General features: G+C 41.0%; 53 protein-coding genes (1 of these 53 running past the window's edge). 27 read left to right on the top strand and 26 right to left on the bottom strand.

The genetic code is table 11. The features are described 5' to 3' along the window. The 4 genes from P1X15_RS13200 to P1X15_RS13185 form a co-directional block, all read right to left on the bottom strand. Nucleotides 1–3,534 carry the 5' end (the start) of a hypothetical protein gene (locus tag P1X15_RS13200; protein ID WP_277338599.1) on the bottom strand. Its footprint begins 3,978 nt before the window's first position, so 3,534 of the gene's 7,512 nt are visible here — the first part of the coding sequence; it begins with the start codon at nt 3,532–3,534; its stop codon lies beyond the left edge, outside the window. Then, entirely contained in the window at nt 3,518–5,221 is a 1,704-nt protein-coding gene (locus tag P1X15_RS13195) for a hypothetical protein (RefSeq protein WP_277338598.1), read from the bottom strand. Before P1X15_RS13195 ends, P1X15_RS13200 begins: the two co-directional genes overlap by 17 nt. A gap of 181 nt (nt 5,222–5,402) precedes the next feature. After that, nucleotides 5,403–5,882: a DUF3237 domain-containing protein gene (locus tag P1X15_RS13190; RefSeq protein WP_277338597.1), complete on the bottom strand. Its 480-nt coding sequence runs from the start codon at nt 5,880–5,882 to the stop codon at nt 5,403–5,405. Between the two features lie 34 nt (nt 5,883–5,916). Next, nucleotides 5,917–6,753 carry a nuclear transport factor 2 family protein gene (locus P1X15_RS13185; protein ID WP_277338596.1) on the bottom strand — a complete coding sequence of 279 codons (837 nt, stop codon included), beginning with the start codon at nt 6,751–6,753 and terminating at the stop codon, nt 5,917–5,919. A 243-nt stretch (nt 6,754–6,996) separates the two neighbouring features. Here P1X15_RS13185 and P1X15_RS13180 point away from each other — a divergent pair, with 243 nt between their 5' ends. From P1X15_RS13180 to P1X15_RS13170, 3 genes are all read left to right on the top strand, one after another. Then, nucleotides 6,997–8,151, top strand: a complete 1,155-nt coding sequence (locus P1X15_RS13180) for a lipopolysaccharide assembly protein LapB (RefSeq protein WP_277338595.1) — start codon at nt 6,997–6,999, stop codon at nt 8,149–8,151. After that, nucleotides 8,099–8,968 carry a sensor histidine kinase gene (locus tag P1X15_RS13175; RefSeq protein ID WP_277338594.1) on the top strand — a complete coding sequence of 290 codons (870 nt, stop codon included), beginning with the start codon at nt 8,099–8,101 and terminating at the stop codon, nt 8,966–8,968. The genes P1X15_RS13180 and P1X15_RS13175 overlap by 53 nt, the downstream gene beginning before the upstream one ends. A 167-nt stretch (nt 8,969–9,135) precedes the next feature. After that, nucleotides 9,136–11,157 (top strand): histidine kinase, encoded by a 2,022-nt coding sequence (locus tag P1X15_RS13170; RefSeq protein ID WP_277338593.1) that lies wholly within the window; start codon nt 9,136–9,138, stop codon nt 11,155–11,157. A gap of 2 nt (nt 11,158–11,159) precedes the next feature. On the opposite strand, the gene P1X15_RS13165 is transcribed toward P1X15_RS13170, so the two are convergent. From P1X15_RS13165 to P1X15_RS13155, 3 genes are all read right to left on the bottom strand, one after another. Next, nucleotides 11,160–11,813, bottom strand: coding sequence for a response regulator transcription factor (locus tag P1X15_RS13165; RefSeq protein ID WP_277338592.1), 654 nt, complete (start codon nt 11,811–11,813; stop codon nt 11,160–11,162). Between the two features lie 198 nt (nt 11,814–12,011). After that, a complete protein-coding gene (locus P1X15_RS13160) occupies nt 12,012–12,983 on the bottom strand; it encodes a T3SS effector HopA1 family protein (protein WP_277338591.1) in 972 nt (323 codons plus the stop codon). Continuing rightward, complete coding sequence (locus P1X15_RS13155; RefSeq protein ID WP_277338590.1) at nt 12,976–14,016, bottom strand: aminoglycoside phosphotransferase family protein; 1,041 nt, start codon at nt 14,014–14,016, stop codon at nt 12,976–12,978. Before P1X15_RS13155 ends, P1X15_RS13160 begins: the two co-directional genes overlap by 8 nt. A gap of 23 nt (nt 14,017–14,039) precedes the next feature. Here P1X15_RS13155 and P1X15_RS13150 point away from each other — a divergent pair, with 23 nt between their 5' ends. Next, entirely contained in the window at nt 14,040–15,875 is a 1,836-nt protein-coding gene (locus tag P1X15_RS13150; protein WP_277338589.1) for a tetratricopeptide repeat-containing sensor histidine kinase, read from the top strand. Here the strand turns inward: P1X15_RS13150 and P1X15_RS13145 are convergent. Together P1X15_RS13145 and P1X15_RS13140 are read right to left on the bottom strand one after the other, a co-directional pair. After that, the gene (locus tag P1X15_RS13145) at nt 15,816–16,145 is read right to left on the bottom strand and encodes a hypothetical protein (RefSeq protein WP_277338588.1); all 330 of its coding nucleotides are present in this window, start codon (nt 16,143–16,145) and stop codon (nt 15,816–15,818) included. The two genes, P1X15_RS13150 and P1X15_RS13145, sit on opposite strands and share 60 nt — an antisense overlap. A gap of 103 nt (nt 16,146–16,248) precedes the next feature. Further along, a complete protein-coding gene (locus P1X15_RS13140) occupies nt 16,249–16,902 on the bottom strand; it encodes a response regulator transcription factor (protein ID WP_277338587.1) in 654 nt (217 codons plus the stop codon). A 189-nt stretch (nt 16,903–17,091) separates the two neighbouring features. Between P1X15_RS13140 and P1X15_RS13135 the strand changes: the two genes are divergently transcribed. The 17 genes from P1X15_RS13135 to P1X15_RS13055 all read left to right on the top strand — a co-directional run bounded on the left by P1X15_RS13135 (nt 17,092) and on the right by P1X15_RS13055 (nt 30,920). Beyond that, entirely contained in the window at nt 17,092–17,568 is a 477-nt protein-coding gene (locus P1X15_RS13135; RefSeq protein ID WP_277338586.1) for a MarR family winged helix-turn-helix transcriptional regulator, read from the top strand. A 75-nt stretch (nt 17,569–17,643) separates the two neighbouring features. After that, the gene (locus P1X15_RS13130) at nt 17,644–18,969 is read left to right on the top strand and encodes a TolC family protein (protein WP_277338585.1); all 1,326 of its coding nucleotides are present in this window, start codon (nt 17,644–17,646) and stop codon (nt 18,967–18,969) included. A gap of 17 nt (nt 18,970–18,986) precedes the next feature. Then, nucleotides 18,987–20,045 carry an efflux RND transporter periplasmic adaptor subunit gene (locus P1X15_RS13125; protein ID WP_277338584.1) on the top strand — a complete coding sequence of 353 codons (1,059 nt, stop codon included), beginning with the start codon at nt 18,987–18,989 and terminating at the stop codon, nt 20,043–20,045. A gap of 27 nt (nt 20,046–20,072) precedes the next feature. Next, on the top strand, nt 20,073–23,192 hold the full coding sequence (locus P1X15_RS13120; protein WP_277338583.1) for an efflux RND transporter permease subunit: 3,120 nt from the start codon (nt 20,073–20,075) through the stop codon (nt 23,190–23,192). Nucleotides 23,193–23,452: 260 nt separating this feature from the next. After that, entirely contained in the window at nt 23,453–24,877 is a 1,425-nt protein-coding gene (locus P1X15_RS13115; RefSeq protein WP_277338582.1) for a rhodanese-like domain-containing protein, read from the top strand. A 72-nt stretch (nt 24,878–24,949) separates the two neighbouring features. Next, on the top strand, nt 24,950–25,228 hold the full coding sequence (locus P1X15_RS13110; RefSeq protein ID WP_277338581.1) for a heavy-metal-associated domain-containing protein: 279 nt from the start codon (nt 24,950–24,952) through the stop codon (nt 25,226–25,228). Nucleotides 25,229–25,377: 149 nt separating this feature from the next. Then, nucleotides 25,378–25,704 (top strand): rhodanese-like domain-containing protein, encoded by a 327-nt coding sequence (locus P1X15_RS13105; RefSeq protein WP_277338580.1) that lies wholly within the window; start codon nt 25,378–25,380, stop codon nt 25,702–25,704. A gap of 19 nt (nt 25,705–25,723) precedes the next feature. Beyond that, nucleotides 25,724–25,960: a hypothetical protein gene (locus P1X15_RS13100; protein ID WP_277338579.1), complete on the top strand. Its 237-nt coding sequence runs from the start codon at nt 25,724–25,726 to the stop codon at nt 25,958–25,960. Further along, nucleotides 25,944–26,153, top strand: a complete 210-nt coding sequence (locus tag P1X15_RS13095) for a hypothetical protein (RefSeq protein ID WP_277338578.1) — start codon at nt 25,944–25,946, stop codon at nt 26,151–26,153. Before P1X15_RS13100 ends, P1X15_RS13095 begins: the two co-directional genes overlap by 17 nt. A 29-nt stretch (nt 26,154–26,182) precedes the next feature. After that, nucleotides 26,183–26,500 carry a thioredoxin gene (gene trxA / locus P1X15_RS13090; protein WP_277338577.1) on the top strand — a complete coding sequence of 106 codons (318 nt, stop codon included), beginning with the start codon at nt 26,183–26,185 and terminating at the stop codon, nt 26,498–26,500. Between the two features lie 70 nt (nt 26,501–26,570). Continuing rightward, a complete protein-coding gene (locus P1X15_RS13085; RefSeq protein ID WP_277338576.1) occupies nt 26,571–27,188 on the top strand; it encodes a Crp/Fnr family transcriptional regulator in 618 nt (205 codons plus the stop codon). Between the two features lie 153 nt (nt 27,189–27,341). After that, a complete protein-coding gene (locus tag P1X15_RS13080; protein ID WP_277338575.1) occupies nt 27,342–27,548 on the top strand; it encodes a DUF2892 domain-containing protein in 207 nt (68 codons plus the stop codon). A gap of 108 nt (nt 27,549–27,656) precedes the next feature. Further along, nucleotides 27,657–27,998 (top strand): helix-turn-helix transcriptional regulator, encoded by a 342-nt coding sequence (locus P1X15_RS13075; RefSeq protein WP_277338574.1) that lies wholly within the window; start codon nt 27,657–27,659, stop codon nt 27,996–27,998. 31 nt (nt 27,999–28,029) lie between these two features. Beyond that, entirely contained in the window at nt 28,030–29,064 is a 1,035-nt protein-coding gene (gene arsB, locus P1X15_RS13070) for an ACR3 family arsenite efflux transporter (protein ID WP_277338573.1), read from the top strand. Continuing rightward, the gene (locus P1X15_RS13065) at nt 29,061–29,687 is read left to right on the top strand and encodes a protein-tyrosine-phosphatase (protein ID WP_277338572.1); all 627 of its coding nucleotides are present in this window, start codon (nt 29,061–29,063) and stop codon (nt 29,685–29,687) included. Before arsB ends, P1X15_RS13065 begins: the two co-directional genes overlap by 4 nt. Nucleotides 29,688–29,850: 163 nt before the next feature. Beyond that, nucleotides 29,851–30,300, top strand: coding sequence for a DinB family protein (locus P1X15_RS13060; RefSeq protein ID WP_277338571.1), 450 nt, complete (start codon nt 29,851–29,853; stop codon nt 30,298–30,300). Nucleotides 30,301–30,362: 62 nt separating this feature from the next. Continuing rightward, nucleotides 30,363–30,920 carry a DUF3365 domain-containing protein gene (locus P1X15_RS13055; RefSeq protein WP_277338570.1) on the top strand — a complete coding sequence of 186 codons (558 nt, stop codon included), beginning with the start codon at nt 30,363–30,365 and terminating at the stop codon, nt 30,918–30,920. A gap of 243 nt (nt 30,921–31,163) precedes the next feature. Here P1X15_RS13055 and P1X15_RS13050 read toward each other — a convergent pair whose 3' ends face one another. The 3 genes from P1X15_RS13050 to P1X15_RS13040 all read right to left on the bottom strand — a co-directional run bounded on the left by P1X15_RS13050 (nt 31,164) and on the right by P1X15_RS13040 (nt 33,588). Next, nucleotides 31,164–31,829 carry a DUF2911 domain-containing protein gene (locus P1X15_RS13050; RefSeq protein ID WP_277338569.1) on the bottom strand — a complete coding sequence of 222 codons (666 nt, stop codon included), beginning with the start codon at nt 31,827–31,829 and terminating at the stop codon, nt 31,164–31,166. After that, on the bottom strand, nt 31,765–32,031 hold the full coding sequence (locus P1X15_RS13045) for a DUF2911 domain-containing protein (protein WP_277338568.1): 267 nt from the start codon (nt 32,029–32,031) through the stop codon (nt 31,765–31,767). Before P1X15_RS13045 ends, P1X15_RS13050 begins: the two co-directional genes overlap by 65 nt. Nucleotides 32,032–32,853: 822 nt before the next feature. Beyond that, nucleotides 32,854–33,588: a DUF6503 family protein gene (locus P1X15_RS13040; protein WP_277338567.1), complete on the bottom strand. Its 735-nt coding sequence runs from the start codon at nt 33,586–33,588 to the stop codon at nt 32,854–32,856. Nucleotides 33,589–33,969: 381 nt separating this feature from the next. Between P1X15_RS13040 and P1X15_RS13035 the strand changes: the two genes are divergently transcribed. The 3 genes from P1X15_RS13035 to P1X15_RS13025 all read left to right on the top strand — a co-directional run bounded on the left by P1X15_RS13035 (nt 33,970) and on the right by P1X15_RS13025 (nt 35,534). Beyond that, on the top strand, nt 33,970–34,542 hold the full coding sequence (locus tag P1X15_RS13035) for a YeeE/YedE family protein (RefSeq protein ID WP_277338566.1): 573 nt from the start codon (nt 33,970–33,972) through the stop codon (nt 34,540–34,542). Nucleotides 34,543–34,573: 31 nt separating this feature from the next. Next, the gene (locus P1X15_RS13030; protein WP_277338565.1) at nt 34,574–35,074 is read left to right on the top strand and encodes a DUF6691 family protein; all 501 of its coding nucleotides are present in this window, start codon (nt 34,574–34,576) and stop codon (nt 35,072–35,074) included. Between the two features lie 70 nt (nt 35,075–35,144). Continuing rightward, nucleotides 35,145–35,534: a DUF983 domain-containing protein gene (locus P1X15_RS13025; protein ID WP_277338564.1), complete on the top strand. Its 390-nt coding sequence runs from the start codon at nt 35,145–35,147 to the stop codon at nt 35,532–35,534. Between the two features lie 51 nt (nt 35,535–35,585). Here P1X15_RS13025 and P1X15_RS13020 read toward each other — a convergent pair whose 3' ends face one another. After that, nucleotides 35,586–37,289: a GMC oxidoreductase gene (locus P1X15_RS13020; protein WP_277338563.1), complete on the bottom strand. Its 1,704-nt coding sequence runs from the start codon at nt 37,287–37,289 to the stop codon at nt 35,586–35,588. Nucleotides 37,290–37,555: 266 nt separating this feature from the next. Here P1X15_RS13020 and P1X15_RS13015 point away from each other — a divergent pair, with 266 nt between their 5' ends. Next, entirely contained in the window at nt 37,556–38,659 is a 1,104-nt protein-coding gene (locus P1X15_RS13015) for a hypothetical protein (protein ID WP_277338562.1), read from the top strand. Between the two features lie 57 nt (nt 38,660–38,716). Here P1X15_RS13015 and P1X15_RS13010 read toward each other — a convergent pair whose 3' ends face one another. The 9 genes from P1X15_RS13010 to P1X15_RS12970 form a co-directional block, all read right to left on the bottom strand. Next, nucleotides 38,717–39,889, bottom strand: a complete 1,173-nt coding sequence (locus P1X15_RS13010; protein ID WP_277338561.1) for a hypothetical protein — start codon at nt 39,887–39,889, stop codon at nt 38,717–38,719. Nucleotides 39,890–40,285: 396 nt separating this feature from the next. Further along, nucleotides 40,286–40,666 (bottom strand): hypothetical protein, encoded by a 381-nt coding sequence (locus P1X15_RS13005; RefSeq protein ID WP_277338560.1) that lies wholly within the window; start codon nt 40,664–40,666, stop codon nt 40,286–40,288. A 124-nt stretch (nt 40,667–40,790) separates the two neighbouring features. Continuing rightward, nucleotides 40,791–41,714: a hypothetical protein gene (locus P1X15_RS13000; protein WP_277338559.1), complete on the bottom strand. Its 924-nt coding sequence runs from the start codon at nt 41,712–41,714 to the stop codon at nt 40,791–40,793. Nucleotides 41,715–41,769: 55 nt separating this feature from the next. Then, nucleotides 41,770–42,129: a hypothetical protein gene (locus tag P1X15_RS12995; protein ID WP_277338558.1), complete on the bottom strand. Its 360-nt coding sequence runs from the start codon at nt 42,127–42,129 to the stop codon at nt 41,770–41,772. A 100-nt stretch (nt 42,130–42,229) separates the two neighbouring features. Next, entirely contained in the window at nt 42,230–43,354 is a 1,125-nt protein-coding gene (locus P1X15_RS12990; protein ID WP_277338557.1) for a hypothetical protein, read from the bottom strand. Nucleotides 43,355–43,991: 637 nt separating this feature from the next. Next, complete coding sequence (locus tag P1X15_RS12985; protein WP_277338556.1) at nt 43,992–44,495, bottom strand: hypothetical protein; 504 nt, start codon at nt 44,493–44,495, stop codon at nt 43,992–43,994. A 109-nt stretch (nt 44,496–44,604) separates the two neighbouring features. Next, a complete protein-coding gene (locus tag P1X15_RS12980; RefSeq protein ID WP_277338555.1) occupies nt 44,605–45,246 on the bottom strand; it encodes a response regulator transcription factor in 642 nt (213 codons plus the stop codon). Further along, nucleotides 45,243–48,251: a two-component regulator propeller domain-containing protein gene (locus P1X15_RS12975; RefSeq protein WP_277338554.1), complete on the bottom strand. Its 3,009-nt coding sequence runs from the start codon at nt 48,249–48,251 to the stop codon at nt 45,243–45,245. Before P1X15_RS12975 ends, P1X15_RS12980 begins: the two co-directional genes overlap by 4 nt. Nucleotides 48,252–48,346: 95 nt before the next feature. Further along, nucleotides 48,347–51,127: a 7TM diverse intracellular signaling domain-containing protein gene (locus P1X15_RS12970; RefSeq protein WP_277338553.1), complete on the bottom strand. Its 2,781-nt coding sequence runs from the start codon at nt 51,125–51,127 to the stop codon at nt 48,347–48,349. 123 nt (nt 51,128–51,250) lie between these two features. On the opposite strand from P1X15_RS12970, the gene P1X15_RS12965 reads away from it, so the two are divergent. Next, the gene (locus P1X15_RS12965; RefSeq protein ID WP_277338552.1) at nt 51,251–52,795 is read left to right on the top strand and encodes a S8 family serine peptidase; all 1,545 of its coding nucleotides are present in this window, start codon (nt 51,251–51,253) and stop codon (nt 52,793–52,795) included. Between the two features lie 145 nt (nt 52,796–52,940). Continuing rightward, nucleotides 52,941–53,642: a FadR/GntR family transcriptional regulator gene (locus P1X15_RS12960; protein ID WP_277338551.1), complete on the top strand. Its 702-nt coding sequence runs from the start codon at nt 52,941–52,943 to the stop codon at nt 53,640–53,642. A 94-nt stretch (nt 53,643–53,736) separates the two neighbouring features. Here the strand turns inward: P1X15_RS12960 and P1X15_RS12955 are convergent, their stop codons facing one another. From P1X15_RS12955 to P1X15_RS12940, 4 genes are all read right to left on the bottom strand, one after another. Further along, nucleotides 53,737–54,483, bottom strand: coding sequence for an imm11 family protein (locus P1X15_RS12955; protein WP_277338550.1), 747 nt, complete (start codon nt 54,481–54,483; stop codon nt 53,737–53,739). Between the two features lie 76 nt (nt 54,484–54,559). Further along, the gene (locus P1X15_RS12950; protein ID WP_277338549.1) at nt 54,560–55,318 is read right to left on the bottom strand and encodes a PQQ-binding-like beta-propeller repeat protein; all 759 of its coding nucleotides are present in this window, start codon (nt 55,316–55,318) and stop codon (nt 54,560–54,562) included. Between the two features lie 855 nt (nt 55,319–56,173). Beyond that, nucleotides 56,174–57,247, bottom strand: a complete 1,074-nt coding sequence (locus tag P1X15_RS12945) for a PQQ-binding-like beta-propeller repeat protein (protein WP_277338548.1) — start codon at nt 57,245–57,247, stop codon at nt 56,174–56,176. Nucleotides 57,248–57,250: 3 nt separating this feature from the next. Then, on the bottom strand, nt 57,251–57,493 hold the full coding sequence (locus P1X15_RS12940) for a hypothetical protein (RefSeq protein ID WP_277338547.1): 243 nt from the start codon (nt 57,491–57,493) through the stop codon (nt 57,251–57,253). Nucleotides 57,494–57,671 lie beyond the last annotated feature (178 nt).

Genomic DNA, 57,671 nt, shown 5'->3' with positions numbered 1-57,671 from the left:
ACCGGCGAGCGCATTTCTATCTTGCGCAGTCATGACTAAACCGGCTGGATTCCGTGTGGTTGACCAATCAAGAGAGACGTCTGTAAAAGAAAACTTAAAGTCAGGTATGTCTGTAAAATACAAAGGAGTGATGCTTGCTTTCGCCAACAAATCTTCGGGCTTGGTCATGTCAAAATCGAACGTAACTTTTGCCACCTTTTCGGTCTGACTTGTAGGACGAACCCACGTGGTATCCAAATCTATTTCACCTACTACTTTCACTTTCTCAAAGGAAGCATTACAACCTAGCTTCACAAATGTCTGCGCTCCATTTTGATTAGGGCTTCCTTTGAGCTTGACTGCCATGCCTCCTAACGGAATCGTCAAATCGCCCCCCAGATAGAAACTCGTATTGGCGGCAGACATACCATTGGGTGAAAAGCCCACATTTCTAGCTCCCACATACAACGACCCTATTTCGCCAAGAGAGGGTGTTTCGAGCATCACATTGAAATTAGCGCGGGTCGGATAAAAACGCATGGCAAAAATTCCAAGATTGAGCTGTTCGTCACCCAACGTAGTCGTGATTGCAATCGGCATTCCTACGCGTGCCGTTTCATCGGTAAGCTGAGTATACAATCGCCCTACATTTCGAAGTCCATTGAAAACATCCCGAACTACACCCGATGGCAACTCTATTTTTCCGGTGACGGGCGTATCGCCAACATCAAAAAGTGTTTCTGCTACATTGAGTCCAATATTATCTCTAGGTACTTCTGCATATCCCTCAATAGCATACAAATAGCCTTGTATATTCTTTACTTTTACATTATGGAATACGACTCTCAGTTTTGATTTCAAGAAAGGAATATTGACTGTACCCTCTCCTTCCAATTTCCCATTGACAATACGGACTTGCGCGTTGGTGGTGACACTAAAATAGCCAAATTTAATAGTACTTCTTAGAGCAACATCTGCTTCGACGATAGGCTCACCACCAGGCGGAACCGTTGCCTCAACAGCACTTCCACAAGGAGGTGAATCAGGGTCTTGGGCTTGCGCTATAAGGGTATTGGTATTGTCGTCATAAAACAAGCAATCAATCCCTCTGGAAGAAATCGCCAGATTACGATATCCTATATACGTAACTTTAGAAGTATCACCGTTTTGTGGGATATGCTCAAAAACAACATTCGCTACCGCCCGATTTTCATAGAATCCCAGACCTAAAATTAAGGCATTCCCCAATTTCCCTTTGATAGAATCAGGCTTATAGAGGTACGGAATAGGCATAATAGCTCCGCCCTCCAGAAGATGAGTTAAGGCCGAGTGCTGCCTAATCAAACTAAAAAGTGCTTTGGTTTCGGCTCGTTGAGCGGCTAAATCTATTTTTTGGGGTGGCGACTGACTAACTGTTTTCCAGTTTTCAAAGAAACTAGGAAAAAGAAAGTTCTCTGTAAGGATTGTTTTTACTTCACCTTTTGAAATCCAAAAGCCATTTCCTGCATCAACTTTAATGTCTACTCCTTCAAACGTAGTTTTAACAAGCGCATTTTTCGCCCAAGGAATCGTTACTAATCCCTGACCACCATATTTGCCGTCTACAACCTCTCCCTCTAAATAATGGATGGGATAATAACCAAGCATAATATCCAGCCCAACAACATTAATTGATGAGGGCACAGGTTCTAGATTGGCCGGTAGAACTGCATCTTCGACGGTTTCGCCACATTCTGGATCGTCGAGCATTGCTATGGCCAAATTGGCAACAGGATTGGTTTCTTGTTTGCTTTCATCCGCCTCCGGAAAGTAGCAAGCCAATCCTTTAGGAGAGGCTGGTAAATTTAACGCAAGTTCATATGTTACAGAGTCCGTCCCGACGACCTTTTCGAAAATGGCATTTATGACCGCTCGAGTTGGCATAAAAGTCAGGGCGCATATTGCCCCTGCTCCTTCTCGGTAATTTTCTACCACTCTATTTTGCTCGGTAGTAGTAAGGTTCTCAACCTTAATAAAGCCGCCAGGGCGATACATAAGCGGAAAATGGTATTCGTCATCTGATCCAGCGCGGAAAACAGTACCATTTCCCTGACGAAGTGCCAGTAAGGCTTCTTTTATTTTTCCGTCGGTATCAGCAAGTGGCGTTCTTTGCTGGGGCGAATCGTCGGTATCATAGTACTGTTTAAGGAAAGGATGTTCTTTAAATTCATCTGCAAGTTTTGCCCAAGCCACCCCATCAGTGACATAGTATGTCCCATTGACTATTTTTATTTCGATGTCTTCAAATTCAACATCTAATAAAAAATTGTGCCCATCCATACCCAACCAAGGCACCGAAACCTGTCCTACCCCCGAAAACCGGCCTGTTGTAGAAGGCTCTATATTTTTTATAGTAAAATTATAGTACCCCAATTTGAGAGGAACCGTTTTATTGAGGTACAAATCTTCAATATTAATGCCTGCTTCTGCTATCGTGGGGCCTGTAGGTGGATTATAATCGTATTGCTCTTGACCACATTCTGGTATAGGGATAGTTGTTATGGTATGTTCGCCATAATTAAAGAGATACACAGGGCTCAGTCCACCATTGGGCAATGTAATTGACGGATTATCAATCGACTCCGCCTTGATAGCCAGCGCATATTTTTGAAAAAATTCCAACCCCGGTGCTGTAAAATGTTCTGGCTGTAAAATGATTGTGCCTGTTCCTACACTTGGAGGTATATTATCAAACGTCTGCTTGACAATCCAATTTCGAGGCTCCTCTCCTACTTGCAGCGATTGTATAAATTGGTTAGCCTCATCACTGTTATCCGAATTTAATTTTATTATATAAACTGTATATCTAAAATTAACCGGAATAGCAGCGCTCAACCCAAAGGTAGGAGGCGTGAAAGTAATAGGAAAAGGGGCATTGGGAGGCAATATAGAGGTAGCTCCAATCATTCCTGCAGCCAGGCAGGGCATTCCATTGATGACATTGACCAATGGTGCCGCATATTGTTGAAATGTTAAATTAGCACATCCTAAATTACTAAGGGTATTGTTGAGTTGTTGATTCAATGACTCTGGGCGCACTCGTACACACAGTTGATAGTTTCCAGTAGGAATCTGACCCGTAGGATCATTGGCCAGAAATTCACTCAATAACTGACCATTACCCAGCACAAAACTATTTTCATCAAACAATTCTTCCGCAAGCTCAATGGGCGTAAATGTTTTTACCTGATTTGGTGGAACAAATGTATAAATCGTCGGGCTTGGAGAATCAGGATTGGTCTGTATCCGAAAATCTGTTTGTGGCGAACTGAGCAATACATCCAGTTGAATCGTCAGTTGCTGATTTGTCAGGTTGGTAAGTGTCAATAGTACTTCACCACTCCTAGCCAGTTCCTGAAGTTCGTCAAGCCTTGAAAGCGTCCGTTGGGTGGTGACTTTTAAATCAATATTTACGACTTGCGTTCTTGCCACTATTGACAATAACATTATCATTAATCCTATCACAAACTCTCTGCTACCTCTCATGGTTTTCAAATTGTTAGAATCGTATTCCATAGGTAATTGTCCCTCGGTATTCACTAAAATTCCGGTAATTGATCCCCTCAGAACTGGTATTGTAGCGGTTATACAAATAGTTGGCAGCCAGCGTCAAGGATTGTTTTTTCTGATGTATAGAAGCACTCATACCCGTATTGGCCATTATGCCATCGCTTAGTCGATTTGTTTGCCGAAGCTGACTATTATGGGTAAAAGAGGTACGCAATTTACCTTTCCACCATTCTTTGCTAGCTGTTAGAGCAGGCCCTATATTGGTAGATCGGCGTCCATACGTTTCTATAGAAACATAGCTTACCGATAAACTGCTTGTGAGTTTGGCAGGGATATAAGAATAACTATAGCTCACAGAACTTATGAAAGAAGAAGCGCCCACATATTGCCGTGTAAATTGATTTTGATCATTTGTATTCTGGTACGTAGCCATGACACCAAACGTTTGCCGTTGGATACGAGACCCAAGCGAATAGCTTATATTTCCGCTATAAGACGCATTTACAATACTGATAGCCAGCGAATCATTAAACAAATCGCCCAGCCCCCGGCTCTGACCAACACCGAAGTTTGTATACATCAGAGTGATATTTAGTCGAGGAATTAGCGCCGCACTTATATTGACCGCTCCCACATTTCGATACGTAGTCGCCAGTTTTTTTTGATTAAGATTATCGTGTGAGCGCCCATACGAACCATTGATCATTAGTTTGTTTTTGAAGAAAGAGAAGGAAGGTGAAAGCGTAAATTGCTCCACATCGTTTTGAAAATAATACGCGCCCAAAGACTGATAATCTGGGTCAATGCGTTGATACTGAACCGCCAGACTGCCGCTTTTAAACCGATATGATGCATTTCCTCGAGCTGCTGTAAAGAGAGAAGTAGAACCATTAACGGGTAGTATATTTACAAAAAAACGCAAAACTGGATCCGAACCTTCATAATCGTATCGCAACGTATTGCGTGTTAACAGACTGGCCCCCACATCTAAATCAACCACCAACTTCTGTTTAAAAAAACTAAGGTGATTTTTTATGCCTACCGCCAAATTCTCCATCGGCGTAACCTGCGAACGTTTGGAAGGAGTATTGATAGACCCAATTACATCATGTGCTTTGAATACACTGATATCCAAAAAAGCATTGGGTTTTCCTACTCCTATTTTTCCAGCCATTCCTAATCGTCGATAACTAGGCCGTAGGTAGCGATAACGGGGATCTAAGCCTGACGAATCTTCTTCAATAGGTTTCACAAACTGACCATATACAAAACCAAACCTTATGGTGCCGATCGATTCTACACCTACACCCAAAAAAGTAGCCCCTCCCAAAGTAAAATCGGAGAAACGGACATTGCGATACCCCAAATGAAACTTTATTTTTTTGAAATAAGGACTCGCCCCCCATTGATTAAAAGGCTGCGAAAAAGTGCGTTGTTGCTCGCTCAATGTCAAAGAGATAGGCAATGACATACCCCATATTTTCACCACAGGTGCCCCAGTGATATACCATGTAAATGGAGGACGTCTACTACTAATACCATTTACATCATAAAACTGTAAACTTAAAGATAAAGAACCATGCACTTCAAACGGTTTTTGTTTTTTTATCTTTTCGAGGTTTTGAGCTTGTAGTGTCCTCCCAATACACAATAGTAAAATGCTAATCAAACAACATGTGCTATATAGTTTCATGATGGTTAAGCGTTAGAAATACTGCATTCATGGCAAGCCCTTCTTCTCTTTTCACATTTTTTCTATAAAATCTCCCTTCTTCCCTCTCCTTTTTTATCATGGTTTCTTAAGATTTTACATTATGGAAAACCATGAATTTAGACTTATCATATTTTCTTTTTTACCTAAACCACGGCATCTCCTAAATCACACGATATACACTATACGACACTCCCGCGAAGTCAGCTTCACCTACTCCTATCGCTAGGGTGTGATTGAGGTAGGCGTATTTTTCGGAAGCTGTTTCAAAAAACGGTGCCACTCGGAAATAGTATTCATCCCAGCGTACTGTTTCGCCCGCTATGAGCCTTGCTTCGAGGGCAGGGGTATTGTACAAAATCCCACGGTAGGTCACATAAATCAAAGCATCATCGTCGGTTTTGACCGTCGCTCGCACATCTAGCAACCCCACTCCGTCGGGACGAACAATGAACCAATCTCCTCCACCCGGCAGTATTTCCCCTTTAAAATCGGGACCAAGGGCTGTACCACCCGTAATATGATACACGCGACGGTGGCCATTAGGTGTATCACCAATGATTTGCAAATTGAGTTCTACACGCATTTCCATCAAAAATTCAGTGGTAAGTCCTCTTACAGGGACGATAGATACATTTTCCATTGATAAAAAAGGGGGATTTGAAATGAGATAATTTTTATTTTTTGACTAGCGCAACCACACTTACTACCTTCCATTCACCGTTTGTTTTTTCTAAATAGCGTATCTCTTTGCTGTCACGTTTTGTGCCGTTTGAATTTTGATTATGCTGGTCAAAGGTGACAAAGGCCGAACTTCCATTGACCCTTATCAGCCAGTTATCGCGGGTTGCGATTACGGTAGAAGTGGTTGGGTTTTTAGCTATATTTTTTTTATAATCTTCAATAAGCTTTGCCAATTCTTCACCTGCATAATAATCCAACTTGCCTTCTGCATTGACACTCGTACGTGACGAATACGGCTGATTTGCCAATGTCTGAACATAAAAAGACAATTTTCCAGCATAAAGTGAATCTGTGCTTTGAGAGATTACTTTTTTGATTGCCATTTCGTCAGCAGCGATTTTACTCGGCTCATCATAACTCACCTTGGTATGTTGCCCCGAGATATTGACCCACTTACCTTTTTGTTTTTGATAAACATACGTAAATGCGTCTTTATAAGTGTTGGCAGCATACTTAGCTGTCAGATACCCACTTACTACTCCCACATTGCCTGACTCCACAAACTTCAAATCTGAACAAGATAATTCCGCCACTTTCAAGGTGCCTAAAAAGGCAAGCATTTCGCTCTTACCCATAATTTTACCAGAGGCCCAGCCCAAAAACCGATAATCTTCAGAATAGCTCCTTTGCGCATATTCTTTAGGGCTTTTTTTGTATTCTTCTAACAACTGTGAGAAGGTCTGCTCCAAACTCTGGCTAAAAGCCGTCAGTTGTATACACAAAAAGGTAATCATTAAAAGGATTTTCAGGCCAATGTTTTGAGCTTTCATCTATCGAAAAATTTATAGGGTTTTACTGTTACAAAATTCGGCACTATCCATCTCTCTATTTCTCATGGTTTGCCATGCTTTCACCTCATGGAAAACCATGATTTTTTGAGTAAAACGCTACATTCATTTCTCAAAACAAAGCATTACTTTTCCAGATGTCGTATTTTTACAATACAAGCGAGAGCTTACCACCTACTTTTACATATACATAGGGTTTATTTCTCTGACAATATCTTAATGCGAATGAAAGGAATTTTTACTTTTCTACTTCTAATCTCTTTCTTCTTACCCGAGTTGCTATTTTCTCAAAGCAATACTTTTATCAATTCGCGTCGCAACAACATCATGGGATTACTCAAGCAACCCCAATCATTCGGAAGAGATACTTCCATCATACGTTTTGAATTAGATCTAGCGAGCGATTATACCTCCAAAAAACTAGATTCCTCCTACTATTTTATCAATACCGTTTATAAGAAACTAAAAACGATGAAATGGCCCGCAGGTTGGGGGTATTTTTACCGAACTCGCGGCTACTATTATACATTTGCGGCAAAAAAAGACTCAGCCGTCAGTGATTATATTCAAGCCATACGCGTATGGGAACAATTGCAACGTATGCGCGAAGTCGGCATTGCCAGCGCTCGCCTAGGGGCTATGCTTGCATCCGACTATCAGTTTGACAAGGGATTTTATTATCTTAACTATTCGCTTAGAATTTTTGAAAGCACCAAAGATTATTTCTCTCAAGGCAATGTACACAATTACCTCGCAGATGCATATCGCATGAAGCAAGACTATCCAAAAGCGCTTGAGCATTACCGAAAAACCATTGCCCTTTCAGAAAAATACAAACTACCTTCTGCCGTTGTCCCGCTTACTGGTATCGGCACCATGTTTTTGTTCAACAACCTTCCTGATAGCGCTACTATTTACTACAAAAAAGCAGGTATCGACCCTATTAACAATCCAGCCTCTATCACTGACGGCTACCTTGCCAATCGCCTCGCCGAATTTTATACCGACAAAAAAGAGCATCAAAAAACCATTATTTATGGCAAAATTGCCCTTGATATTGCCCAAAAACGTAAATCCGATTTATACATCAAAAAAGCCCATGACCTTTTATATAAAGCTTATGAAGCCGTCAAAAATTATGAATCGGCACTTAAACATTTCCAAATTGCCATTTTTTTGGTTGATTCGCTACAAGGCGTCGAATCTAGCAAACGCCTCAACGAACTTGAACTTCAATATCAAACTCAAAAAAAGGAAGCCGAGATAGCTCGTCAAAAAGAATTACTTACCATCAATCGGCTCACTATCCTAAAAAAACTCATCTCGCATGCAGCTTCTAAACAAAGATTTGGAGCTGAATCAACAAAGATTGGCCGCTGAAGAAGCTGAACAAAAACTAAAAGAAACCGAATTCAAAAATATTTCGGCTCAACAACAAGGAAGTATTCAAAAACTCACCCTCGAAAATCAACTCAAACAACAGCAACAGTTACGTACATGGCTCATTGTAGGTTCAGCGTTGTTAGCTTTATTGTTAGGATTTATCATTTGGAACAACCGCCAACTCCGCTTTCAAAACATCGCCCTGCAAGCGGCTTTACTCGAAGGCCAAACTACCGAACGTAAACGCGTAGCCGCCGACCTCCACGACGCCCTCGGAAGTACACTTTCTTCCCTGCGATGGAGTATCGGTGCCATCGATAAAAACAAACTCGAACCAAAACAACAAGAAGTATACCAACACGTCCAGAGCACCATCGAGCAAGCCTACGACCAAGTCAGACTACTTTCACATAATCTTCTCCCCGAAGAACTTGAAAAACAAGGGCTTTGGAAAGCACTCGAGATGCTCATAAAAAAACTTAACCGTAATACTCCTGTTACATTTTCGCTTCAACTGCCAGATAATCCTGCTCAATTGAACTCTAAAACCGAATTTGAACTTTACAGTATTTGTCTTGAACTCATCAACAATATCCTCAAACATGCTCACGCTACCGAGGCAAGTATCAGTTTTACCCAATTGAATGGACAATTTAAATTGACGGTAAGTGACAACGGAAAAGGGATAACAAAACATACTCCCAAAGGTAAAGGACAACATAACATTGATGAACGGGTTCAGACCTTAGGCGGCCAACGCTATATTATTTCAAACGAAAACGGGTTGACTAACGAAGTCGTTTTCTCGGCTTAATCTCACCACACTTTACTGTGGTGCGCTGTATTCGATTTTCAATAGTTTCCTTTTCTAGCATAAGTACAAAATATGGTCATGGAAAACCATGATTTTTAGTGCCTTTTCTTGAAAGTTTGACTAAAACAAAGCATCTTTATATATCTTAAAATAGCTCATGACGCTCCATGCTTTTTCGTAGTGCTGTTTTTGTTTACTGCTTGATGCTTACGGCTCAGTGCTTCGGTCAAAACTATTCTCCTACGGCTACTGACAGTATTCGACAAGTTTTAGCCACCCAAAAAAGCAGCTTACAAAAAAGCCTGTTAATGACCCGCTTGGCTGAAGAATATGCCAAAAGAAGACTAGGAGACTCTTGTTTACTTATAGCCACCCAAGCTTTAGCAGAAGCAAAAAAAATTCGCTCCACTACCGCCCAAGCAGAAGCTCTCTATGCCCTAGCTCAAGGCTATAGAACCCTGAATAACCATAAAGCTGCTATCATTCATTATCTCAAAACCTTAGCGATTTGTAAAAAAGAAGGCTATTTTGGACAAACTCCTTATTCAGAAGACAACCTACAAATCAAAATCTTAATAGGTGTAGCCGCTCACTATGACGGTTTTCAAATTGATAGCAGTCTCTACTATCGAATGGAATTGCTTGCTCTCTCTACCCATTACCAAACGTACCGATTAAAAGCCAAAACGACTTTAGACATCGGCAACAGCTACCTCAATGGAGGTGACTATGCCAAAGCGCTTGATTTTTATTTACAATCGCTAGAGCTCAAAAAAAAATACAAACTCAAAGACCTTGTTGACGAAGACTGCCACCGCGCTATCGGATATTTATATATCACATTGGGCGATTTTCAAAAAGCTAAGCCTTACCTTTTTCAGGCAAAAAAAATAAAAGAATCTCTTCAGCGAGGAACTTACTATGAGCAAGCACATCTGAGCAATGCCTACGAAGCACTTAATCAATTGGATTCTGCCCTGTATTTTGCCAAAGGTGGAGTTAAGGAAGCTCTACATCACCACATCACCCATGAGCTTGGCTATATTTTTATGACCTACGCCAAAGCATTAGAAAGATACGGTCATCTTCACGAAGCCCTCTACTGGTACAAGCGTGGTATCAATGCTTGTATTCAACAAAACAACCAAAAAACCTTGAGCGTAGTATATGCCCAAGCAGCAAACCTGTGCCTTCAATTAGGAAAAATTGATTCAAGTTTTTATTACGCTACGCAAGGGATGCGGTGCGCTATAGCGGCCAACTTCCCGCGTGGTTTTTGGGAAGCTAGCAAAGCTCTCTCTCAGACTTATAAAATCAGACATCAACCCGACAGTGCACTCAAATATCAAGACCTCATGCTTGCAGTCAAAGACAGCCTCTTCCGCCACGAAAAAGCCCAACGAATTGAAATCATTGAGGTAGAACAAAGGCAACTAGAACGCGCAAGAGAGCTCGCAAATGAAAAGGCACAACAACAGCGAAAGTTGATAACGATTGCTGCTATAGTTGCGTTTTTCATTGGACTTTCGTTTATCTTTTATCGTAATCAAATGCTCAAACGCCAAAACATCGCACTCCAAGCTGCCTTGCTCGAAGGCCAAACCACCGAGCGAAAACGCGTAGCCGCCGACCTCCACGACGCCCTCGGAAGTACGCTTTCTTCCCTAAGATGGAGTATCGGTACCATCGATAAAAACAAACTTGAACCAAAAGAACAAGAAGTATACCAACACGTCCAGAGCACCATCGAGCAAGCCTACGACCAAGTCAGACTACTTTCACACAACCTACTCCCTGAAGAATTAGAAAAACAAGGACTATGGAAAGCTCTCGAAATACTCATAAAAAAACTTAACCGTAATACTCCTGTTACATTTTCGCTTCAACTGACAGATAACCCTGCTCGATTGAACTCTAAAACCGAATTTGAACTTTACAGTATCTGTCTTGAACTCATCAACAATATCCTCAAACACGCCCAAGCCACTGAGGCCACCATCAGGGTTGAACTCACTAAAGAAACATTACTTTTGACTGTATCAGACAATGGAAAAGGCATGGATAACGTCCCTCAAGAGGGTAAAGGATTACGAAATATTGCTACTCGCCTTGCGTCATTGCAAGGTCATTGGACAAATTCAGACAATACTCCCTTCGGTACGACTCACCTCATTAGGATACCCTTATAGATTTAAACCAATCCATATTTAATCGCATATTTGGCAAGCCCTACCACATTTTTGGCGTTGAGTTTAATCATCAAACTGCGCCGGTGTGTCTCTACCGTAGGTATACTGATACTCAAAATATCCGCAATCTCTATGGTAGATTTTTCATCAAGAATCAACTTCAATACCTCCCTCTCTCGGGCAGTCAAATGGCGGATACTCTCAGACTCCAACGGCTTAGGAGGTACAGAGGTATTGGAGGTTAACTCCTCAATCATATCTTCGCTGATGTATTTTTGTCCTTCCATCAATTGCTCAATCGCCTTTTCGAGTTCACTTTTGTCGGCTTTTTTCAAAACATAGCCATAAACACCCGCTTTAAAAGCCTCTTTGATATGACCAATGTCTTCAGACAGAGTCAACAAAAGCACTTTGATAGTAGGGAATTTTTTTTTCAATAATATCACTAAGTCAATACCCGTCAGATGAGGCATATTAAGATCCGCTATCACTATATCCACCTCCCCATGAGCCTCTAAGTAAGGTAACACCTTACGGCTATCTGTAAACGCTGCCTCTATTTGAAAGTTTTTGAATGAAGAAAATAAAAACCTTAATCCATCCAAAATGATTTGGTGATCATCTACTAAAATAAGTTTAATACGACCGTCTATCATAGGTACAATTATTAGTATCTCCAAACATTCTTCCACAAAAACCACAATGTAGCCGACCAAAGAAGCTTTTTATTCCCAGTCTTTTTTTGATGGACACAAAAGTGAACATTTATAAAAAATAAAATCATCAGGGTTTCCAATGATTTTTCAGTACGAAAACCTTGATTTATAGATTTTTTTCAGCAGACATTTCAGGAATTACTTTTCAAATAGATAGGGAAAACGACTATTTTTATTCAGATATAACCGGTTAAAATCATAACCTTGTTGTCCAATTTTCTCTTGTAGTAGCGGGACTGATACGCTGTTTTTCTCTGAAAGCAACTCTACCAAGGCCGTGGCAAAGAGCTTACAACGATGCATCCCAAAGCTATCGGCGGTAGGGGTTTCGGCAAAACCCAATCCTTTGGCCAAAACCAATGTAAACAAGGGAACATCAGGCGCGAGATACGATTCGACTTCTTCGTAGATTTGCCACAGAATAGGCACCAATTCAAAAAAATACCGACGACTCACGTAAAGTATCCCCGCATCTACTCTATCATATAAAAGGGGATTTTGAAGGCACTTGAAATGAAAAGGAATTTGGGCTAGATTCAAGTAAAGTGTCAATGATTTTATCAACAAAGGAGAACCGTCGGGCAAAAGATTAAAATAAAATCGTACTTCACTTTCCAGAAAGTTGTCCGACAATCTTTCCCCAAATACATGATAAAAACCCTCCACGCTTTCAGCATACTCCTTAGGACAAAAAATCCGCACCTGCTCGCCTACTTTCAGGGGTTTATGATAAGGATTTTCTAATATAAACTCCCCTACCCGCGCCAAACGCCGCTCTCCTTTTAAGGTTACGACTACACTCCCATTGGTATTGATATGTTCGAGTTTCCAGCCTTTTTGCCATTTACTTCGCGTACGATTGGCCGAGCGTAGCTTTTTAAAGTATGCTTTTTGATTGGCTTTATCAGGAAGTATCTTCGGAGTAGAGGGTACTATATAAAAATGTTTATAAAATAGTCGCTGTAAAGTCTCAATCAACCACTCGTTGGCTATTTCATGTACTGGCAAAAAATTGTAAAATTCCAACACAGCCTCTCCTTGAAATATAATTTGCTTGGTAGAAGTAACCTCCACCGAGGCTATCATTTTTTTTAATATCTCTTCACTCATTATTTTTCAAAAGATAAGTGTACTTATGTGGTTCAGTTATCATTTTTTCGGCCAAAGGTATCATTTCACGGGCTCTTGCGGATATGTCGGTAGCACTACTGTATTCAAACAATCTCCCAATCATTCTGGCCCCTACATAGCCAATCACTTGCTCCTCCGCAAAGGTGTCGTCCATCAAGCTTGTGTAAGTGGACCAAAAGCTTGCCGAATTTTGCCTTATATTGGGAGATTTCAGAGGTTCAGAAGCAACAAAAGGACTAAAAATCAGCTGTGGGCTTTCCATGAGTTCTTTGCTAATCAACGACTGTATCACCCCTGCGGCATCCCAAAGGGAGTCGCCCCAGCCTGCTTCTTCCCAATCAATGAGTCTGAGGCCTTGGGAAGTAGAAATCAGAATATTTTCAAATTTCAAGTCTCCATGACACAGCCTTTCACTTCGCCAGTTTTTTGCCAAATGCCCCAATCCTTCTAGTAATACTTTGCGACTAAAAAGCATTTTTAGCAACGCTTGATGATTGGTATTATTTTTAGACAAAAGCCACCGCTGAGTATGCGTATCGTGGAGGGTTAGCAACGTAGGCACATGGTCTGAAAAGGGCAAAAGTTCCTTTTTTTTGAATGTGTGAAGTGCTGCCAAAACTTGAGCTACTTGCCTTATGATTTGTTCTGAAATAGAAGCAATTTTATAGAGATTTTGGGCCTTGAGAACCAACTCCAATACTAAAATAGCGTAGCGAGCATCATAATCATAAAATGTAGGTATCGACGGTGTGAGGTGTGAAGGATGATTTGACATAAAATCATAAAAAATGGCTTCTTTCTCAAACGTCCTTCTATTTTCTAAATCATTTGACTTACATTGTTTCACAAAAAAAGAGGCTCCTGTTTTCATCTCTACCTGCAATCCAAAATTACGTCCATGACTTTCATCATAGTGAACCACTCCAGCTTGATATGCCTCAAAAGAAGTAAGACCTCGCTCAAAAATGTAAAATCCAATATTAGTTGCCGACAAGAACATTTTTACGTACATTTCTTTTTTAAACCTGCTATCTAATGTTGCGTTTCTGGCTGACCTTCAGTTGTTGTTTTTTGGGTGTGACTTTATTGGCACAAGATAAGAAAATTGATAGTTTAAAGCAGGTGTTGAGGAATATTCAAAACGCTAGCCCTTCATTCTCAAAAGATACCCAAACCATTGTACTCCAACATACACTAAGCCTTACTTATTATTATTATCCCGATTATAAAGCGGCCATTCATTATGCAAATCAAGCGCTTGAGCTTTCAAAAAAAATCGCTTGGCATAAAGGACAAATAATGAGTTATGAAGATTTGAGCAGAACAAAATTTAAACTGGGTCAGACCTACGAATCGCTTCAGCTTGCTTACCAATCGCTGACCTTGTCAGAAAAAACTAATTCACTGAATTCTAAGCTAATAGCCTTACGCCTAATTGCCGATTATTTTAGTACACTTAACCAAAAAGATTCAGCGATTTATTATTACAAAAAATTAATCAAAATACACGAAACCCAAAAAAACACAAAAGAGCTTGCGGCTTGTTACTTAAATCTGGCGACTACCCTCAAAAGCCTCCCCGATGCTGACCCTATCCCTTTCTTTAAAAAAGCCGAAACCTTATTTAAAACACTCCAAAATGACTTTTGGCTAGGCAATCTTTATTATTCATGGGGAGATTACTTGATTGTCAAAAACCAATTTGAAGCAGCGTATGATTGTTTAGAAAAAGCTATAGTTTACTTTAAAAAAAGCGGTTCGGAATCCGACCTTGCTGGGCCTTATCAAGAGCTAGCCTATCTCTATGTCAAAAAAAGAGATTTCAAGAATGCCATCGTTTTTAGTCAAAAATCACTTGAGCTTTCTACTCCCAGCCAAAGTTTGGAAGATATGCTATGGGCATATGAATCCCTTTTTAATGCTTACAAAGGGCTCAAAGATTATAAAAAAGCCCTTGAATTTCATGAGAAATACCTTGATACCAAAATTCAATTACTGAGCAATGACACCCAAAAGCAATTGAATCTCTATCGCCAACAATACGACAATGAGCGCGAAATACACAAAAAAAACATTGATAATCAAACACTCACTCAACAACAACAACAAACTACGCTTTATTTCCTAATTGGGATTTTGGTAATGTTTCTGGCGTTGGTAGGTTTACTTTTGTGGAACAATCGTACCCTACGTAAGAAAAACGCCGAAATCCAAGAAGCGCATTTTACTGGCCAAACTACCGAACGTAAGCGCGTAGCCGCCGAGCTTCATGACAATCTAGGAAGTCAACTTTCGGCCATGAGATGGAGTATGCTTGCCATGAATAAAAATATCCTTACTCCTCACGAACTTGAAATTTATGATCATATCCTCAAGATGATGAGTGAATCTTATGACCAAGTAAGAAATATGTCACACCATTTGCTTCCAGAAGAGCTCGAAAAAGAAGGGCTTCTACACGCCCTAGCGACGCTCACTAGACAGCTTAATCGAAATAAGAAAATTAAATTTGAGTTGAAAATACCTGATTTATTTTCCCGCTTGGACAAAAAAATTGAGTTTGAACTCTATAGCATTTTACTGGAACTTATCAACAATATCATCAAACATTCTAAAGCCTCTGCTGCTTCTATAAGCTTCTCAAGCAGGGCACAAAACCTGCAAATTGAAGTAAGCGACAACGGGCAAGGAATACCTCAAGAAGTAATCAGCAATGGTAGAGGCCTTAGAAATATTCAACAGAGAATCAAGGAACTAAACGGCACATTAACCGTTCAGACCAGCCCAAATGGCACCTACTTCGTGATTGTATTAGAAAAAATATTTACTATCGTATTGATTCATTTCCTGGGAATCGGGATGACCCAATGACTCTATCAATGAATAATTAGAGGAGGCATTGGCCGTCACGGCAAGAAACATCTTTTTTTTAGGCTCTTCTTCGTTAGGTAAAGTTTCAGAAGTGTATATTACGCTTTTCCTCGGAATCCGAACATCCCCTAAAATCACATCTCCACCCACTACACTACAATTACCAAACAATACCTTAAATTGTTGAGTGGGGTTTCCTGCAGTGTCCACTATTATAGTGGTTTTGATGTACTCTTCCACTGAATTGATAAATTTGCCTAAATCACTCATTGTATATGATATTTGAAAGTTTGAAACTTACACAAAAGTATTTTATCTAATTCATCTTCCCTCTCATGGTTTTCCATGATATTTTCACTTAAAAATCATGATTTTAGAGGCTTAATCCATGCCGAATCGCGTATTTGACAAGCCCCACCACGTTTTTGGCATTGAGCTTCATCATCAAACTACGGCGATGTGTCTCAACGGTAGGAACACTAATGAATAAAGAGTCGGCAATTTCGGCGGTTGATTTTTCTTCCGAAATGAGTTTGAGTACTTCTACTTCGCGTGAGGTGAGGCGCTGAATCGTATCAGGGCGGGCATTGTTGAGGTCGTCGGTAGGTGATGAGGCAAGTTCATCTATTACTTCTTCGCTGTAATATTTTTTGCCGGCCATGAGGTACTTCAAGGCTTTTTCCAACTCCTCTCGGCTGGTTTTTTTTAGGATATAGCCGTTTACCCCTACTTTTACGGCTTCTCTGATATGCGTAGCGTCTTCGGCCATCGTCAGTAGCAACACTTTTACTTGGGGATAAAGATGTCTTATTTGCAGCGTAAGGTCTATTCCGGTAAGGTGTGGCATATGCAAATCTGCCACTATCAAATCAGCTTCTGGATGGAGTTCAAGAAAAGGAACAACTCGTCGACTGTCCGTGAAAGTCGCCACTACTTTTACGTTTGGAATCGACTCAAACAAATACTTAAGACCATCCATAATAATCTGATGATCATCAACAAGAACTATTTTAATAAACTGACTCATTGTACGGTAGAGTAAAGATTCATGGGTAGTAAATATAGCATATTTGAATAGAAAATGAGATATCCTCCTCCCTAACAATTTATCAAACGGTCATTCTAAATCCTCACCTCTCACCAAGCTTTTTCTTCCTTTCATAAACTTTTTCAAAAAACATTTGGTTGACATATCAACTTAATTTACTTTTGTGCCATGGATAACAACGAAGTCATATCAATCAAAGAAAAAATCTGGAACCGCTTGGGCATGTTTCTTACTTTCAACATCAATCATGTTTCTCATTTATTTGTCAGGAAAGTAAATCGAGAACTAGCGAAGTCAGGCTCGTCGTTGCAAATAGAGCAATTCCCTATTCTATTTTTAGTGAGTCATTCTACGGAAGAATCCTTGTCGCAGCAAGACATTGCCAATTTTTTACAAAAAGATAAATCTGGAATTCAGCGTTCTTTACGTACTTTGGAGCGTGATGGCTACATCAGAATCACTCCTGACTCTCAAGACCGTCGCAAAAATATCATCCAACTTACCCCCGCCGGCAAATTGACGATTGACAAAATCTCAGAAATGGCCTCTAAACTAAACGATGAAATTGTAGAGCACCTCACTCCCGAAGAAGCAAGTATGCTTTTGGCCACTTTGAAAAAAATAGCCGCACGAATTGATAATTAATTTTTTAAACAATTAGTTGACATATCTACCATTGACATATCAACATTACAAATTTTTCTTTATTTTTTACAAATCATGAAACGATTAGCAGCCTTTTTAATGATTTCATTAGCGCCGACTTTGCCCAGTATGGCACAGCAAAATTGGTCGCTCAAAGCCTGTATCGACTATGGGCTTCAACATTTCGGAACTGTACGCGTAGCCCAGTACCAAACCGAAACTGCCAATCAACAAGCTCGGCAAGCATTGGGAACCTATCTCCCTCAGGTATCAGCCACGGGCAATTTTACCGACAACCTCAAACTCCAAACTACCTTGCTTCCAGCGGGGTTTGCTGGGCCAGAGCCAACTCGTATTTCGTTGGGATCTAAGTACCAAACCAATGTCTCAGCCCAACTTACTCAAACGATTTATGACAAATCTGCCCTTTTGGGTCTGAAAGCCAACGTTCCGAATCAGAAATTGGCCGACTTGACAGTACGCCAAACGCGCGAAGAAATCATCTACAACATCGCTACTAATTACTATCAAGTCTTGATTGTACAGCAGCAGATTGATTTGCTCAAAGACAACCTCCAACGTACGCAGCAAGTCTTGAATATCTTAAAACTTCAACGCGACAATGGGGTGATTCAGCCGATTGACTATAGCAATACTGAAGTAAGTTATAACAATACGCAGTCTCAATTGTCGGTCAGCGAAAACAACCTTGCTTTTGCGCTCAATCGTCTCAAATACCAAATGGGCTTACCGCAAGAACAATCTCTCAGCATTGCCGATTCGGTGACTTCGCGCCAAATTCCCACTGTAGAGTTACCCCAATTTAACACACACAGTTTGGTAGCTTACCAAAAAGCTGTTACAAACTTGGAACTTCAAAAGCTTCAATTACAACGCATTAAGGCAGGATACCAACCTACCCTCAACTTTACCGCCAACTACGGTACTTTGGCTTTGGGTAATCAGTTTACGGATGGTTTTCGCAATTTTACAGGCTTTGGAAGTGTAGGATTAAGACTCAATATCCCCATTTTTGATGGTTTTCAGCGCGATGCCCAAGTCCAACAACAACGCCTCACTATCATGACCCAAGAAGAACAATTGAAGCTCAATATGGCCTCCTTTGGTTTGCAATTTAACAACGCCCAAACCCAACTGCAAAAAACCCAAACCAACATCCAAAACGACGACCGTAATGTAAAACTAGCGCAAGAAGTATATAACATCACCACGCTACAATACAAACAAGGCACCAAGTCGCTAACAGATTTAATTAACGCCGACAACTCCTATCGCCAGGCACAGTCAAACTATATCAATTCTCTCATCAATTTTTATCAGGCCCGTCTTGATTTAGAACAATCACAGGGCACCTTACTTACATTTTATAACCAACTCTAAGCAATCCAGCCAAAGCAATGAAAAAGACATCGCTTATTGTGATAGTGTCAGTATTAGCCATTGTCACTTTTATCGCCTTTAAATTGATGGGCAACAAACAAAAAATTGATGCTCAAAATCAACTACCTACTACCAATGTCAATACCCCCATTCCCGTGACAGTCAGCCGTGTAGAAGAAGGAACCCTAACCCAGCAACTTGTCAAAACCGGCAATCTTATTCCTTTTAGAGAAGCAAGTATCACCGCTACTACCGCAGGGCGCGTTACCAATGTCAACTTTGATTTGGGGTCGCAAGTAAACCAAGGCGCTGTTTTGGTTCAATTGGATAATAAACTCAAAGAGTTGTCACTCGAATCCACTCAGTTGACCATCAACAAATTGAAAAAGGATGTAGAACGCTACAACAACCTATTGGCCGGTAACGCTACCACCGAACTTCAGGTCAACGAAGTAAAATACAACTACGAAAATGCCCTCAATCAAGCAGAGCAAATCAAAAAGCAGCTCCTTGACGCCAATGTAAAAGCGCCGATTAGCGGCAAAATTGTCAAGAAAGATATCGAACCGGGAGAGTTTATCAATGCAGGTGCGGTATTAGGTACAGTGCTAGACGTGGCTCGCCTCAAAGTGCAAGTATTGGTCAATGAAAGCGATGTGTATCAACTGCATTTGGGGCAGTCGGTCAATATCACCACCGATGTAATGCCCGGCAAAACGCTCTCTGGTAAGATTTCTTACATCGCTCCCCAAGGAACTACCGAGCATAACTATCCTGTCGAAATCACCGTTGCCAACCCTAGTGGTCTCAAAGCAGGGACTTTTGTAAACGTAGATTTTTCTCAAAAATCAAATCAAAAAGCCCTGCAAATTCCACGTTTGGCATTGGTCGAAAGTCTCAAAAACCCCTATGTATATGTGATTGACAACAATATAGCCAAACAACGCGTCATTAAAATTGGCAGAGAACTAGGTGATAAAATAGAAGTACTTGGCGGCCTAGCTGCCGGCGATGTAGTAGTAGTAACTGGTCAGCTCAACCTCAGCGAAGGCAAGCCCGTACAGATTACGAAATAAAATACAGTCATCAAAATATTAACAACCATGTCAATTACCGAAATAGCAATCAAACGGCCACTGCTCGTCACAACGGTGTTTATTGTCTTGGCTTTGTTTGGAATATTGGGTTATCAACAACTATCGTATAACTTACTACCCAAGTTTGAAGCCAACGTCATCAGTGTAGCCACTACCTACATCGGAGCCTCAGCAGATGAAGTAGAAACCAATGTCACCAAACGCATCGAAGACGCACTTTCATCGCTCGAAGGTCTCGACCGCATGACCTCCATTTCACAACAAGGTGTATCTATCGTAACCATTCAGTTGAAAAATGGTATCAATACCACTTTAGCACAGCAAGATGCCCAACGTAAAGTAGAGCAAATCATCAACTCTCTTCCCGACGAAGCCGACCGCCCCATTATCAATAAGTTTTCGACAGACGAACTACCTGTATTACGGATGGGCGTTACCGCCGATTTGTCTCCTACCGAACTATATGACCTCATCGACGATGAACTCAAACCCCAGCTGTCGAATGTGCCTGGCGTAGGTCAAGTCAATGTGATCGGGGGCAACGAGCGCCAAATCCAAGTCAATGTCAGCAGCGAAAAGCTACGGGCGTACGGGGTGTCGATTGTGCAGGTATCACAAGCCATCAACAACGCCAATACGAGTTATCCTGCGGGTCAGCTCGAAACCCGCAATTCACAATATTCTATCCGATTTGATGCAACCCTCGAAACCACTAATCGGATGCGCAACTTGGTGGTGGCTCGCCGCGCCGATGGCAGTGAGGTCTTGCTCAAAAACGTAGCCGAAGTAGTAGATGCTACTGCCAAACCTACGGCTATCAACCACATCAATGCCAAGCCTTCGATTGGGATTCAAATTCTCAAGCAATCTGACGCCAATGCCGTGTCGGTGAGTGAGTTGGTACAGAAAAAAATTACCACTCTTGAAACACAACATGGCAACAAACATCTCAAATTCACCATTGCTTCCGACCAATCGGTCTATACCTTGGCATCGGCACACGCGGTAGTAGATGATTTGTTTTTGGCAATTCTCATCGTATCGGTCGTAATGCTAATGTTTTTACATAGTTTCCGTTCGTCGTTGTTTGTGTTGGTGGCATTGCCTTCTTCTATTTTACCCACATTTTTACTGATGTATTTGGCGGGTTTTTCGCTTAATCTCATGACCTTAATGGCACTTTCGCTGGTTGTAGGGATTTTGGTCGATGACTCGATTGTAGTTTTGGAAAACATCAACCGCCACCTCGAAATGGGCAAAGATAAACGAACTGCCGCCCTCGACGGTCGAAACGAAATCGGTTTTACCGCCTTAGCAATCACCCTAGTCGATATCGTAGTATTTGTTCCGTTGGCTATGACGGGCGGACTTATCGGGAACATTCTCAGGGAGTTCTCGCTGGTTGTAGTATTTTCTACCATGATGAGTTTGGTGGTTTCATTTACCCTTACGCCACTGCTAATATCACGTTTTGGAAAACTAGAAACTCTCTCATCCAACACTTTATGGGGCAAGCTCAACCTCGGATTTGAGCGATTCCTCGATCGTGTCATCGCCGTCTATAGCCAATATCTGACATGGGTACTGGGTCACAAACGTTGGATGTATTTAGGTGTTTTGGCACTATTTATTGGTTCTGTTGCGCTAGTGCCGGCAGGATTTATCGGCGCAGCCTTTATGCCCAAAAGCGACCTTAGCGAAATGAGCATTCAGCTCGAACTAGCACCTACGGCTTCTATTTATCAAACCAATACGATAGCCCAACAAGCCGAGCAAATCATCCTGAAACACCCTGAGGTAACTAATGTTTTTACCAATGTAGGTTATACAAGTAGTGGCTTGGCAACATCCTCAAATAGCAACGTCGCCGATATCAATATCAAGCTTATTGACAAAAAACTAAGAACAACCTCTACTGATGATTTTGGCCAAATCTTCAAGAAAGAAGTAAGTCAGATTCCAGGCGTGAAAGTGACAGTCAGTCCGGCTAGTATAGTCGGAAGTGCCCAAGCACCTATACAGATTGCAGTCAAAGGGACAAGTCTAGAAACCATCCGCAAATCAGCCGCTCAGGTACTCCAAGTAGTACAATCGGTAGCGGGTACTCAAGATGTAAAATATTCGGTCAAAGACCCCAAACCTGAGATTACGGTTCAGCTTGACCGTGAGAAAATGGCGCAATTGGGCATTAGTGCCTCTGATGTCGGAATGGCTTTACAAAACTCCTTCCGTGGCAACGACCGCTCTAAATTCAAACAAAATGGTAACGAGTATGACATTTTGATTAGTCTCGACCAATTTGACCGCAGTAGTCTGCAAGATGTGAGTCACTTATTGTTTGTGAACAATCAAGGCAAATCGTTTGAGCTATCGCAATTTGCCAAGGTACAAGAGCAAATTGGGGAGAGCGTACTCGAACGTATCGACCGTCTGTCTTCTATCACCGTCAACGCCCAAGTCGTGGGGAGACCCGTAGGTACAGTAGGTGCTGATATTCAGAAAAAAATGGCTGATGTAAAACTTCCAGAGGGAGTCTCGGTCCAATATCTCGGCCAAATGCAACAGCAATCTGACGCTTTCGGAAGTTTGGGATTGGCCTTAGGAATTGCGATTTTGTTGGTTTATTTCGTAATGGTGGCGCTTTACGAGAGCGTTATTTACCCGTTTGTCGTTTTGTTTTCGATTCCGGTAGCGTTGATTGGCGCTTTGCTTGCCTTGGCACTTACCATGGAAAGCCTGACTGTTTTTTCGATTGTAGGGATGATTATGCTCCTTGGTTTGGTTGCCAAAAACGCGATTTTGATTGTTGACTTTACCAATCACCTCAAAGAACAAGGACACGACGTGATTCATGCCCTTATTGAAGCTGGAAAAGAGCGGATGCGCCCTATCCTCATGACTACCCTTGCCATGGTGTTTGGGATGCTACCGATTGCATTGGCTAGTGGTGCCAGTGCCGAAACCAAAAATGGTATGGCATGGGTCATCATTGGAGGTTTGACGAGTTCATTGGTACTTACTTTGTTTGTGGTACCTGCTACTTATCTTATCGTAGACCGCCTCAAAGATAGATTTAGTGGTAAAGGCAAAAAGCCAAAAAAAATGGAACTAGCTGACGTAGCCTGATATTATATATTCACCCATTTTTAGTAAAATTTATTTCAATCAGAAAAATAAGAGCTGCTTATGGCAGCTCTCATTTTCTTTAGCCTCATTCATGGGGATTTACTTCGAATACCTTTCCGTCAAAATCGGAACTTTCTTTTCTTCGCTTGCCTTTTTATCAAAGAGTCTTTTTGTTTTTTGCCGAACGTGACAAATATCACTTTCAGACTTTTCAAAAAAACCGTCATTTGTATTGACAAACACTCATTTTCTCTGCAAACATGAAAATCGAACAAATTTACACGGGTTGCCTCGCCCAAGGTGCCTATTATATTGAAAGTGAAGGCGAAGCGGCGGTCATCGACCCCCTTAGAGAAGTAAGTCCTTATATCGAAAAAGCCAATAAAAATGGGGCTAAAATCAAATATGTTTTTGAGACGCACTTCCATGCCGATTTTGTGTCTGGCCATTTGGATTTGTCCCAAAAAACAGGAGCACCTATTGTCTATGGTCCCAATGCCCAAACCGGCTTTGAAGCGCATATTGCTACTGATGGGGAGCTTTTTAAAATAGGAAATCTCACTATAAAAGTATTGCATACACCTGGACATACCATGGAATCGACCTGCTATTTACTCCTCGACAAACAGGGTAAAGAAAAGGCGCTTTTTAGTGGAGACACGCTTTTTATTGGAGATGTAGGTCGGCCCGATTTGGCCCAAAAGTCTGACTTAACCGTCGATGACTTGGCAGGGTACTTGTATGATTCACTGCGCGAGAAAATCATGACATTGCCCGACGAGGTGATTGTTTATCCTGCTCACGGAGCGGGTTCGGCCTGCGGTAAAAACATGAGCAAAGAAACCACCGATACCCTCGGCAATCAAAAGAAATTTAACTACGCACTTCGTGCCAACATGAGCAAGGAGGAGTTTATCAAAGAAGTAACCGACGGCCTCGCCAAGCCGCCTCAGTACTTTCCTCAAAATGTAATGATGAACAAAGAAGGCTATGAAAGTATAGACGTGGTCATGAAAAGAGCGGCTCAGGCTCTAAGCCCTGCGGCGTTTGAAGCAGCAGCCAACGAAACAGGCGCAGTGGTATTGGATACACGCCCTGCCCAAGTTTTCAATAAAGGCTTCATTCCCAATTCTATCAATATTGGTTTGGGTGGGCAGTTTGCCCCTTGGGTAGGTGCCTTGATTCCGGATGTAAAACAAGAATTATTGTTGGTCACCGAAACAGGCCAAGAACAAGAGACGATTCTCCGACTCGCACGCGTAGGGTATGACAACGTCATTGGGTATTTGGAAGGAGGATTTAATACGTGGGTCAATGCCAACAACGAAATAGATAGTATCACGTCTATTCCTGCCAACGAACTAGCGGATGTACTCGACAATCAACCCGACGCTCTCATTATTGACGTTCGCAAACCAAGCGAATTCGCAGCGGAACATGTGGACGGTGCCAAAAATCTGCCTTTAGATTATATCAGCGAATTAATGGCCGAGTTTCCTAAAGACCAAACGATGTATATTCATTGCGCTGGTGGATACCGGTCTATGATGGCGGCCTCTATTTTGAAATCACGTGGCTATGACAATCTGGTAGATATTGATGGGGGTTTTGGGGCTATTCAAAAATCGGGGCGTTTCAAAACCACCGATTATGTATGTCCAAGTACGCTTAAAAACCAAAAATGACTTTTGTCAGGGTAATTATCCTTTTTTAGAAACACATTTGAGAAAAACTAAACAACCCCTTTCTGGACGATTATGAAAACAGAAACTATTTTAGTAGAAAATATCAAATGTGGAGGATGTATGAATAGCATCAAACAACGTCTTTTGGGCCTTACAGGGGTGCTTTCTATCAACATCAACAAAGACGAGTCACGCGTTACAATCGACCATACAGGTAGCCTCAAGCGTCAGGTTTTCGTCAAGGAATTGACTCACATGGGCTATCCCGAAGTAGGTAGTGAAAATAGCTTGTTGACCCAAGCCAAATCGTATGTAAGCTGCGCCGTAGGAAGGCTATCTGAAGAAAATTAAATATTAAAGGGTTTAGGTTTAATAGAAATCCACGGTCAAAATTTGAGCCGTGGATTTTTTGTTTTGTACAAAGCTAATGTAACAAATATCACTGTAAACGCTAAACGGATTGATGACCTTTGTTTCATCACATCAAAACACATACCATCATGTTTAGCTTTTTCAAAACCAAGAAAAATTATCAAAACGTAAACGCTGAAACCTTTAAACAACTCCTCACCGATACGTCCCAAGCCGTTGTTATCGATGTTCGGACTCCCGCCGAAGTTCGCTCTGGTGCTCTCAAAGGAGCTATTAATATCGACTTAATGAGCGTAGATTTTCAACAAAAAATTGAGAAATTGGACAAAAACAAAACTTATTTTGTTTATTGTCGTAGTGGCAATCGCAGCGGTCAAGCCTGCAACATCATGGGCAACGCTGGCTTTGAGCATCTTTACAACTTAGCGGGCGGTATCATGAGCTGGCCTTACTAACCTTAAAAACAATCAGAGGATGAGCACTGTTCTTAAAAACTGGGATTTTATGCGCCTACTCCGTATGAGTATGGGGCTATGGTTGATTTATTCTGCTTTTGTCGACCGTCAACCTCTTTTTGGGCTTCTGGGAGGACTTTTTGCCTTACAAGCACTTTTCAATGTCGGTTGCGGATTGGGCGGCTGTGCTACTCCTAGCGTGCGCCGTCCTACTACACATACTATAGAAGAAACACATTATGAAGAAGTTAAGTAACATCCCTTGGGGCTGGATTGGGGCTTTTTTGGGCGCATTAGGCGGTTTTTTGTATTGGAAAGAAATCGGCTGTGTCACAGGCACTTGCCCCCTCAAATCGCAATGGCAAACCATGGTCCCGTACGGAGCCTTGTTAGGGTATTTTGGGGGAGGTATCTTGAAAGATATCAGTACACCCAAGTCCGACGCTTAATAAACACCTTTTAAACACAACCAAAAGTCATGGAAAAGAAAGAAAGTTTTAATGATATCATTCAGGGGGATACCCCTGTTTTAGTAGATTTTTTTGCCGAATGGTGCGGCCCTTGCAAAATGATGTCGCCTATTCTTAAAGATTTTGCGGCGCAAATGGGCGACCGCGTGCGTGTTATCAAAATCGATGTTGACAAAAACCCCGCCGCTTCCCAAAGCTACCGAATTCAGGGAGTTCCTACGCTGATTTTGTTTCAAAATGGCAAGATTCTTTGGCGACAGTCAGGCGTGGTACAGAAAAAACAACTTGAGCAAATCATAAATCAATTAGCAACCAAAGCGTATTAATTTTTTTTAGAAAAACCGCAGTGGTAGAGCGATGCTCTGTATAGGCATGGCGGTTTGTTTTACTCAATCAATGATACTCCCCGCTCACTTTCATCTTTTTCCCGAAAACCTTCGCCAAGAAATGCTCCAAAAGGGTATCTCTAAAACGATTCCTGAGAGTATCGAAATTTTACGGGAAGGCCAATATATTCAGGCTGTTCCGATTGTATTGAAAGGACTCGTGAAAGTAATCATGCGGCACGATGAGCGGGAATTTTTACTTTATTATATTCATCCCAACGAAAGCTGCATTATGTCTTTTTTTGGGGTAATTCAGGAAGAATCTAGCAAAATAGTAGCTATCACCGAAAGCGAGACTGAGCTACTATTGCTTCCTTCCGATTGGGTTAGGACGTGGTCGAGACAATATCCTGAATTCAACGTTTTTTTTCATCTTCTCAACAATCTACGCTACACCGACTTATTGCAGACCATCAACGCCCTGCTGTTTGATAATCTCGACAATCGTATTCTTCATTTTTTACGTGAAAAAGCACGGTTGCAAGCCAATCCTTTTCTTAAAATTCGACACCGCGAAATCGCCGATGCTATGGGTACTTCTCGCGAAGTGGTGAGTCGAGTCACTAAAAAACTCGAAAATGAGAAAAAAATAGCCCAATATCCCGACGGAATAGAAGTACGGCTGTAACTAATGTTACTGACTTGAAGGTGTGTGGGTGTGCATCTTTACTGCATGAAATCAAAACTCGCCAAAATCATCCTAGTATGCTTCATTTGCGCACTTCTGATGACGGTTTTGTATTTCATCATTGAAAGATTCACTACATAAACACATACCAACATGAAACCTAACATGGGCGGCATCGACCGCGGCATTCGTCTTATTGTGGCAGCTATCGCCGTCATATTGTATTTTACGGGTACACTTACGGGTACTCTTGGCATCATCGCGCTAGTGGTAGCCGGAATTTTTACGCTTACAAGTATCGTTAGTTTTTGCCCTCTCTACGCACTTTTTGGCTTGAATACTTGCCCCGTAAAGCAATAATTGTTCGACGCTTCTTTTTGATAACAAGGCAGTTTTTCTGTTGAAAGAAAACTGCCTTTTTTTTATTGAAACAATTCATCGTATATTTGCGATATAAAATCAATTATCATGGCTATCAATCGAAAAATGGATTTTCAAGCCGACGAAATCGCTCTTGCTGATTTTGCAAAGGCTATTTCTCACCCCGCACGCATTGCAATTTTGAAAATACTAGCCCAACACAAAAGCTGCATCTGTGGCGAAATCGTGGAAGGTTTGCCACTTGCCCAAGCTACTGTTTCGCAGCATCTCAAAGAATTAAAAGCTATCGGCCTTATCAAAGGCACTATCGAAGGCAAAACTTCCTGTTATTGTATTGATTGGGGCGTTTTTAACCAATTTGTAGCTCACTTTGGAATTTTTGCCGACTTGTCCAAAAACGCTAGCTGTCAATCACAATCTTGCTGTTAAGTCTTTTTTCTTAAAAACTTGTAACAATAATATGCAACAAAAAAAACTCTCATTTTTAGATAGATATCTTACGCTCTGGATTTTTCTTGCGATGATTTTAGGCATAGGTATTGGCTACTTTTTTCCCGAAGCTGAAGCTTTCATCAATCGTTTCAACATAGGTACTACCAACGTACCATTGGCGATAGGCCTTATTTTGATGATGTATCCCCCCTTGGCAAAAGTCCGCTATGAAGAACTTCCCAAGGTATTTTCGAATATCAAAATTCTGCTATTATCGCTCCTACAAAACTGGATTATCGGCCCGTTGCTCATGTTTGGATTAGCCGTTATCTTTTTGCCAGACAAACCCGAATACATGACAGGCCTCATTATGATTGGCATTGCGCGGTGCATTGCGATGGTGCTTGTCTGGAACGACCTTGCCAATGGCGACCGTCTCTATGCGGCGGGTTTGGTAGCTTTCAATAGTATCTTTCAAGTGCTTTTTTACTCCGTATACGCTTGGGTTTTTATTACGGTACTCCCACCTTTTTTTGGTCTCAAAGGCTATGAAGTCCAAATTACAATCAGAGAAGTTGCCCAAAGCGTTTTTATTTATTTGGGTATTCCGTTTGTGTTAGGTGTGATTTCTCGCTATGGTCTTACAGCCCTAAAAGGCCGTGAATGGTTTGAAAAGGTATATCTACCCACAATCAGCCCTCTTACCCTGATAGCATTACTGCTCACCATCATTGTCATGTTTAGTCTCAAAGGACAGTTGATTGTGCAGATTCCGCTTGATGTAATTCGGATTGCCATTCCGCTTACTTTTTACTTTGCGATTATGTTTATGTCTGCTTTTTATCTTTCAAAAAAAGCAGGTACCAACTATGCCAAGTCTACCTCATTGGCTTTCACCGCCGCTGGCAACAATTTCGAATTAGGTATTGCGGTTGCTATTGCCGTTTTTGGCATCAACTCAGGGGCGGCTTTTGCGGCTGTAGTTGGTCCTTTGATTGAAGTCCCCGTCTTAATTTTATTTGTCAACTACGCACTCAAACAAACCCATAAATTTCAACCATGATTTCCGAAGTCAAACTCTATTTTGAAGCACTAGACCTCCGTGAGGTGTCGGCGGAGCGCCAAGCTATATTGCAGCCACTTGCCCAGTATATTGCCACCAAAATACAAGCCCAACAACCTATCAATCTGACGTTTATCTGTACTCACAATTCCCGACGTAGTCATTTAGGACAAGTATGGGCGCAGGTAGCAGCAGTGTATTTTGGAATCAAAAACGTGTCTTCTTTTTCGGGAGGTACCGAAGCTACCGCTTGCAACTACCGTACTATCGCAGCTTTTGAGCGAGCAGGATTAAAAATCATCAAAACCACCGAAAACCAAAACCCTGTCTACGAAATCCGATTTGATGAGTCGGTGCCCCCTATCCTAGCCTTTTCCAAAGTCTATGACCAAACTCCCAATCCTAGTCGTGGTTTTGCTGCTATTATGACCTGCGACCATGCCGAGGCCAATTGTCCTTTTATTCCCGGCGCCGAAAAACGCCTCCCTATCATGTACATAGACCCCAAAATGGCGGATGATACACCAGAAGAAACCGCCACCTACGACGACCGTTGTCGGCAGATTGCAAGTGAGATGAAATGGGTATTTCAGCAAGTAAATGTGACTAATATCACTGTTTAATTCCGAAACGAGCTGCACTTTTGGGGTATCAATTCAATAATTTAAAATTATGGCAGCTTTTTTCTTCACCCTTGTTATGCTTCACCTCGTTGCGGGGTTTGGATGGGTACTTTACAAAATCGCATTTCAAAAGAATGAAACTAAATAAAGCAGTTTTTCGGCAATGACCACTGATCTATTGTTCCAACATTGGGCTGAAGCCCGGACTCGTTTTTCAAATCAATTGAAAAATATATCAGAAACAGACCTCCCAAAAAAATTGGGCAACAGCCCCAATAGCGTGGGATTTTTGATTCGTCACATTGCTGATGTTGAATTACTTTTTAGCAAAAATGTGTTTGGACAAAGCGATTTAAAAGTATCAGCCAAAACCGTAATTGCCCAAAAAGATACAGGCGAATGGATCCAATTAGCAGCATTGTTGACTTATCAGGAAGAAGCTTTTGAAAGTTTAAAGAAAGCTATTTTGAGCCAAACAGATTCCGATTGGCAAACGACAGTAACTACCAAAGAGTTTGGAACTAAGACAAAAGCCGAAGCACTTGGAAGAATTGTGTCTCATACTGCTTATCATGCTGGTCAATTAGCCCTTGCCTTGAAGTATGGAACCTGAATCTTTCCTCCATACTCAGATATAAATTATTATTTTTACCAAAATACAAGCCCTTACTATCCATGAAACCATTCTTTATCGGCCTTTTTCTCCTTGGGGTGGTTATTTTAAACACTGCACTGAAACCCTCCCCCACTCAATCCCTAAACTATCGACATCTAGGTGATTCGCTTAGTCTGAAAGCCCAACAGACTTTGCTTTCCAACTTATTAGGTGCTATTGAGAAAGGCGGCACTGCTTATGCGGTCGATTTTTGCCACGAAAACGCAAGTCCGCTTACCAATTCTGTCTCATCCCAAGCAAAAATCCAAAGGGTATCGGCCCGAAACCGAAACCCTGATAATGCCACTACGATTTTTGACAAAAAAATACTTGATGTTTTTGAAGGCAATGCCCCACTAAAAGACACTTTGGTGGCCATCCCAAAAGGCTATGTGTATTATAAGCCTATCCGCATCGGGATGTCCACTTGCCTCCAATGCCACGGTCAGCCTAAAAAAGATATTGAAGCAGCTACGGCCAAAACCATCCAGAAAAAATACCGATTCGACAAAGCTACCGGCTACCAGATGGGGCAACTAAGGGGCGCTTGGAAACTTACTTTTTTGGTAGATAAATAAACACCGAACTACATTTCGGGACGGCTAAGGTAGAGCGTCTCCGACGCATAATATAGCAATAGCGTCAGAGACGCAATGCCAAATTTTGCCCCAAATCATAATTTGGGGCAAGCCAAGCCTCGTCCCGAACTATGTTTCGGCACGGCTAAGGTATTGCGCCTCCGACGCATACTATTAGTAATAGCGTCAGAGACGCAATGCCAAATTTTGCCCCAAATCATAATTTGGGGCAAGCCTTTTTTTTCACTTTAAAAGCTGTTTTTTGAAAGACTCAATTCTTTTCTTCAAGGTATCATTGCTTTGAAGCTTGATTTTTTCAGTCCAATCAGTCCGTTTTTGATTGGCTTCAATAGCGAGATTAGAGACATCGATGGCTTGCTGGTATTTTTTTTGTTTCTCTAAAATATCAATTTTTTGCCTGTAATACCACGCTTCATTACTTTTAGCCAAAGCTTTATCGATGAGTAAAAGAGCCTTATCTAAATCTTTATTTAAATAATAATAATATTCCGCAGCAGTAGCATATTCTTCCGAATTGGAGGATTTATCGGTCAACAAATTTCTCTCAATAAATTCTTTTGAATCTTTATCTATTTGAGTATCTACTTTAAATGAAACTTGTGTATTTTCCCATGAAATATAAACATTTGCATTGTTTGGAACTACATCAATATCAAAAGTAAGTGATTCATAAAATCGATTTGAAAAGTGAGGATGTGTTTCAAACACAATAACATTTTTTTGAGCATTATAATTAGAAATTCCATATAACAATGTGTCGCTATTTATCATTATTTTCCATTTATTTTTACTCGGAATAGATAAAACAGAATAGACTCCCCTATCAATTTTTTTTATTATTAACAATAACAGGTTTACTAAAAACAATTTTAGTACAATTTCCTGCACCTGTTCGCCATAATTTATTGTAAGGCACTAATCCACCAAATACTTTTCGGCCTCTAGATGCAGGTCTTTCATAAGATATAGAAATGGTAGTTGATCCAATCTTCTGTAAAACAAACCCTTTGGGACTTAATTCAGGAAAAGAACTCTGCGAAAAAGCAGCGTAATTTAATGCTATAAGAAGCACTGAAAAACAAATCTTCATTTTATTTTTTTAAATTTTTAATCTAATACTACTCTAAGAGTACAATTATTTTTGAAGTCAGCAATTGTTTTTCCATTGTACCTATACACGCCTCCGGCCCCAAACCATATACTTCCGTCTTTAGCTTCTAAAAGCCCCAAAAGCATTCCTAATTCTGGCTTTACGATAGGCTTGGGGATAAGCAATGACTTTTCCTCATAACGAGAAAGTGCCCAATTGCCTCCATTAGCACTGACCTAACTAGTCCCAACATTTCCTTTTTTATCTTCGATGATATAACCCACAAAATTTTGAATAAAATTGGTACAAGTACGGCTATCGTAGCGCCACAATCCATCATTTCCTCCAAATCAAATATTACCCTCAGTAAATAAGCGTATTTTTTTCATTATCACTCAAGCATTTCCACAAACATATTAATTTTTGAGTTGGCTGTTTGCTAAAGGCTTGTAAAAGAATGTTAATGAAATGTAAAAGTTGTTTTTCTAACTACGATTGTCTATTCATAACTATTTGTTGCTTTTGCGTCAGAGACGCAATGCCAAATTTCGCCCCAAATCATAATTTGGGGCAAGCCTCGCCTCGTCCCGAACTGTGTTTCGGCACGGCTAAGGTCTAGCGTCTCCGACGCATACTATAGCAATAGCGTCAGAGACGCAATGCCAAATTTCGCCCCAAATCATAATTTGGGGCAAGCCAAGCCTCGTCCCGAACTATGTTTCGGCACGGCTAAGGTATTGCGTCTCCGACGCATACTATTAGCAACAGCGTCAGAGACGCTGTACCAGATTTTGCCCCAAATCATAATTTGGGCCAAGCTATCTATTTATTAGAAACGTAATTTGTTTGTTCTATTTTAGATAGAAGCTTCGACTTACCTTCTATAAAAGCCTTGTCGTAATCAGAAGTAGAGATTGTTGTGTCTAAAATCTCATAATTTTCATAATCCTGAAATACGATTCCTCCTACGGTTTCGCGCTTGGTGGCTTTTCGAAAACGTGGCCCTCCATTGGCATAAGACAAATAATCTAAGGTATGCTTGGTCTGATGAATCCAATAACAAAACTCATCTTCATGGTCTTTGCCTCCACCTTCTTTATCAAAAGTCACTTTGATTTTGTCATATTTTTGGCCTTCTAGCGTAGCTTCTCCTACATAGGCGAGGTTGACGGCAGGCTCTGAAAGCTTGTAAGGCAGCAATACAAAGTAAGCAATAGAGTTGATGCCCTCACGATACTTGTCGGTATCTTTTGGCGAAAGTGCTTGTGGCTTTCCGTTCATAGTACGTACAAAAGAATCATTTGTCAGAACGTCTTTGTAGGTATTGTTGAGGGTATCGGTGGTTTGTCGTTCGTAGCTAAATTTTCCCTGCGATTGTGTAAGACGCACTTTAAACTGTCGGAAGTCAAATGAGACATCAAAATCTTGATAATGTGCCCCTCCGTGCGTTTCGATACATTCTTTAATGATTTTCTCAGCCTTTGCATCGTTCGTTTTGGACTCTTGACAAGCCCAGCATGCACCTAATAAAACAATAGCGATAATTGACCTTAGCATAAAAGAGTTTTTTGGGATAAGACAAACTAGGTTTTTGAAAACAATGATTGAAAAATAGTAAAGTTTTAGCTCAATGTAACAATTGTCACGGAGATAGGTGGCAGTCCACCCTAATTTTGTAGCCAACAATCGGCTTTATGCAATCAGTAGCAAAAGCTCAGAGTACAGTTATTGTAAACTCAATTTTCAGGATTATCAGGAAAAAATAAATAAAATACAAAATCAATATATTAAATATAAACTTCTTTAGTAGAAGAAAATGTTATTACATATATTTACTCACAAGTTCCCTAAATAGCTAGTAAATCAAAACGTTAGGTCGCATTTAGATTTCATCATCAATCGTTTTATTTTGATCATAATCCCAATTCTCAAAAAGCAATGGAAATCATTGAACTCATCAAAAAACCTTGGCCGTGGTATGTAGCAGGGCCGTTGATTGGACTTACAGTACCCACCCTACTCTTGATTGGCAACAAATCTTTCGGTATTTCCTCCTCACTTCGCCACATCTGTGCGGCCTGTATGCCTGCCAATATTTCCTTTTTCAAATACGACTGGAAAAAAGAAATCTGGAACCTTGTGTTTGTGTTGGGAGTGTTGATTGGCGGTTTCCTAGCCACTACTTTTTTGGCCAATCCCGACAGTATCGTCATTTCTGAAAGCACTATTTCGGACTTAAAAGCGCTCGGTATTCAGGATTTTTCGGGATTGATGCCGGCTGATATTTTTGCTACTGCCAATATCCTTTCCTTAAAAGGGCTTATCTTCTTTGTTATTGGTGGGTTTATGGTAGGTTTTGGTACACGTTGGGCAGGAGGCTGTACTTCGGGGCACGCTATCATGGGCTTGTCTAACTTACAAGTTCCCTCATTGATTGCGACCTGCTGCTTTATGGTAGGCGGTTTTGCAATGACTCACTTATTGATGCCTTATATTTTCAAGCTCTTTTAAAAACATCCACCCACTTCAAATTACTACAACAATGGCAAATTCACAAGATACCATCACCTATACACAAGTGGAGGAGTTTGTATGCGACTCTCCCAACGATATGAAAAAAAGCGAAAGCGTACTGAGCAACCTCAAATACCTCATTGTGGGGATTATGTTCGGAATCGTTTTTGTAAAAGCTGAGATTATCTCTTGGTTTCGGATTCAGGAGATGTTTCGTCTGCACAGCTTCCATATGTATGGCGTCATTGGCTCGGCAGTAGTAGTAGGTATGCTTTCCGTATTTATTATCAAGAAATTTAATATCAAGACTATTTCTGGCGAAACGGTACAGTTTCACCCCAAAAAATTCCAAAGAGGTCAAATTTATGGGGGACTTATCTTTGGTCTAGGTTGGGCCATCACAGGCGCCTGTCCAGGGCCATTGTTTGCCCAAATCGGGAGTGGTTTTGTGGCCGTACTATTAACACTCTTGAGCGCCATTGCTGGAACCTGGGTTTATGGGTATTTCCGCGACAGGCTTCCTAATTAATTTCCTATCAATGAAGCATAGCGGTTCTAGTCATCTATGCTTCATTTCTCTACCTCAAACAGCTACTCAGATGTTAAAAGGAACCAAATTATATAGCATTTTATTCAACAAATGCCCCCGCTGCCATGAAGGGGAGTTTTTTGAGACCGATAACCCTTACGACCTCAAAAATTTCGACAAAATGCACAAACATTGCTCCCATTGTGGCGAAGACTTCGAACGCGAGCCAGGTTTTTACTTTGGTGCTATGTACATTAGCTATGCGCTTTATGTAGCAATGATAGTGACAAGTTTTGTGGGATTTGTAATCCTTCTGAATATAGATGCCATCAAGCTACTTTATTTTTTGATTCCTGCTCTTATCTTGGTGATGCCTGTCTTTTTCAGATTGGGGCGATTGGTTTGGGCTAATTTATTTGTCAAATACAAACCGCAAAAAAATAAAGCAGCCCTTGAATAAGACCGCCTAATGGTTGCTTTTTTCGGAAACCGAAGAAAATTTTACCCTACTTTATAAATTCCTCTTTTTCAACTCCTTCACCGCAAAATCAGCCGCACGCGCCGTAAGCGCCATGTAAGTAAGTGAGGGGTTGACACAGGAAGCCGAAGTCATGCAAGCTCCATCGGTCACAAATACATTTTTGCAAGCGTGTACTTGGTTCCATTCATTCAGTACCGATGTTTTGGGGTCGCGCCCCATACGTGCCGTCCCCATTTCATGTACTCCGCCTCCTATTATGTAAGGGTTGTTGTAGGGGACAATATTCTTAAAACCCGCCGCATCAAACATCTCGGCGGCGTCTTGAGCCATATCTTTCCGCATCTGAACCTCATTGTCAGACAATTCGGCATCAAAAGCAACCAGCGGCAAGCCCCACTCATCGCGCTCCGTAGGGTGCAAATACATCCGATTTTGGTGCCTCGGCAATATTTCTCCAAAGCCTCCCATCCCCATCCACCAGCCGCCAGGCTGCGTGATTTTCTCTTTTAACTCTGTTCCAAAACCTAGCGAATCGGTTCCTCGCTGCCATCCACTTCTCCCCGACCACCCTTGATAACCAAACCCTCTCAGATAGGAGCGTTTGTCTTTGCCCCAATTTCGATAACGAGGAATGTAGATTCCATTGGGACGACGGCCAAAATAATAACTATCTTCAAATCCCTCTACCGAAGCATTGGCTCCCGCATTGAGATGATGATCCATGATGTTGTGTCCCAATTCGCCACTGTCATTGCCAAAACCCGTAGGAAAACGCAAAGATTTAGAATGCAGCATAATAGCCGTAGATGCTATCGAACCAGCGTTTAAAAACACAATTTTGGCATAGTATTCCTGAACTTCCTTGGTCTTTTGGTCCATTACACGCACCCCCGAAGCTCGGTTTTTCTGAGGGTCATACAAGATTTCGGTCACTATTTTATCGGTCAAAAAAGTAAGCCGTTTGGTCTTTTGGGCTGCTGGAAGAGTGGCTGCTTGGGTACTAAAATAAGCGCCAAATGGACAACCTCTTTCACAGCGATTACGCGCCTGACACTGAGCTCTTCCCAACGCCAAATGCTCCGCACTGGGCTTGGTAAGATGAGCCACCCGCCCTATAGTGACGGGTCTGCTAAGTTTTTCGGATACTTTTTGTTTAAAATGTTTTTCTACACAAGTAAAATCATGTGGCGGCAAAAACTCACCATCGGGAAGTACATCCCAGCCTTCTTTTTGTCCACTAATCCCCGCAAATTTTTCCACATAACTATACCACGGAGCCAAATCAGCGTAGCGAATCGGCCAATCTACCGCTATGCCTTCTTTGGCATTGGCTAGAAAATCTTCTTCATTAAACCGATAAGTCTGCCTTCCCCACAGCAACGAGCGACCGCCAGCCCCATAAGCACGTGTCCATCTAAAAGCCTTGTCTTCGATATAAGGATGTTTGAGTTCATTCACAAAAAACCCATTTACTTCTTCATTCCCTATCCTGGCACCACGGGCAGGGTTGTTTGAAAATGCACTACTCTGCGCCAAGCTCGTACGCCCACGGTACTGAAACTCCCAAGGCGCTTTCATGGCCGTGGTATAATCGGTGACGTGCTTGATGTCGCGCCCGCGTTCGAGCATCAGCGTTTTCAGTCCTTTTTCGGTAAGTTCTTTAGCCGCCCATCCTCCGCTCACTCCTGAGCCTATCACGATGGCATCATAGGTATTTATTGCTTTTTCGTTCATCGGTAGTGCTGATTCAAAACAATCCTTTTTGTCTTTTAAAAGAAACCGTCGCCTGAAGTTTCCCTATAAAAAACAAAAGAATGTCCTAGAATTTTAATATCCAATAAGAAGCTGTCAGCCAATCAATAAGACCATAGTATGAACTATAACCTTATTAATTCATTAATACATCAACAAACCTACTGATGTCTTCTAACTTTGTACTTTCCAGTTTACATTTGAGTTTTTTATTTATGTTTTCAAGTTAGTACTACTGATACACCCCCATGAACTACAAACTACTAAAAATCTTACCTTCTACCGACCATCAGTATTGGGTAGTGGATGAGGAGCATTTTTATGTGAATGATAGGGCTACCAAAATTTTGTCCGTTTACGATTTACAGACTTTGGAGTTGAAAAGCCAAATGGATTTCAAATTTTGTAATTCGCTTAAAAAAGTTGGCACCCGATTAATGACCCACAAAAGAGTTAACGGGACTCCCTATACTCACTTTGTAGATTGGCAAACAAAAACCTTTGAACCCTGCCTTTATAATGGTCTTCCTATCGGTTTCTCTAATCCATTCCTAGAAAATACCTCTCAAGTGGGATATATGCAAGGAGAAGAATATTATTCAGGTGTTTTTGATTGGGGTTCGCAAGAGATATTGTGGATCAAAAGTGGGTTTGGACCCATGACCTTGTTTACCTCATTGTATGTACTAAACACAAGTAGTATCGGCGGGGTCATCAATGGTTACCTCACCTGCTATGCCCGTATGAGTGGAGAAGAAGTGTGGAGCCTTGATATGTCTAAGCTAGGCAAAGAAGGGGATGTATCACAGATTGTAACCTTGCTGGGTGTATTTGAGGATTTAGTAGTGATAGGAGTCGAAACCCCAAGTCCTGCCGTGATAGCCTTAGACGTACACACGGGAGAAACACGCTGGCGAGTGGGGCGTACCTCTTTTACCAACCGAGAAGGTTTTTCATATCCCAGCATTCTTTATAACATGGACACCAACGAAAATCAGACGCGCTTATATGGGTTTCGAAATAGTTATTTTTTAGAATTAGACATCCAAACAGGTCAAGTGATTCAGTTTGAAGATTTAGCTTCTGAAAACTCCCCTTACCTCAAGTATGGTAAAAAAGATATATGGGCTCATACTATGCGTTACCATGAAGGTAGTCTTGTATTTACTTCTCGTCTTAGCATGAACAATAATATGATCGGGAATTTTGATATTAGACAAAGAGGTATCAATTGGTTATATGATTTAAAGTTTAAAGGCACTTATTGGAATGCGGGAAGTTTTCCTGTTTTTACAGGTAATCGCATGTTTATTTCTACATTTCAAACAATATGCATATTTGAAAAAGAATAACATGTCGAATTTAGATTTGGTACTAAAACAAAACGTGTTGCTGTTTTAGTACTAATCTCATCGACATCGCGAGCTTGCTTGCGACAAAAATTTCTTACCATTGAGTAGCATACCTACGCCGTTGGAAGTATTGGCTAGGGTAAATTGCCGCGTACCGCCATCACGCAACATCAACATCAAAACCGCCTGATTGCCTTGCGCCACTACACGCCACGTACCGGCGTTGCCACCTTGGGTAGCCGCCGAAAAATTCCCCCCAAAATCAGAACTACTCGCCGAATTGTCGACATTCATGGCAAAGGTACCATCACTGCAAAAATCATAAGACTGCTTTTCAGAAAAACCACTCGCGGTATAAAAATACAAAAGCTGCCGCCCTGCAATCCGACTTTTCCACTGCTCAGCCAAAGGCGATACTTGTGGCTTGGTAAAAGTCACACTGTTGGCAATCGATTGAAGAATAGTACGGTGCTCTGCCCGATAAACATTTTTGGGAGCAATAAGCAATACGCTCACTCCTCCACCGTAGGGCGATACAAGCGCAATGGTCTGTAAACTAACGGCTTGACCATTGGCAGTACCATCCCATCCCAGCCATGCGCCTTGGCTACCATAGGTTTGTTTTGAGGCTTTCAGATAAGTATTGTTTTTGGGGTCGCTAGCATCTTGGTGAGAAGCCATGATGGTCTGTACGGAATTGTACCCATGTGGTACCACTGCCAAAACCACATCTTCGCCTGCTCTCGTAAATCCATAATTCCCATTTTCTTGTTTTACTTGCCAGCCTGCTGGCGCATTGAACGCATACCCCACATTGGCATCCCGCAGCTGGGTTCCTGTACTTTTACCAGAAGGCGGGGGCACATTTGTAGTAGTGGCAGTACTAGACGAACCTGCTGACGGGGACGTAACTTGCGAAACCCGCTTCATAGGGATATTAACTCCTTCTGTATGAACAAAATACTCTCCCAACAATCTCAACAACGAAAACTCTACATTGCGATTTCCGTCACGGTAGGTGCCTCCTATTCCTCCATCAACACGCACTGCAACACAGGCAAAGCGTTGGTTTTGAACGGTAAATACACCATCAAAACGGCCATTTTTTTGACTTATCGAAAGTACAATTCCCGTTTGAGCACTTTCGAATACGCCCGTAAAATCGGCATCGTTTTGGGCAAAAAGTGAAGAAGAAATCATGGTAAAACACAACAAGAATAGAGTTTTCATAAAACATTTTGAAGGTAAAAACTAAAAATAGAAAAAATCCTCCATTTACCCATACTCGTCCCAACATGATGCCGGGACAAGCAAGAGCTTGACCCAAACTATCATTTGGGTCAAAAAAGGCATTGCGTCTCCGACGCAAAACCGATAACAAAAACCAAAATAGCCTCCAATTAGCGAGCAACAAGAGCTTGACCCAAACTATCATTTGGGTCAAAAAAGGCATTGCGTCTCCGACGCAAAACCGATAAAAAAAACCAAAAATAGCCTCCAATTAGCGAGCAACAAGAGCTTGACCCAAACTATCATTTGGGTCAAAAAAGGCACCGCGTCTCCGACGCAAAACCGATAAAAAAAACCAAAAACAACCTCCAATTAGCGAGAGATTTGCTTTCTTCACTAATTCAGAGTCAAATAATTGGTATATACTTTCTCCACTTTCTCAGATTTGGTAAGGCGGGTCTGCGTCCTACTGGCTTTACATTCATGATTCAAAACCTCCACATACATAAGAGGATACTGGTATTTACGCATAAAAAACAGCGCCTGTGAACGCACAACTGCACTATAAAGTAGGGTGTCTTTTACGGCCAATACTTGTAGATTGTTGATACGGGCATAATTGATAGGAGACACCATTTTTTTTATTGACCCTTGTAATGAAATATCTTTTTTAACGATACTATCTCCTTCTTTTTTGAGCATATATATGTGATTAGAAACATACCCATATCCACCCACTTTTTGAGGGTCAGTAAAAAAATTATACAAATGATTCATTTTACTAACTGTAAAAATCACTTGCGTAAACACCTCACTATAATACGAAGTTAAGGGCCACCTACTAGGCAACAATTTAAAAATTGTCAAAACTTGAAAAGTTAAAAAAACTATCACAAACATTCTATATCGCGAGTTCATATCTTTTATAAATTTTAAATATTTTTTTCAAATCTGTTAATATCAATAGATACCAAACTACGAGATTTACTATCATCAACAACACCCCAAATGGAATAAGTCCCATAAATAAAGCAATAAACAAGTGCATACCTACAATAGTAATAATCAAAACTGTACGCACGTAAGGAATTAGCACTAACATACAATAGAACATTTCAATAAAAACCACTAAAATCCCAGAAAATACGTAAAATCCATAGTGAACATTGTACGTAAATGAGAGCAATTGGTAGGTAGGATCAGACAAACTTAAATACAGAAACTCCCCATTAAACCAAGAATCCATGCTAAATTTTCCAAACCCTGCCGAAAAATAGGTCAAAGCCAAATATATTTGAATACCCCTTACAGCGATTTTTTGTTGATTCAGAATTTTATCATCTGATTTTTTGGGGGTTACACTCAAAGCATAACCACTAGGAAAAATCGTCAGAAACAATAAAAAAACACTTTGATATAAATCTACCCCGTATAAAAAAGGATAAAGAGAAAGTGAAAATACGAGAAAAAAGAAGAACGCAACCACTGAAGATAAGCGCGTAAAAACCCCAAGTGCCAACATCACCAAACTCCCCACATACAGGCATATAGCAAGCACATTAAAGCTTTGATAGCTCATATTCAACCAATTGGCTAATCTGGCAGGATGTGGATCAAACCAAAAAGAACTAGCCTGAGTCACTTCCCAATTGATAATTCCGTCTGGACTTACAAATACCTCGTAGTCATACAAAAAGGCCCCAAAATTAAAAAGTGAAAATAGCGCAATGGCTATTCGAAAATATTCGAATTGATATTTGGATTGTCCATAATCTAAACAACAAAATATATTTTCTTTGAGCAAGTACAAAGCCTTTTTTTTCATCTTTTTAAGATTTTATAATCTAATCCGACCTAATGTCGGATTAGATTATTTGGAATTATTTTTTTACAATCACGGCTTCTAGTTGTTTCATACGCTCGGCTCCCAATTTAGAACGCATCGACTTCAAAGCTTCTTCTGAGGTAGCCGCAATCCATCCTTTATGAATCAAAATATTGCTAGCTGCGCTAGGCTTACCAGTAGTAAAACCACCGCCCGGCAATGTTTTTACTTGTCCTACTGATGATTTAGTCGCAATTACTAGTTCACCTTTTGGTGAAAACACTGCCTCAAAGTCTGAGCCTAAAATCTGCTGAATCTTTTTTTGTTCGGCGGCACTAAATGTAGGCGCTCCCTGAGCATTAGCCATGAAGGCCATCGACATCATTAGTCCGATTGTTAAGATGCTTTTTTTCATTGCAAAAAAGTATTTAAGTAAACCCCTACTCTCTTAAAGGATTTTCAGGTTTCTCCTTTTTTATTTATTCTTAATATTTTCGTTAATAATTCATTTTTGTTTATCGCATCATACACGCAATACTAGCTACTGGCACTAGCTGCTTGAAAGTAAAATCATGAGAATAATGTGTTCTGATTCCGTAACTCAACATTACATTTTTACTAAATCTCCAATCGCCTCCGTAGGCAATCGTGATGTTTTGAAAATTAAATAAATTGATACGGTCTCTATTAAGTATTTCCACAAAAAAATTAAACTTTGGGCTTCCATATCGCAGATTTAAACCTCCAAAATATTCGCGAGTGGGGCGTCGTAAAGGGGTATTTATTTCGGTATACCTAGCTACAGCAGTCAATAGCCATTTACGCCCCATACCTACGCAACCATTGAGCCATACCGATACCCCGTCTTGTTGCAATAAAAGGCTGTCGAGACTTTCATTTTGATAGGTATACGACCGGCCCACTGCTACCTCCAAAAACGAGGCATTCCAGTGTTCCTTTAAATAGGTCGTTGTCAATTGCGCCAAGCGCTCTTTTTGAGCTTTCTCTAACGCCGCCAATTGTCCTTCAATTACTTGAACCTGTTCAATCAACTTCATTCTTGCCTCAAAATAGGTCGCTGTTTTGGGCATCTGTTGTAGGGTATCGTTTGTTAGTTTGAGATTTTGTAAAATCTCTTGTCGCTGTTCAAAAAACTGTTCGGTAGCACCTCTCACCAAGTCAGGTTCATCAAGTGGGTCATGACTTCTGAAAAGCGTTATTTTGGCGGCAATTGCCAATCTACGCATCAAATCTTCGTCTTCAATCGTACCTCCTGATACATCAAGCGTCGAGAGCAGTTTCATTAACTTCGAGGCATTTTGGTACTTTTGCAAACTAGGTCGATTGTAAAGCAACTCCCAAATCGGCTGCGCTTGTATAGCGATATTGGGTTTTAGGCGCCACGACTGAAACGACCAATCTACCTTAAAATCTCGAATATTGCCGGGTTTGGTCACTTGCGCGGGTGTGACTCCCAACAAATCAAATGCCGCCGAAGTAGGTATCGAAAACTCCAACGTTTTGACAGCATTGAGCGACGGTATGAGCGTATCGGTCTGCGCCCATGTAGGGCATGAAAGCAAAAGTAGAGCTACGAGCTTTCGGGTCAAGATAGATACGCTGAGATAAAATGTTTGCATTATTTTACCAATATATAGCCCCTACGGGGCAGTTGTGTATTTTTATGCGTTACCAATGTATAGCCCCTACGGGGCAATGAAACAGAAAAAAGGCATTTTATAGGCTACCGACATACAGCCCCTATGGGGCAGGGGTAACAGCGTTGTATATTTTCATGCGTTACCAATGTATAGCCCCTACGGGGCAATGAAACAGAAAAAAGGCATTTTATAGGCTACCGACATACAGCCCCTATGGGGCAGGGGTAACAGCGTTGTATATTTTCATGTGTTACCAATATATAGCCCCTACGGGGCAATGAAACGGAAAAAAGGCATTTTTTGGGCTACCGACATACAGCCCCTACGGGGCCATCTTAGCAGCGTTTTACATTTTCATGTATTACCAATATATATCCCCTACGGGGCAGGGTTATCATCGTTGTATATTTTCATGCGTTACCAATGTATTACCTCTACGGGGCAGGATTAGCAGCGTTATACGTTTTCATGTTTTACCAATATATAGCCCCTACGGGGCAATCATTAAACTAAATGACGGTATTTTTCGGGCTACCGACATTCTGCCCCTACGGGGCAGAATTTGCAAATTAAAACGCCGCTTCAGTATATACGTACCACTTTTATTCCTTCTATTTTACACATTAGAAATTACAAACGTGAGCTGAAAGTGTGATCCTCGATTATAACAATTGACGGTACGTCTCACTACTCCATTTATTTCCGATAGATACACCCTCAAACGTTCTGTTGCATATTTTCTATTTCCACTTTGCTCTGATAGCGAGGTAGTTAAGGTGATATTTGCTTGATTGCCGTTACAATCAGGAATATCAAAAATCAATGACTTATTAATGACAATCGTTCCCCCTTCTTTTACCCTAACGAAGTCGGTTAGGGAGCGTTCAAATAGCTTGAGGGTTCGTTCGCGACTATCAAACGAATTCCCAGTTTGCCCTTCATTGCTATTACAATAAGCCCCTGCCCAAATCGACCCAAACAAATTTTCTTCGTGGTTTTGCGCCTCTGATTTCAGCAATGAGATTCGTTCTAGCGTCACCCGATATGAACGGCTTGAGACTCCTCCCCGTACTTGACCCACAAGGCTCATTGAGAGCATTATCGCTATCCACCACTTCATACTTTTTGTTAAGGTTAATTTGTTGATACAAAATTCCTTAATTATCTGCCACCAAAAATCACCCCTGTTTAGGATATACCAAAAATCCCCTCTAGAGGGGATAGATTTTCTAGATCAATTGATGCTCTAGGGCATACTTGACCAAAGCAGAGGTATTTTTTAAATTGAGCTTATGAAGGATATTTTTACGATGACTTATGACCGTCGATTCACTAACATACAGTTTATCAGCTATTTGCAGACTCGTCAATCCTTCTACCAACAAAGGAATAATTTGTTTTTCGCGAGCTGTAAGCCACTGATGCAGTTTCGTAGTCGATTTTGGAGGGGGAGCAACAGGTCTCCTCAAAATGGTATTTAAGATCGTGTTTGAATAATATACCTCCCCTTTTTCGATAGTTTCGAAAGCCCGATGTAGCTCAGATGAGCCTGTATTTTTGAGAATATAGCCGTCGGCTCCTGCCTTTATCATTTGCTGAATACTTACATAATCGTCGAGCATGGTAACCGCAATGACTTTCACGTGGGGGTACAGTTTCTTGATTTGTTTGGTAGCTTCTACGCCATCGCAGTGGGGCATATTGACATCCATAAGTACCCAATCCACGCGGTAAGTCGCCAGCATTTCGAGGGCTTTGTAGCCATTGAGTGCTTCTCCTACTATGCTCACTTCGGGTGTCTGAGAAAGTACGAATCTGAGGCCTTCCAAAAACAGTTGGTGGTCGTCTACTATGAGTATTTGCCGAGTCATAACTTTGAGTATTTAGGGTGAGGGAGTGCTATCGTCACGCACATGCCATGCTGCGGGCGTGAGTCAAACTCTATGTTTCCTTTTAACAACTGAATGCGATTACGAATATTTTCAAGACCAAAACCCGAAGAAAAAGGCTTTGGCACAAAACCCCGCCCATCGTCTTCATACACAATGATGAGCTGCTGCTCGCGTGCCAAAAGCTGTAATTCGATACGAGAGGCGTGAGCGTGTTTGAGGGTATTGTTAACTAATTCTTGAATCACACGAAAGAGATTAATTTCAAACGCCTGCGGCAAGCGATCAGGAAAATCGAGCCAAAACAGCTCAAATTTCAGGGTGTCAGTGACATTAATTTTATTGACCAAATCTTCGACGGCTTCCCTGAAACCTCGTTCAAAAAGCATTTTGGGGTTTAAATCTTGCAATTGCTGCCTGATTCCCCCTATCGCTTCTTCCACCATTGGCTTTAGAGCGTGGCCTCTTCCGCTATACGTATTTTCTAGTTCCGACACATACATTTGTAAAGTAGAAAGTCGCATTCCGAGGTCATCATGTAGCTCGGTGGCAAGTTGTTTACGCTCAGCTTCTTGGGTTTGGATGATTAGATTGAGGCGTTCTCTCTGCCGCCGTTTGAGCGATTGAATACGCCATTGATACGCCCCAATTCCTACTATAACAATCCCTAACAATACCACTATCCGAAACCACCAAGTTTGCCAAAAAGGCGGTCGAATCACAAGGTATAACTGCCGAACATCGTCGCTCCAAAAGCCATCGCTATTGGCCGCCTTTACTTCCAATACATACTCGCCTGCGGGTACTTTGACGTATCTTACAAAAGTATTGGAGGTCGTAATCCAATTGTTTTCTAGGTTTTTGAGACGGTATTGGTAAAGATTTTGCCCATTGCTAAAAAAATCCAAAGCTGTAAACTGAAACGAAAAGGTATTTTGCTCAAACGACAGCTGCACGGTATCCATTTCTCCAATGTATTGATTCAGGGGAGAAAGCTGTTCATTTATCCAAAAATTCGTAAACTGTACTTGTGGCTGAAAAGTACTGATTCTGACTTCTTCGGGCTTGAAATAATTAAAGCCCGAAGTGCCTCCAAAATAGAAATACCCCTCTTCATCCACAAGGTATGATTTGTTGTTGAACTCATACCCCTGCAAACCATCCGCAAGGGTATAATTTCGAAACTGCCGCATTTCGGGATTAAAACTAGCCAAGCCCCGATTGGTACTGAGCCAAAGATTGTTTTGCTTATCCATCAATACGGCATATACATACGAATTGGGCAAACCATCTTTGAGGGTATACATTGCTTTAATTTTTCCGTTTTGATATTGCATCAGCCCATTACTAGTGGCTAACCAATCGCACTTGCGGGTACTATCTTGACATCTGCTAAGTACATTGCCACTGTGGGTGATTCTTTCGTAGGTGATCCAGCGGCCGTTTTGAAGGCTTCCTTTTACACATCCTTCATTGAAAACATTGAGCCATATACTGTCTTTTTGGTAGGTATTTAGCCAAAGTACATTTTGTTTTTGCCACCCCTCTACTTCCGTAAAAACACGCTTTTTTTTATCAAATTCATAAAGACCATACTCTGTGCCTACGAGCAATTTTTGGTCTTTCCATTCGGCGATACTCCTGATGATGTTGTTACCAAGCGCCTGTTTTTGCTGGGGAAAAAAGCTTTCAAAACGCCCATTGCCCAAATAATGCGCCAATCCATGATACGTGGCTATCCAAATCTGCCCTTCACTGTCACGCAAAAATTGATTGATAGATTGGCTTGGCAAAGCATAAATATTCTGCGCATCGGGGAGCCAATAGTCAATCATTTGTTTGGTAGATTTTTCCCACACATTGATACCACCTTGCTCTGTACCTACCCACAGGAGGTTTTTGTCATAAGACAACAAGCTTCTTACGTTAGGGTCATTGAGCGATTGTGTGGCTTCTGCTACGTAACGTACTTTATTAAATTTGTGTCCTTGTTCAATGATAGCATTGACGCCCAAAGGGTCGGGATTAGCCCATACAATACCGTTGTCGGCCACGTAAATACTCGTTATGGTGTTGTTGGACAAACTATTAGCATCATTGTTTTGATGAACCAACTGCGTCCATTTCTGATGAGCATCATATCGCAATACCCCTTGCCCTCCCGTGGCTACCCACAACGTCCCATTGCTTCCTTCCTTCAAATCGTAGATTTCTACCAAAGGCGTATTGTTAAAATGAGAGATTTCGTGGAAGCTTTGACGCAAAGCATCCAATACCGTAATCCCCTCAGAGTGACCCATATAAATCAATCCGTTTCGAGCATGCAATACACAATAAAACCGCTTGCTTTTGCCAAGTCTGTTTTGTGGATGTTTTGAAAAATAATAGGCTGATTGCTTCGTGAGGGTATCATAGCTCATGATGCCTTCTGGTAGGCATACCCAAAGTTTGGCATCCCGCCCAAAATGAGTCGCGTTGGTTGGGGTAAGCAGCCCTATGCGATTTGTCAAAGACGAGAAAACCACCTTTTTGGTTTGTCGAAGATAGTCAAACTGCACAATCCCCTCTTTTTCAGACCAATACCAAACATATTGCTCATTGCTGGCAAAAGGCGTACAAGGCGATAAAACGGCAGGACTGGCTTCAATAAAACTAAAATTATCTTTTTGGCGACGGTACCAGTTGAGACCATAGTCGGTACCTATCCACAAATCACCATTGGGCGATTCTATGATTGAATTGACAAATCCCCCATGCAGTGCGCCTGCTCGCAAAGGCTCCGAATAATACACTTTAAAGCTGTGCCCGTCGTATCGGTTCAGGCCGTCCTGTGTTCCAAACCACATAAAACCTCGCGAATCTTTGAGCATCGCATAGATAGAACCTTGCGATAGTCCTCGGTCGGTTCCGATACGGTCTATACGATAAGACTGTGCTGTAGCCTTCAGCCCAACACCCAACCATAGGAAGAGGAGCCACTTTTGCATTGCTAGTGTTTTTGCACAACGTAGCTGCAAGATACACCTAGCATAGCCTACTGTGTTAGCACCGTAGTTGCAATATATAGCATAGAGGTTGCAATTTACTTTTTGCGATAAGCAGAGGGCGTCAAATGATATTGTTTGGTGAAGATTCTGGCAAAATAATTGGCGTCTCCAATGCCCACCGCCATGCCCACTTCGGCAATAGGCCAGTCGGTAGTTAGTAACAAAACCGCCGCCTTTTCTAATCGTTGTTGTCGGATATAATCAGAAGGTGAAAGGTCGGTCAAGGCTTTTAGTTTGCGATACACTTGCGTACGGCTCAAGTTCATTTGCTCACAAAGTTGCTGATTATCAAAAGACTCATCACTCAATCTGGCATCCACAATTTGTTTTATTCTTAATAAAAAGGCATCTTCAAGCGTTGGCTCCAACTTTGCTTCGGATGCAGTATTTTGTATTTCCAATAAATATTTAGCTTTCAAAGTCTGTCGTACTTGCAAGAGATTTTCGATGACTACGAGCAATTCATCCTCATAAAATGGTTTTGTAAGATAGGCATCAACACCTTGTTGAAGTCCTTGGAGTTTGTCTTCATAGGCTACCTTTGCCGTAAGCATGATGATAGGCACGTGACTTGTACGCTCATCGTTTTTGAGAGTGTGGCAAAGCTCATATCCATCAGCCTTGGGCATCATCACGTCCGTTATGACCAAATCAGGAATCATTTCGAAAGCATCTCTGATGCCTGCGTGTCCATCAGAAGCTACTTTGACCTCATAGCGATCTCTCAAACAGGTTTCTAAATAATGGGCTAAGTCGGTACTATCTTCCACCACTAGCACTTGCGGTAGTTCTTCATTTTTTATTTCTACTTCCTCCGCGTCTTTTTTGTGGTTTATTGGAAGCAATTGGGAAGCCTGTAGCCCTTCATCTCCGGAAGGTATTGTCCCTTTGAATGGCAAGGTAAGGCGAAAGGTAGTCCCTATCTCCGCTTGGCTCCATACCTGAATACTTCCTCCCAAAAGCTCCACAAGCTCTTTGGTAAGCGACATTCCGATACCCGCGCCGCCCCGTTGATGATTGGCCTGATAAAACCGATCAAATATATACGGCATATCTTCTTCCTTAATTCCAACCCCCGAATCAGTCACATCCACTTGTACCGACGTATTGGTACGACTATGTACATTGACCTCCACCATACCCCCTTCATTCGAAAACTTCAGGGCATTGGAGAGCAAATTGGTAATCATCGATTGTAGTTTTTCATCATCTATCGAAAGCCACAAGGCGGGATAGTCAGTACGCAAATGTATGTTTATCTTTTTGGCCGCCGCCACTCCCTCAAAAGCCTGTATCTGAGTGGATAAAAATGAAATCAAATCCAGATTTTTGTTTCGCAAGGGTAGCACCTTTGAATCCATCCGCGCCAGCTCCAACAATTGATTAATCAAATTGAGCAATTGCTCTCCATTTCTTCTAATCACAGTGAGGGTGTCGCTTGTACCCCATTGTTTTTTCAGCTGCTCAGTCATACCCAAAATCACCGTCAAAGGTGTCCGAAATTCGTGGGTAATATTGGTATAAAATCGTGTTTTGAATTCATTCAATTGCGCCTGATATTCAACCTTTTGCAAGCGAAGCGCGGTTTCAGAAACTTGTTTTTGCTGAGTCAACAATTGCGCTTGTAAAGCCGCTCGCTCATCGTAGGCTTGTTTGAACCGCGCCCCAATCCCCACAGCCAAGAATAGTATTTGAAACAAAGTACCTATCTGAAAAGAAGCATCATGGATAGGAACTTGCCAGATACCCAGTCGAAACAGCGTGGAGATAATTACCCCAAACTGCATACTCGTCCAAGACAATACATAAAACAAAGCAGCTCTATTGCCACGACGCCAAACCACTACTCCCGCCCCAAACAACCCCATTGCAATCAATGTCACTACTGCATTGGCTAGGATATTGAGCCATACATCATGCGTAAAAAATGACACAACAATCATAAAAACCGCAACAGCCATAGCTCCCCAAAAACCTATTTCCCAACCTTTTAAATATTTTGAAACATCTAAAAATTGGTAGGATAAAACAACCGCCAAAAACGTGGATAAACCCACCAACAATACATGGGAATGATTGAGAAGCAAAGGGCTATCATAAAATAAATACTGAGCCGAAAATCCTTCAAACCCCAACTCCATCAAAGCCACCGACCCAATATATAGGCTGTACAATAAATAAGTAATATCTTTTAAAATAAAATAAAGCGTGAGGTGATAAAGCACAATGATGCATAAAATACCGAAAAAAATCCCCCACAAAAAGTTTTTATAGGCCAATACCGACCAGTGCGTCGTTTGGTCATATATCACAATCGGGACATTCATATCTTGGCTACCTACCAATCTTAGATAAACATCCACTGGCATATTGGGCGGCAAATCAAGCTTAAACAGCAGCGGCCGTAGTTGAATTTCGCGTTGATTGAAAGGAATCAAATCGCCCGATTGGCGCCTCAAAAACCGCCCATCCGCTTGCTGAACGTACAATTGAAGGTCGTCGATGTGCGTATTGTTGATTTCAAGCCACCATTTTTTGTCTATATCGGCTCGGTTAATCACCCTAAAACGCAACCAATGTACGTCTCTCGAATACCCAAAAGAAGGCACGCCATTGCTTTTATATTTTTCAAAATTAATTCCCTGATCTCTTTTCAAAATCATCGAAAAAGTAACCTTTCCTTCGCTATCATTGAAAAGGTATAAAAAAGGATAAACGGGATAGGCGCTGCCTTGCGATTCTAGTTCTAATACCTGATTTTGGCCAAAAATTGGATAGAATATTATGCCAAAAAGAAGTAATAAAATCCAACGCATAGCTAATATTTATGATTTTCAGCAGGAAAATTTAGATTTTTTTATTTACTTAGCAAAGTTTTGGGACATTTTGAATGCCCCAAATTACCCAAGTACATTTTCTTATCCTAAGACTATTACCCCATGATTAATTTTCGCAATAGCGGTTGGCTATTTTTTTGGGTATGCAGCACCGTTTCTTTCGCCCAATCAAAATATTGGATATTTCTGAAAGATAAAAATCCACACGATGCCCCCGCTGTATCGCGACAAACCATCGAAAACAGGGAAAAACAAGGTCTTGTAAGGTTTGATGAAAGCGACAGCCCCGTGCAGGCAAGTTACTTACAAAGCCTCCAAAATCAAAATATCAAGGTGGTTCAAAAGTCCAAGTGGCTCAATGCCGTGTCGGCGCACCTTACCCAAGAGCAGATTCAGGAACTAAAGCGTTTGCCCTTTGTTACAAAAATACAGCCCATCAACGGGCAGTTTTATATCGCCAAAACCGACCGCAATCGCCGCTCAACTATGGCTCCTGTGATGACGCAAGTACAAGCAGAAGAATTTAAAAAAGCGGGTTTTACGGGCAAAAACGTCACTATCGGCGTCATTGATGCGGGCTTTTTGGAAGCCCCTTCTAGCAATCTCCTCAAGCACCTCTTTGACCGAAACGCCATCATCGACAAGCGCGACTACGTCAACCCTCCCCTTGCTATTTCTGATAAATTTTACACTACTCCCGAGACTTTTTCGGACTTTCATGGCACCGAAGTCATGAGCGCGATTTCGGGTACCAACCGCAACGAAACCCAACAAAGTGGCATGGCAACCGACGCTAAGTTTTATTTAGCCCGCACCGACCACGGAACCCGCGAGTGGCGCGGCGAAGAGGACAATTGGGTAGCAGCAATGGAGTGGATGGATAGCCTCGGTGTACGCCTCATCAATACCTCTCTCGGCTACGCGCAAGGTTTTACCGACCCTAACGAAAACTACCAAATCACCCAAATGGACGGCCAAACGAGTGTCATCAGTCGCGCCGCCCAAATCGCCTCTGAACAAAAAGGCATCTTGGTAGTAGTATCGGCGGGCAATGAAGGCGACGACCCAAGCTGGCGCATCATCTCTACCCCCGCCGACGCCCAAGGGGTGTTGGCAGTGGGTGCTACCAACCAACGCTTCTGGAATCGCATTGGCTACAGCAGCATCGGCCCCGAGTTTTTGCCTTACCTCAAGCCCAATGTATCTTGTTTTTCGCTCTACGGCACTTCGCTTTCTGCACCCGTGATTACGGGTTTTGCGGCCTGCCTTATGCAAGCAAACCCTACCCTGACCAACAAGCAAATCATCAGCATCATCGAAAAGTCGGCGCATTTGTATCCTTACGGCAACAATTTTATCGGCTATGGGGTGCCTTTGGCGTCTCGTGCTTTGGCCATGATTCAAAACCCTAATGAGTCACCTATCAGCTACGCCAAAGAAGTGAAAGCTTCGGGGGCTTCTTATTCGCTCAAAGTAGCCACGGGCAATGATTTGGTTTCGGTTTTTCACAAAAAAAATGACAAACACGTCATCTCTCAAGAACTCCTCCGTCTCAAAGAAGGACAAATCACCCTTCAACGCAAAGAAGGCGAAACCCATACTACTATCGATTTGAAAAACGAAGTAATCGAAGTGATTTGGGACTAAACATTGTCCCAAACTTTGCCCTTTTTTCGTTGGTTTGGTAAAACTGACGACACAAATATTGATAGGAGAAAAAAGCACACCTTTATTATGTAGTACAAAAGAAATTATTAGCTTTGTGCTTTATGATTTAAAGTTGCTATCCTATATGAATGACTTGACGCAAGACATCGCCCCTATCCCTGCTTTGACCATGGCCGATGTCGTAGAATTACGGCTGAGAGAGTATCTAAAGAAAAAATCTTTTCGGCCAGGGGATGCACTTCCCAAGGAACAAGAACTTGCCGACGCCCTCGGAGTAAGTCGTAATGTGGTGCGTGAGGCATTGAGCCGTCTTCGGATGCTCGGCATGATTGATACAAAGAAAAAAAGGGGCATGATACTCACTCAGCCCGATATTTTGGGATCGTTTGAGCGCGTACTCGACCCACTTATTTTGGGACAAAATACACTTCAAGATATTTTTGAGCTCCGATTGGTACTTGAAATGGGATTGGCCGATTTGCTCTACGTTCGCAAAACCGACAAAGACATTGAAGAGCTTGAGGCGATTGTCAACGAAGAAGTACACCAAATCCAAAAACCTTTTCGGGTAGAACACGAAATTGCTTTCCACGGAAAACTATACCAAATGACTGGCAATGAGACCTTTTTGAGATTTCAAAGTATGCTTTTGCCCGTTTTTGAATACGTCGTCGATTTTGAAATCAAAGCAAGTGGCAACGCCAAAGTCGGCAAGGTGACCCACCGCGATTTGGTACAAATCCTGCGTACAGGCAGTGCCGAAGATTTTCGTCAAGGTATGAAAGAGCACCTATCCCCTCACTTCGAAAGACTTGCCAAAAGCTAAAAGCGCAAACACTAAACGTTGTGTAAATTTGCAAGGCTACTGCAAATTTACACAAATCTCTAACGGTCAATTCTCCAAACTACTGTAAATTCCCCTAATTAGTTGGGGGAGGAAGAAAATGAACGGTAAAATCACCGAACTCCTCATACCAAATACCCGAAATATTGGCTTGCTCTAAGGCTTCTTTCATTGGACTGCTGATAATAACATCCCCACCAAGCTTAGCCAAATCCAGTAATTCGTTGATTACTTTTTCGGAAAAAAGCAATTCTTGATTATTTTCCCTACATTCATCCATTTTTACAAAAAAAGAGTCTTCATCTAATATCCCAATTTCACTACCTACATGTATGCTTGCGGGTTCTTCTACAGGCTCTTTTTGATTGTCTTCATCCCTTACTTTGTATTTACTGCGGGCGTAATCTATCGGTAATCGACTCCCTAATTGAAAAAGGTAGTAGTCTAAAAAATTGTTTTTATACAATAATTTAGCCGGGTAAAACTGATAAGGTTGATAAATAGCAAACTTTTCCATAATGCTTTTCAATTTTGGCGATACCAAATAGCCAATAACCGCAGTCAATTCCTGCGATAAACGGTATAAATCGAGTAAATCCCAGTTGTATCTATAATTGCGCATCAATACATCTCTTAAAATAAAATGGTCAAACACAGGGGGATTGTCAAACATAGCAAACTGAGGCCAACTAGTGACAGGGAATCTTCCGGTGCGATAGGTATGGGCCGCAATTGAGCCGGGAGCGGTTTGGGCATAAGGATGGGCTCGTCTTTTCTTCCCTTTAGTTTGCCAAATAGCAGGTCTAAACTTATAATATTTCATGAGAGAATAGTTATTGTGACTTAATAAGAAATAGGATAATTGTTTGAAAAAACGTTTTGGATGAGTTTTGTAAGGATTATTCAGTGGATGATTCTTTTTCAAAAATGTGTAAAGTACCACCACTGTCTAAGACATAGAGTCTATCGCCATCTACTTGTGGGGCTTGGTTGAGGCTATTACAAAAATTGTTTTCGGCCTTTTGTGGTAGACGTGCATCGTGGAGCCACTCAATGCTCAAAGTTTTACGATTAAATACCCCAATCAAATAGGGTACAAGTCCATAATTACGCGAGGCGGTAAAATATATAAAATCCTCTGTATAAGTCTTATGGATGATAGTTAGGTACTCTTTCTGGGTATCTTGCCACAATAGCTCAAACTCTTGTGTTGCCAAATCTAACGACCAGTAAGAATCTCCGTCCAACTGATACAACTTACCGTTTTCGATATGACAATACACAAAACTAAACTGTGATATACTTTGCCAATTGGGCAGAAATTGCTTAATAAAATCAGTGATACGCCAAAGTTCAGTACCCGTATTGACATCTAGACAGATGAGTTGTTCATTATTCATCCATACTAATAGCTGATTTTTCCATACTCCAATCAACTGACTTATTTTTACATCTAAATCTCTAAGTCCTTTCCGAAATACACCAGACCCTAATTTTTTTTTCCAAAAAAAAGTACCCATTGAAATATCAATCGCATTTAAAATAGTATCATCTAAATACTTAGAATAGAATAGTGTCTTATTAAGCATGACTCGAAGCTTACCTATTTTTTCTTGTGAAGGCCAAAGAGTTTCTTTATTACGTAAAGAAAAACACATTGTTTTACTTTGAAATCGATCAAAGTAAAACAATGTATCATTATTCGATATAAATTTAAATACTCCTTGTATTTTAAAAAGAACATCTTGGTTATTTGCTAATATTAGTATTTCTTCTTGAGTTCCCAAAAATATCATATTATTGTAGACTCCTATATGATAATATTTTTCTTGCCTCTGGAAGTTCCTAACTGAGCTTAAGATATTTTTATCACAAATACAATAACCTCCACTATTATTTAAAAAATAAATTTCATTCACTGTAATACAATACTTGTGTAAAATACCTTCTAATTTATTTTTTATTTTAAACTTCATTGTTATTGAATTTTTATAAACCTATATGCAGAATTATTTCCCATTAAGTTTGGTACAATATTTTCTAAAAAATCGTCAACATTATCGACATCAAATAGTTGTTCGAATTTAGTACCTCCTAATGCATCGAAAATATTTTGAGCCTTACTCCTAAACAAATTCTGAAAAGTCTGCTTGACAAAGATAAGATTCTTTCCGTGAAGCTGCAGGAGTTTTCGGTCAAAAATATAGTTGAGATTGTCCAAAGTAGTTATGTTTTGAAGATAGTAAATAAATTGACTATAACCTGAATAACCTCTTTCAAAATTCCAAAACTGAGATTTGGTAGGATCATATTTTTGTTCAAAATCTTCTTCTCCGTTATCTACTTTATGGGCAGACGCCTATTTTTGTAAACTAGATTTGATACTGAGTAATTCTTCTTATTCTTTGATGATAATAGTATGAATATGCCTCCTATGTTTGAGAATAGTTATTGGAATCCCATTGGTTTAGGGTAATTGTTCAAAAAGCGTTTTGGATGAGTTTTTGTAAGGATTATTCAATAGATGATTCTTTTTCAAAAATGTGTAAAGTACCACCACTGTCTAAGACATAGAGTCTATTGCCGTCTACTTGGGGGGCTTGGTTGAGGCTATTACAAAAATTGTTTTCGGCCTTTTGTGGTAGACGTGCATCGTGGAGCCACTCAATGCTCAAAGTTTTACGATTAAATACTCCAATCAAATAGGGTACAAGTCCATAATTACGCGAGGCGGTAAAATATATAAAATCCTCTGTATAAGTCTTATGGATGATAGTTAGATACTCTTTCTGGGTATCTTGCCACAATAGCTCAAACTCTTGTGTTGCCAAATCTAACGACCAGTAAGAATCTCCGTCCAACTGATACAACTTACCGTTTTCGATATGACAATACACAAAACTAAACTGTGAGATACTTTGCCAATTGGGCAGAAATTGCTTAATAAAATCAGTGATGCGCCAAAGTTCAGTACCCGTATTGACATCTAGACAGATGAGTTGTTCATTATTCATCCATACTAATAGCTGATTTTTCCATACTCCAACCAAATGACTTATTTTTACATCTAAATCTCTCAGTCCTTTCCGAAATACACCAGACCCTAGCTCTCTTTCCCAAAGTACGTCACCTGTTGATTCATCAATTTTAGAGATTACTGAACCAATGACATTTATTAGGTTATCAAAAAAAAATGACAAATAATTCAAATTTTTACTTTGCCATAGTAAACTAGTTTTAACAAAGTTAAATAAAGAATATTCAGATTTTAAAGCAACCATATTGTATATACTACAAACAATAACATCATTTTTAATATCTAAACTATAAAATCTATTTTCATCTTCAAGCAAAAGATTACCGTTATTTATATCAAATATTTTTAAATAGCTATTGAGATTATCCACAAAAAAAAGATTTTCGCCATGTACTTTAACTTGTCCAATATAAGATACTGGCTTATGCCAAATAACATAATTGTTATCAATACAAGATATTTCTTTTGATTTTTTTACTAAAAAAATCAAATTACGCGACTTGCAAAGACTATATATATTATCAAATTTTAAAGTTTCAACAAAAGTCATGTCTTATTTTATTTTTACAAATTGTAACACTGGATGATTTACTAAAATACCTTCCTCGGCTAATTGCTCTAAAACTGTGGCATTGGGAATATTGATGATAAAATTATTGAATAAAGAAGGATTACTAGCAAATATTTCACTGGCCTTATCCCTAAACAAATTCTGAAATGTCTGCTTGACAAAGATAAGATCTTTTCCGTGAAGCTGTAAGAGTTTTCGGTCAAAAATATAGTTGAGATTGTCCAATGTATTTATGTTTTGAAGATAGCAAATAAATTGACTATAACCTGAATACCCGAGATTGTAAACTAAACTGTGTCACCCCAAATTGAATCAAAGGGGGAAAATAAGTAACTTAGTTTTAACTTATAGACACAATGAAAACTGACGAATCCTTTAATTTCGAGCGCTTCAAGGAAGAAGC

It is taken from the genome of Runella sp. MFBS21 (assembly GCF_029433105.1).
GTDB lineage: Bacteria > Bacteroidota > Bacteroidia > Cytophagales > Spirosomataceae > Runella.
This window is presented reverse-complemented; position numbering and strand designations above follow the sequence as displayed.

Coding starts and splice junctions, on each gene's coding strand:
- P1X15_RS12965 (WP_277338552.1), top strand. CDS start 51,251: ATGATTAATTTTCGCAATAGCGGTTGGCTATTTTTTTGGGTATGCAGC.
- P1X15_RS13020 (WP_277338563.1), bottom strand. CDS start 37,289: ATGAACGAAAAAGCAATAAATACCTATGATGCCATCGTGATAGGCTCA.
- P1X15_RS12955 (WP_277338550.1), bottom strand. CDS start 54,483: ATGAAATATTATAAGTTTAGACCTGCTATTTGGCAAACTAAAGGGAAG.
- P1X15_RS13195 (WP_277338598.1), bottom strand. CDS start 5,221: ATGAAACTATATAGCACATGTTGTTTGATTAGCATTTTACTATTGTGT.
- P1X15_RS13120 (WP_277338583.1), top strand. CDS start 20,073: ATGTCAATTACCGAAATAGCAATCAAACGGCCACTGCTCGTCACAACG.
- arsB (WP_277338573.1), top strand. CDS start 28,030: ATGCAACAAAAAAAACTCTCATTTTTAGATAGATATCTTACGCTCTGG.
- P1X15_RS13125 (WP_277338584.1), top strand. CDS start 18,987: ATGAAAAAGACATCGCTTATTGTGATAGTGTCAGTATTAGCCATTGTC.
- P1X15_RS12950 (WP_277338549.1), bottom strand. CDS start 55,318: ATGTGTTTTTCTTTACGTAATAAAGAAACTCTTTGGCCTTCACAAGAA.
- P1X15_RS13010 (WP_277338561.1), bottom strand. CDS start 39,889: ATGAAAACTCTATTCTTGTTGTGTTTTACCATGATTTCTTCTTCACTT.
- trxA (WP_277338577.1), top strand. CDS start 26,183: ATGGAAAAGAAAGAAAGTTTTAATGATATCATTCAGGGGGATACCCCT.
- P1X15_RS13170 (WP_277338593.1), top strand. CDS start 9,136: ATGCTTTTTCGTAGTGCTGTTTTTGTTTACTGCTTGATGCTTACGGCT.
- P1X15_RS13140 (WP_277338587.1), bottom strand. CDS start 16,902: ATGAGTCAGTTTATTAAAATAGTTCTTGTTGATGATCATCAGATTATT.
- P1X15_RS12990 (WP_277338557.1), bottom strand. CDS start 43,354: ATGCAAACATTTTATCTCAGCGTATCTATCTTGACCCGAAAGCTCGTA.
- P1X15_RS12985 (WP_277338556.1), bottom strand. CDS start 44,495: ATGAAGTGGTGGATAGCGATAATGCTCTCAATGAGCCTTGTGGGTCAA.
- P1X15_RS13150 (WP_277338589.1), top strand. CDS start 14,040: ATGTTGCGTTTCTGGCTGACCTTCAGTTGTTGTTTTTTGGGTGTGACT.
- P1X15_RS13065 (WP_277338572.1), top strand. CDS start 29,061: ATGATTTCCGAAGTCAAACTCTATTTTGAAGCACTAGACCTCCGTGAG.
- P1X15_RS13160 (WP_277338591.1), bottom strand. CDS start 12,983: ATGAGTGAAGAGATATTAAAAAAAATGATAGCCTCGGTGGAGGTTACT.
- P1X15_RS13005 (WP_277338560.1), bottom strand. CDS start 40,666: ATGAATCATTTGTATAATTTTTTTACTGACCCTCAAAAAGTGGGTGGA.
- P1X15_RS12960 (WP_277338551.1), top strand. CDS start 52,941: ATGAATGACTTGACGCAAGACATCGCCCCTATCCCTGCTTTGACCATG.
- P1X15_RS13095 (WP_277338578.1), top strand. CDS start 25,944: ATGAAGAAGTTAAGTAACATCCCTTGGGGCTGGATTGGGGCTTTTTTG.
- P1X15_RS12970 (WP_277338553.1), bottom strand. CDS start 51,127: ATGCGTTGGATTTTATTACTTCTTTTTGGCATAATATTCTATCCAATT.
- P1X15_RS12980 (WP_277338555.1), bottom strand. CDS start 45,246: ATGACTCGGCAAATACTCATAGTAGACGACCACCAACTGTTTTTGGAA.
- P1X15_RS13055 (WP_277338570.1), top strand. CDS start 30,363: ATGAAACCATTCTTTATCGGCCTTTTTCTCCTTGGGGTGGTTATTTTA.
- P1X15_RS13190 (WP_277338597.1), bottom strand. CDS start 5,882: ATGGAAAATGTATCTATCGTCCCTGTAAGAGGACTTACCACTGAATTT.
- P1X15_RS13155 (WP_277338590.1), bottom strand. CDS start 14,016: ATGTACGTAAAAATGTTCTTGTCGGCAACTAATATTGGATTTTACATT.
- P1X15_RS13185 (WP_277338596.1), bottom strand. CDS start 6,753: ATGAAAGCTCAAAACATTGGCCTGAAAATCCTTTTAATGATTACCTTT.
- P1X15_RS13165 (WP_277338592.1), bottom strand. CDS start 11,813: ATGATAGACGGTCGTATTAAACTTATTTTAGTAGATGATCACCAAATC.
- P1X15_RS12995 (WP_277338558.1), bottom strand. CDS start 42,129: ATGAAAAAAAGCATCTTAACAATCGGACTAATGATGTCGATGGCCTTC.
- P1X15_RS13085 (WP_277338576.1), top strand. CDS start 26,571: ATGATACTCCCCGCTCACTTTCATCTTTTTCCCGAAAACCTTCGCCAA.
- P1X15_RS13075 (WP_277338574.1), top strand. CDS start 27,657: ATGGCTATCAATCGAAAAATGGATTTTCAAGCCGACGAAATCGCTCTT.
- P1X15_RS13035 (WP_277338566.1), top strand. CDS start 33,970: ATGGAAATCATTGAACTCATCAAAAAACCTTGGCCGTGGTATGTAGCA.
- P1X15_RS13175 (WP_277338594.1), top strand. CDS start 8,099: ATGCAGCTTCTAAACAAAGATTTGGAGCTGAATCAACAAAGATTGGCC.
- P1X15_RS13045 (WP_277338568.1), bottom strand. CDS start 32,031: ATGAAGATTTGTTTTTCAGTGCTTCTTATAGCATTAAATTACGCTGCT.
- P1X15_RS13180 (WP_277338595.1), top strand. CDS start 6,997: ATGAAAGGAATTTTTACTTTTCTACTTCTAATCTCTTTCTTCTTACCC.
- P1X15_RS13040 (WP_277338567.1), bottom strand. CDS start 33,588: ATGCTAAGGTCAATTATCGCTATTGTTTTATTAGGTGCATGCTGGGCT.
- P1X15_RS12945 (WP_277338548.1), bottom strand. CDS start 57,247: ATGACTTTTGTTGAAACTTTAAAATTTGATAATATATATAGTCTTTGC.
- P1X15_RS13110 (WP_277338581.1), top strand. CDS start 24,950: ATGAAAACAGAAACTATTTTAGTAGAAAATATCAAATGTGGAGGATGT.
- P1X15_RS13060 (WP_277338571.1), top strand. CDS start 29,851: ATGACCACTGATCTATTGTTCCAACATTGGGCTGAAGCCCGGACTCGT.
- P1X15_RS13105 (WP_277338580.1), top strand. CDS start 25,378: ATGTTTAGCTTTTTCAAAACCAAGAAAAATTATCAAAACGTAAACGCT.
- P1X15_RS13100 (WP_277338579.1), top strand. CDS start 25,724: ATGAGCACTGTTCTTAAAAACTGGGATTTTATGCGCCTACTCCGTATG.
- P1X15_RS13130 (WP_277338585.1), top strand. CDS start 17,644: ATGAAACGATTAGCAGCCTTTTTAATGATTTCATTAGCGCCGACTTTG.
- P1X15_RS13080 (WP_277338575.1), top strand. CDS start 27,342: ATGAAACCTAACATGGGCGGCATCGACCGCGGCATTCGTCTTATTGTG.
- P1X15_RS12975 (WP_277338554.1), bottom strand. CDS start 48,251: ATGCAAAAGTGGCTCCTCTTCCTATGGTTGGGTGTTGGGCTGAAGGCT.
- P1X15_RS13025 (WP_277338564.1), top strand. CDS start 35,145: ATGTTAAAAGGAACCAAATTATATAGCATTTTATTCAACAAATGCCCC.
- P1X15_RS13135 (WP_277338586.1), top strand. CDS start 17,092: ATGGATAACAACGAAGTCATATCAATCAAAGAAAAAATCTGGAACCGC.
- P1X15_RS13030 (WP_277338565.1), top strand. CDS start 34,574: ATGGCAAATTCACAAGATACCATCACCTATACACAAGTGGAGGAGTTT.
- P1X15_RS13115 (WP_277338582.1), top strand. CDS start 23,453: ATGAAAATCGAACAAATTTACACGGGTTGCCTCGCCCAAGGTGCCTAT.
- P1X15_RS13000 (WP_277338559.1), bottom strand. CDS start 41,714: ATGAAAAAAAAGGCTTTGTACTTGCTCAAAGAAAATATATTTTGTTGT.
- P1X15_RS13145 (WP_277338588.1), bottom strand. CDS start 16,145: ATGAGTGATTTAGGCAAATTTATCAATTCAGTGGAAGAGTACATCAAA.
- P1X15_RS13015 (WP_277338562.1), top strand. CDS start 37,556: ATGAACTACAAACTACTAAAAATCTTACCTTCTACCGACCATCAGTAT.